The following is a 57671-nucleotide window of genomic DNA, read 5'->3' on the forward strand; positions in this document are numbered from 1 at the left end:
CCTTAAGCATCCTCGTTTTTTTCTCTACTACACCTACTTCCTCAGAGTAATATTTTTTCTGGCAAAACTCCAGTTCTCAAGATGGATGAGGTTTAGTTGTTATAGTTACCACTAATTCCTGAACCGGGTTTGATGGAACTACCCAAACCCAAGCCAAAAGCCAAAATATATATCAGTGGCGAGATTAAACCTGATGCAGCAACTGGTATGATTCTCACCCGTAAATCTAACCAATCTCCCCAAAAAATAGTCAGACTATCAGCTAGGAAGATTTGAAGTTGCGAAGTTTTGAACCTCTTGCTTGAAGGTAGCGCTCTTTGAGATGTCACGTGCTTTCAATTACTTATTAAAATTTCATTAAGTTTTAATTTACATTGTTTTACACATCAATTGCTAGGGGTAACAAAAATATCTCATCCTAAAAATTGGAGATTAATAACAAAAGTTAGATAGTTTAAGCATTATGACTAAATTAATTGTGAAAACTCAATTAGTTATATCTGATAACAATTAAAAGTATTAAAATTTTGTCCCAATATCTAGATAAACTAGTATTTTTCTCATTTAACAAGAATATCCCAGAGAAAATCACAGACAATTACAGTCAAGAATAGGCATACTGAAAGAGGGAGAAAAAACTTTAAACTACTCCCTCCCAAATCGGCGTGAAGGTGATTAAGCAACAATGAGACGTAAATCTACTGGTAGATCGGCTACTACTTCTAAACCCTCTATTTTCCAATCCCCTCTATTTAACTTCACCACCATCGCAATTATGGGAGGGGTGTTAATTTTGGGAATTGGCATTGGCATTGCTTTTAGTTCTACAACCACATTGGCTCCATCAAATGTAGCTTCCCGTGAATTTATAGACACCAAAGCACCGAATCCGGAAATTTGTGTGCAGTACGGAGCCAGCGCGATGGTAATGGACGCTAGACTGTTTGTCACTCTCAACCCCTTTAATGTCTATGTTTCCCAGCCTAGTATGCGTCCTGGATGCGTGATTCGACAAAATAACTGGGCGCTTTTAGAGAACCGCAAGTTGGTGACATCCGAGCAGGTAAGAGATTGCAAAAATCGCCTGAACACCTTTGGTTTCACAGGTAACTTGGACAGTGACAAACCTGATATTAGATGTATATATCAGAATGAAGCTGCTCAAAACCTCTTCACCGCTCAACCAGGAGCAGTTGGAACACCTCAGGAAACGGATAGATTTTAGATTTGGGCATGGGGCATGGGAAATGGGGCATTGGGCATTGGGCATTGGGCATTGGGCATGGAGAATAGAAAAGGGAGAAATTGATTCAATAATTCCCCCTTGTCTCCCTTGTCCTCCTTGTCTCCCTATTCCCCAATCCCCCGCGATCGCATCTGCCTTCATGAAATCACTCGTGCTCATCACGTATAATGGTCAAACCTAAAGCTTTGTAGGCACTCAGCATATTATTAGGTACTGTCGGTGCGGTTACTAAGTAAGTCAGGGCATGAATGGACTCCACTAGATAAGGAGCAGCTGTATCCAGTTTTTCTGCTGTCACTAATCCTACTACCTCAGCCGATCCAGCAATCATGGCTCGTTTAACGTGCGCTTCGTCTAGGTTAGGTACACTAATCCCAACTTCTGGATGCAAACTGCAAACCCCCAACATGCACAAATCTGCACGAATCATCCGTAATGTTTCAATTGTGACAGTACCGACGTTCACCAAGGCTTTTTTGTAGAGTTGTCCACCTAACATCACAACCTCTATATGGGGATGTTCTGCTAAAGCAACGGCGATTGGCGGACTATTTGTGATCACTGTTGCGTGCAAATCTAGAGGTAAATGACGAGTTACTTGGAGAGTTGTCGTACCTCCATCTAAAATCACCACCTGTCCTGTACTAACTAATTTTGCTGCTGTGCGAGCGATCGCTTCCTTTTCTTTTGGCGCTTGTTTTTGGCGATCGGCATAACTAGCGGTGGCTGGAGATTTCAGGAGCGCTCCCCCATGAACGCGTTGCAATAGTCCGGTTTCTGCCAGTTCTCGCAAGTCCCGGCGAATCGTATCCTCAGAAACTTTCAGAACAGCACTAAGTTCTGTCGAAAGTACCTTTTTATCACGACGCAGAATTTCTAAGATGAATTGTCGTCGTTCAGCAGTTAGCATAATTAATTTTCCTGAAAATGCGTTTTTGCACTTGAAATTGCACGTTTGTGAGTTTATACTTATTGATATGCAAGTTCATGTACGGTAATCCGTAACTTCAATTGAATTCAAGCACATTCATGCACAATTGCATGTATTGATTTTGGCATTTGATGATATCACACGGTTCCACAGTGGTTCTGAGTGGTTAGCTTGAGCTTGGATAATTGTTGCCCATTGGGGTTTTAACAATTTTTTGGTAGTGCGATCGCGCATTCCGTTTGTTCAAATTGTTTTTTATTCAATCAAGAAACCATGACTATTACGAATTCCCAATTTCCAATTGATCTTGGTGCTTACAAACCTTTAGCGCTCAATCCCGCAAATTCCAGCCTCACAGATGAACAGCGAGAGACTCTCAAAGCAAATATTCAACTTTGCCGAGATGCGATCGTCTTTTTTACAGCGACTGGCGCTGCTAGCGGAGTCGGCGGTCATACTGGCGGGCCATACGATACAGTGCCAGAGGTGATGATCCTTGATGCCTTTTTCCGGGGAGCATCGGAGCAATTTGTGCCGATTTTCTTTGATGAAGCAGGACATCGAGTCGCCACCCAATATCTAATGGCAACATTGCATGGTGATTTACCTGCCGAGCAACTTTTACATTATCGGCAAGCACATTCCAATTTACCGGGACACCCGGAACTAAAACTAACTCCTGGTGTGAAATTTAGTTCTGGCCGCTTGGGCCATATTTGGCCTTACGTCAATGGTGTGGCAATGGCGAATCCAGGCAAAGTTGTTTTCTGTCTCGGTTCTGATGGATCGCAGCAAGAAGGCAATGATGCTGAAGCGGCTCGCTTGGCTGTTGCTCAACATCTCAACGTCAAGCTGCTCATTGATGACAATGATGTAACGATCGCTGGACATCCTTCTAAATATTTACCCGGTTTTAGTGTCGCCAAAACCTTAGAAGGCCACGGCTTGAAAGTACTTCAGGGAGACGGGGAAGACTTAGACGATTTATACCATCGTATTTGCGAAGCTGTGAATACTCCCGGAGCGATCGCTCTAATCAATAAACGCCCGATGTGTCCTGGTATTGAAGGTTTAGAAGGTTCCATTCATGGTCATGATGTAATTCCTCTAGATTTAGCACTTAAGTATCTAGAATCTCGCGGACAAACTGCGGCTGTCGAATACCTTAAAAGTATTGAGAAACCCAAACAACCATATACGTTTCTGGGTTCGGGTGACAAATGGGGCGCTAACCGTGGTGTGTTTGGTGATGCCGTGGTGGGTGTTCTTAGTCGCATCAGTGAAGCGGAGCGTAAAGAAAAAGTCATGGTCATTGATAGCGATCTAGAAGGCTCCTGCGGCTTGAAGAAAATTCATGAAACATACCCAGAAATATTTATTTCCTCCGGCATCATGGAACGGAGCAACTTCTCTGCTGCGGCTGGATTCGGGATGGACGAGGGCAAGCAAGGTATTTTTGCGACCTTCAGCGCCTTCTTAGAAATGTGTATCTCAGAAATTACGATGGCACGGCTGAACTATTCCAATGTTCTATGTCATTTTTCCCATGCGGGTATAGATGACATGGCAGATAACAGCTGCCACTTTGGTATAAATAATATGTTTGCCGACAATGGCTTGGATGATGGCTACCCAACACAGTTGTACTTTCCGGCAGATAATAATCAAATGACAGCTTGTGTAGAAGCTGTGTTCTTTGAGCCGGGACTGCGGTTTATTTTCTCCACCCGTTCCAAAGTGCCCAACATTCAAGACAGCAACGGCAATGACTTCTTTGGAAGTGGCTACAAATTTGTTCCTGGTAAAGATGAAGTTATACGAGAAGGGACGCAAGGCTACATTATCAGTTTTGGCGATGCTCTCTACCGTGCCGTTGATGCTGTAGAGCGTCTGAAGCAAGAAGGGTTAGACGTTGGTTTAATTAACAAACCAACTTTAAATACCATTGATGAAGAAATAATTACCAAAGTTGGTAATGCTCCTTTTGTGCTTATAGTAGAACCCTTCAACCGTCGCACTGGCTTAGGCAGCCGTTTTGGTTCCTGGTTACTAGAGCGGGGGTTGACTCCCAAATATGCCCATCTTGGAACTTATAAAGAAGGTTGCGGCGGATTGTGGGAACAGTACCCATATCAAGGTATCGATCCAGTCGGCATCATCAACAAGGTGAAGGAGTTAGTTGGAAAAAAATAATTCATTTATTAGGGCATAGCGCATAGCAAATGGGGCATTGGTTCGATTTCCCATGCCCCATGCCCTTCAGGAGTGCTGAGTACGAGCGATCTGATGAAGGAAGATCGTTCGCTGGGGACTGGGGAATAGCGAGACAAGGAGGACAAGGGAGACAAGGGGGAATTATTGAATCAATCTTTCCCTTGTCTTCCCCCTCTTCCTTGTCTCCCTTGTCTCTTCTCCATGCCCCAATTCCCAATTCCCTATTTTTATTTAGTTTTGGGTAAAGGTTGACCAAACTCAATCACTGGAGGATTGGGAGCATTGGGGATTGCTGGAACTGGAAATTCCGATACTCCCGAAGGAGGAATATTATTTAAATTATTGAGTTGATTTGGGAAAGAAGGAGGGGGAAGAATCGAAGTAGGTTGTTGAGAGGATGTATTTGGATTTAAAGGAGGTACGGTGACAAAAGGCTGCCCTGAGTTAGTAGTTGTTGAGGGCAGTTGATTGGATGGAGTCGGAACTGTGAGTGAGGGCGATTGTGGATTAGTAGTTACGGGTGGGTTGCTAGGCGGCTTTTGGAGTATTTGAGGTTGTTTCTTGGCTGAAGATGCGGACTTTCCTGGTTTTACGGCAGTAGTTTTACTAGAAATAACCGGACGTAACACCCAGCGAGTGGAGTTTTTTCGGGAAACGGGTTGCAGTTGTACCTGTTTGGGATTAAAAACAGTTCCTGCTGCTAAATCTAGGACAATGCGTGTATCGTTTGCGTTCAGTTGAGAAATGCGAATGCTTTTGATGGCTCCAGAATAATTTTGTTGCGTGGTAATTTTGCCCAACTTAGTATTCGGTAAATCTACAACTAGACGAGAAGGTTTTGCCAAATAGAAATAACGAGGAGTTGTGCCTGCTGAGAGGGTGATTTCGAGTTGCTGTGTCTTGGGAGAAAAATGCCAATTATTTAGCTTTGCCCCTGGTGTAGCAGCAGTAGTGCTTTCGAGGGCGATCGCTGCATAAAAGCCTAATATACTGATGCTAAATAGCTGCTTACCCCATTGGTAAAATTGCTTAGTCTTTAATCCCCGATCCATTCTGTTTATTTGCTCCATAAAACTCATACAATGCGCTCACATTGCTGTTTACTTCGCGCTTCCAATCCCGTAGACGCGATTAATCGCATCTCTACCCACTCCCCATTCAATTAGTTTTTTGGGGCACAGCCGTAAATTTCAGAGGTTGTGGAATACCATTTACGTTTAATTGACCTGTCATTTTAGCTTTATCCACAAGTTGCATTTGAATTGTGACTGAGTTCAGAGGATCGTTTTGGGGGCGAGGAATATTACAAAGGATTGATCTGCCTACTTTCCCAGATAAATTTAATTGTTGATTTCTGAAAATGCCTGCCAGAGAGTGCTTTTCGTCAGTGTCGGCTTTAGCGTTTGTCGGTAATACAGAGGCATTTAAGTAAATACCTGACTGCTCAATGTTTAACGTCAGAGTATCGGATTTTTCACAATTAGGCAAATTCTCCGCTAGGGTTAGACGATAGCGACCGCTAATTGGAGGAAGAGCCTTGAGATTGTTTTCTCCGTAAGCACTGACAGTTTTAAACAACAGTAGTACTGAAATTATTGCTACTCCGTAAAAAATTAAAGATTTGAAGTTGAAATGATTCATGTTCTCAACTCCTCAATGTTGGTTCTTGACTACTAACTTCAGTAAGTACGGAAGCCAGATGAGCGGTGACTTGACTGTAGCGACGGGTAATCAGCAAGGAGGAGGAACATTGGATGGCTAGTTGATCTGTATATCTTCCCAAGGTTTGACGCTCGATACCCCAAGCACGGCTGGTGCCAGCAATTGTCAAGTCTACATTTTTTGAGGCTTCGACTACAGTTTGGATTGCCTCTGAAGTTTGGACAATTTTGATTTCGATGCGATCGCGTACACTACTCGGTAATTTCTCCATCATCGTATTTAATTCGTAACTCAATTCATCCTTAGGCTGATTTTCGGGCACAACCTGCAAAACCTGTAACAGACAAGTCTCACAGTTAATTAGCAGTCTCAGAGCTATTATTAGCGCTAAATCATCATGAATATTTGCCGAATAAGCCACTAACAAGCTTTCTAATTGCTCGCTTCCCTTGTCCACAAACACTGCAACATCAACTGGTGCAGTAGTGAGTATTTGACCAACTCTTCCACCTAAACGGTTGCTACTAAAAGCTGGGCGATGCCATCCCACAAGAATTAAATCAACTTGTTTAAGTGCAGCAATTTGTGCGGTTTCTCGTGCAACATTACTAGATATGCGAACGATCGGACGCACGTGAGAGCGTATTTCTACTGGTTCGAGAGTATTAATCAATTCTTCTAGCTGCTGGCGGCGCTGGGCAATTAATCGGTCTGCTTCAACTGGCGTACTTTTAAAGGCATAATCTTCTTCAAATTCAATCAAGCTCAGAGGGTTAACAATGGCGGGATGTCGGGAGTTGATAGCGATGCTTGCTGCCAACTGTAGCAAGCCTTTTTGGGTACTCGGATTAGCCACTGGCACCAAAATTCGGTAAGGACGATAAGTTTCACCATCAGTAGCACTGGTAGCTGTTTGTGCTTCTAACTCCGGTTCCACCACATCTAACCTGATCAGCTTCTTCGGATATGTCCATTCCAGAAGTGGCGAGGTCATGAATGTAGTTACCAATGCCATAATTACCAGCATGGTAAATATTAAGGGAGAAATTACCTTTAACTCTAGACCAATGTTTAGTACTATCAGTTCGGTTAAACCACGAGTATTCATTAACCAACCGAGTGCCGAGGCTTCCCGTTTACTAATACCACTAACACGCGCCGCTACATAAGTACCAACATATTTACCTGCGATCGCCACCCCTAAAACCAACGCACACAAAAGCCACAATTCAGGACGGTTGAGCAAGCCAATCTGTGTCTTTAAACCACTGTAGGCGAAAAATATGGGCAGCAAGAATATCAGGACAAAATCTTCGGTTTTTACTGCCAATTCCCGCACTAAATCTTCATTTTTGGGCATGGCTGCTCCCAGCAAAAATGCCCCAAAAATTAAATGAATCCCAATTAGTTCGGTGATTAATGCCGACGCAACCACTGCCATATAAATCCCAGCTAGCAGCACTTGGCTGAGTCGTCCCGCACGGACGTAGTGTTTGGCAAGACCTTGCAGGAACCAACGTCCCACCGTCAACATCAAGCCGATGTAAATTAGACTGGCGATAATTGTAGGTACAGCACCAGTAAAGTTACCAGTTCGCGCAACTGCGATCGCAACTGCTAATACACACCAAGCTGTAACATCATCCACTGCTGCACAAGTTAACGCCAAAGTTCCTAAACGCGTTCCTTGTAAATTGTTTTCAGTAATAATTCGTGCTAACACCGGAAAGGCAGTAATCGACATCGCCGCCCCCAAAAATAAGGCGAAGGCAGTAAAAGATACACTTGCATCGGAAACTAGGGGATAAAGTAGCACCGCTAGCAATGTTCCTAAAGAAAACGGCACCAAAATGCTGACATGAGAAGTTAAAACTGCTACTTCTAATTGGCCGCCGAGGTATTTGGGATTTAGTTCTAGCCCAATCAGAAACATGAAAAATATTAGTCCCACCTGAGACAAAACATTCAGAAAAGGAATAGTTTCTGGTGGAAACAAGGTAACTGCTAGATGGGGAGCAACTAAACCTAATAAAGATGGGCCAAGCATAATTCCGGCGACAATCTCACCAATGACCAGTGGTTGCTTAATGGAACGGAATGCTAGCCCTACGAGCCGTGAAAGTCCAATAACAATCAACACCTCAACCAGAACGAGAATAACTGTGTGCATGGTTTCCTTAAAATTAACTATCTGGTTTCCCTAAGATAATTCTTTAAAATAGTGGGAAATGTCAAGCTTATTAAATATAACCAAGAGTAATTTCTGCTTCGTTATTATATGAATTATTGTTAAGATACAGTTGCAACCCTGAAATATCAATTCTGATGATTTTAAGAGCTACATCTCGAATAACTTCAAAATTAACAATAGCAATAAAACTAGTTAATCGGTAGTCAGTTTGTAGTAGTGTTTAAACACCACTACAAACAAATTAGCGTTTATATAGTAATCCTATTTGATTTGCTCTTTGCTGATATGATTCAGATCCCCGACTTTTTTAAGAAGTCAGGGATCTTTTTATTCATAACTTATTTAGGACTGCTATAACTGGAGTTAAAACAGAAAATTTTACCCAATTACTAAGTAATTAATTTTATATTTAAATTTACTTAATTAGAATATTTATCATAGCTTTTACCGTGCAGTAAAAAAGCAATTAGTGGTGATGCCATCAGGGTAGTAATGACTGCCATAATAACCATGATAGTGAATAAAGTTGGGGTAATTATACCTTGTTCTAGACCAATATTGAGGATAATTAACTCCATCAAACCACGAGCATTCATCAAAGCGCCGATAGTTGCAGATTCACGCCAATTTTCCCCAGTTAATTTTGCAGCTAACATACAAGCAACACCTTTCCCGAGAATTGCGATCGCAATAATTAATAAAGTCACTCCCCACAAAGTAGGTGTGTTTACCAAGCCAATTTGAGTGTTTAATCCAGAAAAGACAAAAAATATTGGTAACAAAAAAGAAGTAGTTAAAAACTCCGTATATTGGCGAATTTGTTGGGCGAATTCTCCGCGTGGTGTCACTGCTCCCAGCACAAAAGCACCGAATATTGCATAAATACCTGTAACATCGGTAAACCATGCACAAAACATCAAAATTATCAGCATCAAAGTTAAGGTTTGTCTGTTCACACCTGTATCGCGTTTTGTCATGCGTGTGAATGCTTTCAGTAGAGGTTGTCCGAGAAAAATTGCAAATAGCACATAGCAAATGCCACCACCAATTGCTAATATGGCAATACTCAAAGAATTTTTTACGCTAGCAAGTACAATCGCCAGCAAACACCAAGCTACTCCATCATCTACTGATGCTGCACCTAAAGCCAAAGTACCAAAGCGAGTTTGTGCAAGACCACGTTCATAAAGAATACGAGCTAACATTGGGAAAGCCGTAATTGTCATCGACGCACCGAGATACAAAGCGGCTGACCAAGGCATAACTTTTGGTTGAAAGAAATCACCATTGTGATAAAGCAAAAAAGATGCGATCGCTCCTAAAATAAAGGGAGTGATAATCCCAGCAGCAGATAACAAACTTGCACTTTTGATATGATGTTTTAAGAGTTTGGTATTAAACTCTAAACCAATCAAAAACATATAAATTACCAACCCAATTTGGCTGATAGCATATAAAATCGACATTGATGGATTGGGTATTTTGAGTCCGACAGCAGTGATGATGGGAAGCTTAGGAAATAGCCATTGCTGAAAATCTGGTGCAATCAATCCTAAAAGTGATGGCCCTAGCATGACACCTGTTATCATTTCGCAAACAACATCCGTTTGACCAAGATAGCGGCGTCCTAAAATCGTGACAATGCGACAAGTGGTTAAAATAACTGTGAGTTGTAGAAATAGCCGAATAACTAGATCAAAATTTGACATTGCACTTCCTTAATTTACGTCCCTGCATTGAAGAATCTCCCTAGACTCTAAAGCTTGTCCTGTTTTTACTCATATATGACTACTACATCAGCACAAGTGCCAATTTTGTAAACATAAAATAGCTGTTTTTAATTTGATGAGGTACAACAGGCAATGTGTTGCATTGATTTCCAAAGTTGTAGCAGTTACCATGTTATTCTTAGGAACGCAGACAACTGTACGTCAATATAAGATATTGCATCTAAACTAAAACCGCCATATATGATTTTTTATAATTTGTTAATTTCCAATTATTAACTTTTTTCATCTATTTAAACCACAATCGAATATAGATACGCACATTTACACGTACCTACAGTTTAATTACCTGATAATATCGCTATAAATTTAATTAAATTAGTTTCGTCGATAATTTGAGATTTTATAACCACTCTCCGCCCCGAAAACGCCAACGGAGGAAGATAATTCGCATTAGGCTTTGTGAACTAATAAAAACTGCTATCCACACGATACTATAGTGCAACAAAAATGTTTCTGGAGACAGTTCTTCTTTAGGTAAAGGTATTGGTAAAAAGCCAAATAGTTTGACTCCACAAAATATAAATATTAATTCCCATATACCAGCCAATAGTTGATAAATTGCAGGCCAATCCCTATCCCAACGAGATTTTTGCAAATAGTCATAAAGTACATCCCAACCCAAGCCAAAGATGGCGACATAAGCAAGTATCCAAAAATAAACTGAGTTAGCACCAGGGCCAATCCAACCTATTGCAAAAGGTAAAGATACAAATACGCCGACAGTTGCCAGTAATAATAATCGAGTTTGCCAGCGACCAAATAAAATTGGTGTCATAGGAGTGCTGAGTTAAGAGTTAGGAGTAGAGACGCGACGCCAGTCGCTACAACAGAGGGAACCCCCACAACGCGCTGGCTCATTAATCGCGTCTGTACAAAAGTTAGGAGTAATGAATAATATAAAGAAATTAGAGTTTTTATAAATAGATTTTGACTCGTTTTTATTAAAAATGCAGAAAGATTGTGGTGCTTTTTGTGAGGATAGTAAATATGAGAATATCAGCTAGCCCAAAAGCACCAACACATCTATATTATTAGGATGGTTTAAGGTGATAATCAAATTTAGAATGGTAAGCTGCATTGGCAAAGTCCATTGAAGGTATGGCATCCCAATTGATTACATCTTCTAACAAAGCTTGATAACCTAGCGTATTGGGATGGAGTCCATCTTCACTCAAGCGTTTGAGTCGCCAACTTTCACCGCGTTCCATCCATTGCTCAAAAATATCCAAATAGGGAATCTGCCGTTTGGTGCAAGCAATTCGAGTTGCTTCTTTGTAGCAGTGTTGGTTGGCATGATTGTAATAAAAACAATCTAAAAATGGCATTTTGGCTTCATCTACTGGCACCATACCCACAAATAACACAGGACAAAGTTGCTGTGCTAAATCTAACAGAGACGCAATTTCTTTTTCAAACAATGTAAAATCTGTGTAACTTCGACCATCAGGACGCGCTAACCGTGCTGAGTCATTCACCCCTACTGATAAAATAATCAAATCAGGAACACGATTTCGCAGTTCACCCCGGTGGCGAAATTCAACTTCTAGCCTTTGGGCTACTTGTTGCGTGCGATCGCCTCTTACCCCTAAATTATAAAGAACATGACCGGCACTATCCGGCAACATCCACCATCGCCGTAGTTGCTCAATCCAGCCTCCTTTTTCCGGGTCGCCGAATCCATAAATTAAGCTATCCCCCAGCGCGACAATCTTCATTGGTTGAAAGTGATTTGGTGGTAAAGACCGCTGCATTGAGGAAGAAGCTAGAAATGTGTGCATTTAAAAACTATATTTTATATCTTTACAAGATTCTATACATTTCTATACCATAGATGGCTATCTTTAGTGTCCAAGCATCTATGGAGTTTCTACTTGTTGATATGGTTGCAAAGTTAATATTGCCACAGTTGAGCCTCAGAGGGTGAATGTTGAGCCTTTGAAGGTGAATGTTGAGCCTCAGAGGGTGAACGTTGAGTCTCTGAGGGTGAATGTTGAGCCTCTGAAGGTGAACGTTGAGTCTCTGAGGGTGAATGTTGAGCCTCTGAAGGTGAACGTTGAGCTTCTGAGAGTGAACGTTGAGCCTCTGAGGGTAAATGTTGCACCTTTGAGCTTGAAAGTTGCACCTTTTATGCTGAAACTTGCACCTTTGAGCCTGAAACTTGCAGTTTAAAAGCTCAAGTTTGGGGTTTGGTACTGAAAACGTTTATGCAATGTCTACGATGGGCTACGCCTACGCACTATGTTTCATTTTATTTTAGGTATAAGTGAGCGCTCATACTGCGCTAAATGAGTCTGAGAATCGAACCGCCGAGGCACAGAGGACGCCGAGGAAGAGAGAAGAGAGAGTGTTGGCGCAGCTTATTGTACTCCTACTTTTAAGCAAGCTACGCGTAACGTTCCATTGGCGCAGCCTCTCGTAGAGAAGGAAAGGTATCACTATTATATAACTGTGTATTTGCTTAATTTTGGCATCTGTCGTTAGGATAAGTTACAGATGTAAAAGTTATATCTACTGCTAGCGAAGATGAATATTGACCCTGTAGTTAATGCACTTAAAAGTATTGCTAGACCTGCGGCTTCTCTAGTTATTAATCAAGCTCAACGCAATGAAACTGTAGTTAGAACCTTAAGACAATTCAATTTTGACCCGGTACAACCACCTAAAAATGTTGATGGTGTTTATGTTTACTCTTTAATTGAGTATGGTGTGGGTAAGCCAGAAGCAATTCTGAATCTTTTTAGAGAAAACAAGATTAAAAATGCTTTTTGGAGTGCTTATACTGCAAATAATCCCTTGGGTTTCTGCAAGGAAGTAGAAAAGTTTTTGCAGGGTAAGGATTTAGAATATGATATCCGATTATTGAGAATTGAACTGCGATCGCAGTTAGAGGAATTTGGGGAAATATTTATTAAGGTTGCCAAAACAAGTAAATCGAAAGAGTTTGAGCCTTTCCCTGAATGGAATTTAGACGAGTATCCAGCAGAATTTAAGTCGTTAATTAGAGAGAAAATTCGATCGTTTTGCGGTCGTAAGTTCGTTTTTGATACTTTTAAGCAATTTTGCGACAAAAATCGGAGTGGTTACTTTACAGTCGTGGGTGATGCGGGGATGGGGAAGAGTGCCATTGCTGCTAAATACGTCTGGGACAATAAATCACCATGCTATTTTAATATTCGCTCAGACGGTCGCAATCGAGCAGAGCTATTCCTTGACAGTATTCGCAAACAATTAATTAAGCGTTACCAGTTGCAGAATACCGAAAAAGCTAATTTAGCAGATTTACTAGAACAAGTTAGCAAAAAACTGCCTACTGGCGATCGTCTTGTAATTGTAGTTGATGCCCTTGATGAAGTGGAACAAGAAGCAGGGGGGAATCTTTTAGATTTACCGCCGTCGCTTCCTGAACGTGTTTATTTTCTGCTGACTAGACGACCCTATACTATAGATAAAAAACGCTTGTCTGCATCAGATGTCCCGGTAGAGGAACTAGATTTAAGGGAAAGTCAGTATATTAATTTGAGTCGTGAAGATATCAAGGAGTATATTCGGTTCTTTTTAAATGTCGATAAAGACTATAAAAATGCACTTAGACAATGGATTCAAGGCCGCAATATTTCTGATAACGATTTTGTTGAGCAGGTAGCAACTAAGAGTGAAAATAATTTCATGTACCTGCGCTATATTTTGCCAGGAATTGCTAAAGGTTACTATAAAGACCTGAGTTTAAGGCAATTACCCGATGGTCTTGAAGATTATTATCAAGTCCATTGGCAGCGCATGGGGATGGATGAAGAACCCCAGGAAGTAAAGGTATTTATCCTGTTTATTTTAGTGGAGATTGGCACACCAATTCCCTGTGAGATGATTGCAGCTATTGCCGAACAGGATGAATATAACGTGGAATCCGTTTTAAAGGATTGGGTTGAGTATTTAAAGCTGCAAAATATAAAGGGAGAAGACTGCTACAGCATCTATCACGCTAGTTTTTTAGAATTTTTGAAAGCCAAACGGGTTTTAGATTCCAAACGCAAGCTATTTCAAGAGGTTAATCAACGCATTGCCGATTACCTTGTAAAGAAGATGGCGTGAAATGGGAGAATTTGCAGACAAGTTAGCCGCAGAAAGTCCCGCTTTTCAACGTGCTTTCTTGGGTAGTTTAGCACCAAGCTTGATAAAGTCGGGAAATTTGGAGAAGTATTACCAAACTTTGACTGATTTTGATTTTATTGTGGCGAAGATTAATCATTCTGAGTTTGGAGTGCAGCCTCTAATTGAAGATTATGATTTGATTGAAGATGCAGATACATTAAATTACCCAGAATACAACTCTGAGAAAGTCAAAAGTCTGAAATTGATTCAAGGTGCATTGAGACTGTCAGCGCATATCTTAGTAGTGGATAAAGAGCAATTAACGAGTCAATTGCACGGACGGTTAATAAATCAGAAAACCTCAAAGGAGATTCAAATATTATTAGCACAAATAAAGCGAAGCACAACTACCCCTTGGCTGTGTCCCTTGACTATTAGTTTAACGCCACCAGGAGGACACTTACTCCGCACCTTCACTGGTCATAATAACTCGGTAAATGCCGTTGCTGTCACCCCCAATGGGCAACAGGTAATTTCTGCATCCTCTGACAACACCCTCAAAGTTTGGAATCTGGCAACTGGGAAGCAACAATTTACCCTTAAGGGTCATAGTCACTGGGTAAATGCCGTCGTCGTTATTCCCAATGGGCAACAGGTAGTTTCTGTATCCTGTGACAACACCCTTAAAGTCTGGAATCTGGTAACAGGAGAGCAACAATTCACTCTCAAGAGTCATAGTGACTCGGTAAATGCTGTTGCTGTCACCCCTAACGGGCAACAGCTGGTTTCTGCATCTAATGACAATACCCTCAAAGTCTGGAATCTGGCAACAGGAGATGAACTATTCACCCTTCCTTTAGAACGCTACGTGAACAATGGTCATAGTAACTCAGTAAATGCCGTCACTGTCACCCCCAATGGGCAACAGCTAATTTCTGCATCTTCTGACAACACCCTCAAAGTCTGGAATCTGGCAATAGGGGAAGAACTATTCACTCTCAGGGGTCATAGTGACTCAGTAAATACTGTCGCTGTCACCCCCAATGGGCAACAGCTAATTTCTGCATCCTCTGACAACACCCTCAAAGTCTGGAATTTGGTAACAGGGGAGGAACTGTTTACTCTCAGGGGTCATAGTAACTCAGTAAATGCAGTCACCATCACCCCCGATGGGCAACAGGTAATTTCTGCATCCTCTGACAACACCCTCAATGTCTGGAATCTGACAACAAGAAACCAACAATTTCTCCTTAACGGTCATAGTGACTCGGTAAATGCCGTCGCCATCACCCCCAATGGGCAACAGGTGATTTCTGCATCCTCTGACAACACCCTCAAAGTCTGGAATCATTCTTGGATAGAAGATATTTTTTCTGCCATAACTTTATTTTTTCAAGGGCAACTCAATCGCCATAGTTCAGGGGTAAATGCCGTCGCCGTCACTCCTAATGGACAACAGGTGATTTCTGCTTCCTATGACAACACGCTTAAAGTCTGGAATCTGGCAACAGGAGAGGAGTTGTTCACTCTTAATGGTCATAGTGACTGGGTAAAAGCCATCGCCGTCACCCCTAATGGACAACAGCTAATTTCTGTATCCGATGATAAGACTCTTAAAGTCTGGAATCTAGCAACAGGAAAGCAACAATTCACCCTCAAGGATCGTAGCGACTGGGTAAATACCGTCGCCGTCACTCCTAATGGACAACAGATAATTTCTGCATACAAAACCCTCAAAGTCTGGAATCTAGCAACAGGGAAGCAGCAATTCACCCTCAAGGGTCATAGTGATTGGGTAAATGCTGTCGCCGTTACCCCCAATGGGCAAAAGGTGATTTCTGCTTCCTATGACAATACCCTCAAAGTTTGGAATCTGGCAACAGGGGAGGAACTATTCACCCTCAACGGTCATACAAACTCTGTCAATGCTGTAGCCGTCACCCCGAATGGTCAACAGGTAATTTCTGCTTCCTATGACAACACTATCAAAGTCTGGAATCTGGTGACAGGGGAGGAAATATTCACCCTCAACGGTCATACAAACTCCGTAAATACCGTTGCTGTCACTCCCAACGGGCAACAGGCGATTTCTGCCTCCGATGACAACACTCTCAAAGTCTGGAATCTGGTGACAGGGGAGGAAATATTCACCCTCAACGGTCATACAAACTCCGTAAATACCGTTGCTGTCATCCCCAACGGGCAACAGGCGATTTCTGCCTCCGATGACAACACTCTCAAAGTCTGGAATCTGGTAACTGGGAAAGTCATCGCCACTTTCACAGGAGAAAGTCCCATCCTTTGCTGTGCAGTTGCACCCTATCACATGACAATTGTAGTAGGAGAACAATTAGGTAAGGTACATTTTTTGCGTCTTGAAAATATAAGAAAGGGATGAAGAGAAAAGTAATTTTATCTAACCAAGATTTCATTGATGCTAATATTCACATCGGGGAAGGTTTGAATTGATAAAGTTTGACCGCTAGTGAACTTTTGCATAAGCTGATAACCTGCGGCTATTGGTTGTTGATAAACTTCCACAATTTCCTCGTTAATATCTACTAACCAAACTTCAATTATGTTTGCTTCTGCATATAAAGGAATTTTCTCTTCCCGGTCATACATCACAGTCGAATCAGCTACTTCAATTAGTAAAAAAATATCCTGGGGTTGGGGGTGTGCAGTGGCGTAGAAATCATCACGGGGTTTAAGTAATGCCACATCTGGCTGAGGTTCTGAGTTATTGTTCAATGCGCTCGGATTTTGAGCAGCAAGTATAACGCGTTTACCCAACAGTTGCACCAACAAATTAACAAGTCGATTTACACAAGCAGCGTGTTTTGTTCCAATCGGCGACATCTCAATAATCTCTCCCCGAATCAATTCCACTCGGTCATCTTCTGTGAGAATCCCCGACTCAACCATCTTATGATATTGCTCAACTGTGAATTTCCGTCTTAGCAATTGTACAGACATCGCCACCTCCACTGTTGCCTTATCTTTTAATTATTCTCCAAAATTATGAACTCACCACCCAAACCACCCACTACAATCAATTCCAGAGGACATCCAACGGAGTTTGAGAAAATCATTCAAGAAAAAAGCCACAACTTTGTCGGTCGTGAATTTGTTTTCACAGCTATTAACAACTTTCTCCACCGTCATAACCAGGGTTACTTCACCATCATTGGCGCACCCGGTAGCGGTAAAAGTGCCATCCTCGCCAAATTTGTGACAAACAATCCTCAAGTTATTTATTACAATGCCGAACTTGAGGGTCAAAATCGTGCTGACGAATTTCTCATAAATATCTGCACGCAACTCATTAATCAATACTCGCTTAATTACACCTCTCTTCCTGATAACGCCACAGAGGGAAGTTGGTTTTTCTCTAGTCTTCTCCAGCAAATCAGTGATGAGTTAGAACCTGATCAAAAACTGATAATTGCCATTGATGGGTTGAATTGCATTGACCGTAACAGCCAACCACCTGGTACAAATCTGTTTTATCTCCCCCGCTATCTCCCAGATAAGGTCTATTTTCTCCTCACTCGTAGACCTTTCTTGCGGGAGAAGTCGGGTTTATTAATTGAAACGCCGTCCCAAAGTCTTGATTTAGCAGATTATCCAGAACAAAATCGCCAAGATATCCAAGCGTATATTCAAAATTACCTAACCCTTCAACAGATCCCCCCAACCCCCCTTGAAAAGCAGGACAATATTTCCCCGTTGTTAAAGGGGGTTAAAGAGGATCTTAAATCTTGGCTGAGTAATCACCAGATTAGTGAGCAAGAATTCTGCGATCGCCTCACCACTTTGAGCGAAAATAATTTTATGTATCTCAGTCAGGTAATAAATGCGATACCTTCTCCTGTCGGAGACGCTCCGCGAACGGTAAGCTTCTCTACGAGACGCTCCGCGAATGCTAACGCAGAAAATTTCTACTCGATACCTTTCCAGTACAATCAACTCCCGCCTGGTTTAGAAGCATATTATCAGCAGCATTTACATAAAATGTTTCCATCCGAACAAAAGACGGAACATAGCACAGATGTGTTAAATGTTTTAATTCAGCAGCAAAAAGCAATATTAGTAGAAGCCTTGATGCAGTCCGCCGCAGGCATCGCACAAATCATTGATACTGATGAGTATGAAGTTGAAGAAGTTTTAGAAAATTGGCTAGAGTTCTTACAGCAAAAACCAATCGCCTCAGAAACCCATTACAGTCTCTATCATTCCAGCTTTCGAGACTGGCTAGGTAAACAGCAAATAAAACCTTCTGAAAAATATCCACGGACATGATATACAGCAGAATTCAGGAGCGGAGCCGGAGACGCTCCGCCTCCGGTCAGAATGGGCTATGCCCCGCTCTGCTAACAAAAGTAAAACAAGCTTTGTACGTTCAAACTAGTGCAATACGGCGTAAATAAACCACCCATTCAAAACCAATGAAATGCTTACGCTGTATTAATTTTGAATTTTGAATTTTGAATTCCGCCTTGCGGTACTAGCTTGTGTACTTCATCAACTTGAAATCTGCTGTAAGTCCTCATCTACAGACGGATAAGTAGTGCAGGTGCATCAATCGCTAAAAGTAAACAGTCACTTACCAATTGGTATGTCAAAAAAGTTGACATAAGTAGTTGATTTGTAATACAATATATTACAAAGGTAATGAGTTAGATTAAAAAGACTTCCTCGCCAGTACAGTGGAAACAAAATTGCCATTTGTACACAATTAGTTGATATTACAAGAAAATTTTTCAAAACTTCCTACTTAACACAAAATAACTGAATTAACGCTGCATAACCGATAAATATGGATTTTGATTATTTTAGAAGCAATGAAGGCACTCCTACAAATAATACTCGGCAAAGCTTACTTGCTTGTGGCTGGCGACCGTTTAACCGAGAGTTAGACTGGGGATTTTTATGGCAACTGTTGTACAGTGACTCCCGCGAATTAACTCAAAAAAGTTTTAATTTAGCGAGTAACATTGCTGATGTTTTAGGACGAAATAATTATGCTTGGTGGGCGAATTTATTAAGTGTTGTATCTGATAATACCCGCTACGAAGTTGAAAAGTTTTGGAATTACATCACGCCAGATCCTCAATCACCAGATCATCGCTACAAAGATGTTTTGAGTACGGAAACGCCTATTGTCCAATTTGTTAGTCGTAGTAGTATTCCTATTGATTATGTTCTTAATCGACTGCAAGAAATTACTGTACTGCGAGTTTTAGGTGTGTTAGGTAATCCTGATATTATTACCCAGTATTACTCAGAAAGAGATTTTTATTTTCCGATAGATAGATTTGTTAGCTGGGAACGCTTAGACGTTATTAATACTGTTTACGCTTACTGGTCTAAGCATGACATTTGGTTGCAAATTGATCCCTACGATCGCGGGCGACGACAATATAGTTTAATGGCAAAAAATCTCGCGCCACTAATTAACAAAGCGACTTACGACTTAGCAGTAATGCTGAGTGGATATCAAAGTCGTGTAGGCAAAGTTCATAGTCAATTTCCCATTCGGACATTCCCCGCAGATATTCAAAACTTTACTGATTCTGTACAGCAAGCAATTCTGAATCAAAACCAGTTAGCGGTTGTTGTACATGGGCAACCAGGTACTGGTAAAACAGTGTGGACACAGGCAGTAGCAAAAGAAATTCTTGTACCTTTAGGGTATGTAATTTTTATTTTAGATCATGATGCGATCGCTAATTTTGTTCCACCGACTTATATAGAGCGTATTTGTATCGTTATTAACGAAGCTGATAATCTAGCGCAAAATCGTGCTTCCGAGGTAGCGCAATACAATAACAAAACCGAACACATTCTGAGTTTGCTAGATGGCACTTTGTATCAGAGTGTAATTGATGACTCTGGTATTCAGATGCAGCAACGGTTAGTTGTCTTGATGACTTGCAACACTACTGAAAGATTAGATCCAGCGATGTTACGTAAAGGTAGGGTGGATTTAATATATGAGTTTACACAACTATTTATTTGAATTAGGTAACTCGGTAGTCTTCTGAGGATAAAGGACAATGGGGATGGATATACTGCCTGAAGCCCTTTTTCCTCTTTTTCCATATTTGCTAGATGCGTAGGCTAGCAAAAACCGCAGGCATCGTAAATCCTATTTCGACGATTCCTTTTTTGCTAACACAACAGTCAAATCTGCTTTCAGCACTCTTAGCATTGTACCTGTTTTTACGATACAAGCTGATGTTCTTTGCGCCAAGCTTGGGGAGGTAAACCGTGATGTTGGCGAAACTGGCGGGAGAAATGAGATACATCCTGATAGCCCAATGCTTTTGCTATCTTCTCGACTGTCTGATCGTTATTTTGCAGTAAAAAACGCGCTCCCGCCATCCGACGTTTGACAATCCAGCAGTTTACAGTCTCTCCTGTTTGCTTTGCTACTCGGTTAGTTAAGTAAGCAGGTGAGTAACCAACAGCAACAGCCACATCACACAAAGTAATTCCTTGATGATAATGAGCTTCGATAAAATCAAAAACTTCTTTTAATTGAGGAATGCAGGGAAAAATTGACTTAGAAGGATCTTGATCGGAGACTTCTTCATCAAAGGCTGTGACAACATCTCTAGCGATCGCTGTAGTATTATCTGCAAATACTGATTTTGTAGTTTTCTTGCATTGAATATTGCACCAGTATTTGAGAATAGCTTGCTTTTCTAAGCGAGTAACGATCACACTCACCAATTCGTCTAGTGTAGAGGGTTTGGTAAGATAGTCGTCTGCTCCCAATTCCATAGCTTTGCGAACATCTGCTCTAGTACTACTGCCAGTCAGAAAAATGAAAGGAATAATTGCTGTTGCTGTAAACGGATCTTGGCGTAGCGTAGTTAAAACGCTATAACCATCCATATCAGGCATCGTGATATCGCAAATCACTAAATCGGGTATATGCTTTTGTGCTTGCTGGATACCAGCAAAACCGTTGTCAGCACCTATCGTATCAAAACCTTTAGCCTCAAGACCCTTTAAATAAAGATTGCGGGTAACGTTATCATCTTCAATGACAAGAATTTTATTTGACGATTCAGACATGATTTTTTACTACCATCACTTTTTGTAGAAGCTGCTTACAAGACTATTTGCTGAGTATGTAAATAAGCATGAGATTAATTACTTCGTTCCAACAGTTATGATTGTTAAATTTTCAATTAACAACTATCTTCATTTCAACACTCATAACTCGGTACTAGTAAACTCTGATTGAATTAGTGGCAATATCACAGTAAATGTAGTGCCCACGCAAATTTGACTTTCTACAGAAACTTGACCATGATGTAAATCTACAAGGGTTTTAAGAATCGATAGTCCTATTCCGGTACCAGGTATATGATCGATATTACTACCACGGTAAAATGGCTCAAATATTCGTTGTTGATCTACTGCTGAAATACCAATCCCCTTATCTTTGACCTGGAAAATTAATTTTTCATTTTTGCAATATAATTTCAATTCAATTGCTATCTGGGAGGGGGAATACTTTATTGCATTGTCGAGCAAATTATTCAAAATAGGCTCTAACAATTTTTTATCTATGCAGGCTGTTAATGACTTATCTTCAGTTATAAAATGAATCGAGTTTTGGCTAATTCTCATCTGCATTTGTGCAACTAAATCATTACAAAACTGAACTAACTCAAGCGGTTTGGGATCACAGTTTATTTTTGCTGATTCTGCCTTAGAGAAGAACAAAATATCATCCAACATCTGGCTGAGTTGTTCGGTAGCTTTTTGAATGTGATCGATTAATGGTTGTATTTTCTTCTGTGTGCGTTTGTCTACTTCTTCTTTGAGTAAGCTATTAGAAAATGAAACAATATTCAGCGGAGTCCGAAATTGATGGCACACCATAGAAAGAAAACGTGCTCTCAGTTCGCTAAGTTGTTTTGCTTGTTCTAAAGCCTGGTTTAGACCTAATTCTGCATATTTGTAATCGGTAATATCGATGCCTGCAATCAGTTCGACTGGCTTTCCTCCAAAATCCAGCACTCCATTTAGCATGGCAACCGCGCAAGCTAGCCAGCGCTCCGTGCCGTTTTTTGTCAAGATATTTATCTCTTGGTATTCAAAATTACCTGTACCACCATGATTGCGTACCTGCCTACGTTTTTTGCTTTTAATCAGTCGGCGCAGTTCAAAGCCTGTTGTCAGTTCTTCGTTTGTGTAGCCAGTGAGTTTCTCCACTGCTGGATTTACATAGCAAAGCCGCGTACCTTGAATCAAAAAAGTGCAGGTATGTGTCGTTTCTGCTAAAGTCCGAAATCTAGTTGCGTTCAGTCGTAATGCTTCTTCAGTCTGTTTCGATTCAGTAATGTCCCAAATACTCCATACTCTCCCAATAATTTTACCCTCAAGCAACTGAGGTTTAGAATAGTGTGCAAAAACTCTTCCATCTTTTAACTCTAGAATGTCGTAGCTCTCGAAATCAGCTTGGCTAGATATTTCCCAAATCATCCGATTAAAGGTTTGTGGATCTTTAAGTTGGCTCTCAAAAAATGCTTTGCATTGAGGACATTTTTTAGATAGTATTAGGGATTCTGGAATCTGCCACATATCCATAAATTTCTGATTCAAGCTCAGAATATCTCCCTCAAAGTTAACTGCAACAATACCAATCGCAGTAGACTCGAGAGTAGAACGAAGTAAAGAAAGAGATGTTTCTAGTTCTACTTCTTTTGCCTTGACTTGAGAAAATTCTTGTTGCAAATTGTCTTTGGCATCCCTTAATTCATCAGTCCATTTTTGAACGCTTAACTCTACTATTTCATCAGTTTTCTCACGAACAAAGGCACTGCCAAATTCCATATCTTGGTGTTTTACATAGTTCATGGATATTTCTACCAGAAATATCCGACCGCCTTTTGTCCGATAGCGAGATTTAAAGGTCAGGGAACCTTGTGAGCTAATATCTGACCAATTGTGCAGAGAAAAATCTACATCTATATCATGCAGCCTCATTGAAAGTAATTCCTCACGGGAATACTCAGTCATCAGACAAGTGGCATCGTTGACGTAAAGAAACTGCGCGTTTGCTCCTAAACAGAAGGCAGCATCTACAGCATGATTTATTAGGAAGTGAGCAAACTTCATCTCTATTTCTGGTTGTAGCGCCCACTGATTGTTTGATCTAGCTAATGTATAATCGCCAGAATTTATATTCATACTTCCTCCTGCTAATCAATCAGCACCATAGCTATTAATGAGCTAATAATCATAACTTGCTGAAATATTTGATGCACTATTAGGCTACTTACAAATAGAATTCGTTCAGAGATTAACAAATATTATTAATGACTTTTACAAAAATTATCATACCAATTAAAAGTGAATTTTATAACTAAAAGTTTATAAAAAAAATCTAAATATTTAAAATATATTGTTGATTTCAATAGCTTTTTATAGCAACACAAAATTTAGACAAATCAGATCCAGATTAGTCAATAAACCTTATTAGATAAGAGTTCAAAACTCTTAATCTATAAGTAGAAAAGATATTTTAAATTTCAACTAGCCCTGCACCAGAGCTAACTAATGGTTTATCAACCTAAAATTGCTGGGTTTCGACTGGGAAAAAGTTAAAAGATAAAAATTTTTAACCTTTAACTTTTTCCCTCACCACAGACTTTAGCGAACTACTAGTACACTATGGCGGAAGTTTGCCTAACTATAACCTGTTGCTCAGAGCCACTTGTCTGGTTAATTGAGATGGTAGCTGGATTTACGCCGTGCTGTACTAGTCTAGAGTCGTTTGATTTTTAACATAAATGAATTTGCAGGGCTGGGCTTGGCTTAAATGAACAAATTTCACTCATCAATTTATTTTCTTAATTTATCTTAACTTACTCTCTCAGAGAATTTAACTATAGAACAATATGCTTAGTCATCTGTCGTAAGAAATACATTAATATTAAAAAATACGTATATTTTTACGTATATTATTGTGTGTTTTTTTTCATAAAGAAACATTGTATTAATCTACTCAATGTATTTTTTAAATTTTTAAGTTTTAAAAAATACATTTTAATAAATTATTACGTAGTTAAGGCTTAGTCATCTCTCAAAGGAAACATAAAAAGTTAATAAACGATGTCTTTATCGTTACAAATAATTGACTTAAAGAATTTTTGGTGGCGATAATATAAAGACCGCCAAATTGTTGTAGTTGCAGAGTGTCTTGTGAAAAGAGAAGATAGCCAGTTGCTCATAGAAAGCCAGTTCAGACAAGATCAGATTATCTGATTAGGGCGCTGGCTTCCCTAAACAACCTTTACGAAAAAATATAATAGTTGTCTAAGTCCTAAAGCAAAAGAATTGACAACTAGATCAAAAGATTTTCTATTGTAAATTTGGTGATCTATCTTGGCAGCGATCGCAAAATATCAATTTTTTACAGCGACTAAGTTGAAAATGTCATAATCACGATAAAAGCGAAAGAATTGACACCCCGATCAAAAGATTTTACATTGCAAATTAGGATTTAATCATAGTACTGATCGCAAGTTAAGAACCTCCCCAGGCGCTTTAGTCAGTAGATCAGTACTATTAAAGCTAACTATATTAAGCTTTGTAAAGATTATGAGACGTGCTTGAATTAAGCTTAGTTGCTAGTTTACATCCTTTTAGATGATTTAGTTTTTCCCCGCCAACCTACTAAGCACTGCAATCATCCCAGTAGAAGCGAAAAATTTGACACTCTTTATCAAAAGATTTTTGATTGCACAATAGTCTTTACCTCCTTTATTCTGGTAACAAGAAGTACAGCCTAGATTGATTGCTGTATACTTTTCAAAAATTTTTGGTAGTGTGCTCACAACCATCAATCAGCAGCGATTAACCGTTTCTAGAATCGACCAAGCTAGGTCATGGGTGTAAAGACAACAGAGTTGTTTGTATTAAAAATTACCAATGCTGTGATTGTAAACTAAAAAGCCTTTGTGTAACTTTCTGTAATTACCTGAAACCAATGAGTCAAAACTATACTGGTTCAAATCCTCTCATCACCACTGAGCCATACAAGGAACTTCCAACAAACAGCGATGTAAAATCTACCTCTGACTCTCGTAAGCTTGATGAATCAGAGAATAGTAAGGGAATTCAGCCTTTTTTAAACGATGAAATAGCCCCAACCCTCTCAGTTGCCGGTGCGATCGCTCAAATGTTGGAAAATTTGGGAGTAGGCTACGCTTTTGGTGTCGCCGGTGGTGCAATGGCCAGCCTTTGGGGTGCGCTATCCAATAGCAGCATAGAAGTGTTGAACTTCCGCCATGAATCCGGAGCCGCATTTGCCGCCACTGAAGCTTACTTTGCAAATAATCGCCCCACTGTAGTTTTTACCACAGCAGGTCCGGGGATCACCAATGCGATCACCGGATTATTTGCAGCTCGTGGGGAAGGTGCCAAGGTAATTTTGCTGTCAGCTTGCACCTCAGCACCACAGCGTGGACGCTGGGCAATTCAAGAAACCAGCACTTATACCTTGCCCAGTGGGGGAATTTTTACCTCAGGAGCGCTATTCAACTATGCAATCACGATTGAATCTGCGGCTCAACTACCGCAGATTTTTCGTAAATTGGCTTTAGCGATGGCGCAACCAGGTGGATTTGTTGCCCATTTGAGTATTCCTACCGCAGTGCAAACAAGTTTAGTTGAGAATATAGCCTTACCCCAACTAGATGTTTCTCCGTTTGGGATCACTGCTTCAAAAGAAGCGATCGCTAAATCTGTAGAGTTATTATCATCTGGCCCCTTTGCTATCTGGGTTGGTTTCGGTGCGCGTGACGCAGCAGCCGAAATCCTCCAACTTGCTGAGAAAACTGGAGCCGCGGTTATCTGCTCACCTCGTGGTAAAGGTATCTTCCCCGAAGATCATCCCCAGTTTGTGGGTGTCACTGGTTTAGGCGGTCATGCTTCCGTCTTAACTTATATGGAACAGCAACCTCCACTACGCACACTCGTATTAGGAACCCGCCTTGGCGAACCGACTTCCTTCTGGAGTTCGGCGCTAGTTCCAAAAGGAGGCTTTGTCCATGTCGATATTGACCCAGAAGTGCCAGGTGTAGCCTATCCACACGTTGAAACTTTTGGGGTTTGCTCTGATATCAAAGCTTTTGTGCAAGAGTTGTTGCAGCAATTACCAGATGCTCCTGATTCCACAATCTCCCTACCTCGTCCAGAACACAAAGCAATTGAACCTGCTCCAGACGTAGACTATCCAGTGCGACCAGAAGTATTGATGGCAGCAATTCAAAAGCTCGTTGTTGAGGGTAGCGATGCCGTAGTCATGGCAGAATGCGGTAACTCTTTTACTTGGTCAACACATCTACTGCAATTTGCCCAAGCCAATCGCTACCGAGTCAGTACCGGAGTCGGCGCAATGGGTCACGCCGTCACAGGAGTGTTGGGTGCAGCATTGGCAAACAATGGCAAAGCTGTAGGGATTGTTGGTGATGGAGCAATGCTGATGAATAACGAAATCAGCACAGCCGTGAAGTACAAAATTCCTGCTATCTGGATTGTACTCAACGATGCGCGTTACAACATGTGCCATCAAGGGATGAAAATCTTGGGATTAACGGGTGCAGATGCAACAATTCCACCGACAAACTTTGCGATGATTGCTCGTGGGATGGGAGCAGAAGCGATCGTCGTCGTCAGAGAGTCGGATATTGAAGCCGCATTAGAACAAGCGATCGCATCAACTGTTCCCTTTTTAATTGATGTAGTGATTGATGCCGATCGCCCAGCACCTTCTGGTGGACGTAATAAAAGTTTGGCAGCCCAAGGAATTAAATCAACTCCCGCGAAAAATGCAGCCAAGCAAGTTTCATTTCCAATGATTTGATTTTAAAAGCTTGCAATCTCATTCAATTCTTATAGACACTAAAACACTCCAAAAAGGCGGAATTTACAACGCAGTTTGGATTAGTCCATTCAGTAAAACATGAAGGATGAATTTAGAAGCGGCAAAAACTTTATTCTAGGCAACAACTACACCTACAAAGCTGGAATGTCTTATTTTTGAAGATTACTCTTTTCTAACTTCATCTTATCTTAATATTCAAGAGTGTTTTTGTGTCTATTTCTTTATATTTTGTAATGGTCATTACTTTCTCTAAACAATTCCAACCAATATCGAGAGGTGAAAATGCTGCTATTTGAAACTGTTAGAGAAATGGGTCACGAACAAGTTCTCTTTTGTCATGGTAAAAATCCCGAAATTAAAGCAATAATCGCCATTCATGATACGAGCTTGGGCCCAGCAATGGGAGCTACAAGACTTATGCCTTATGTCAACGAAGAAGCTGCTTTAAAAGATGCACTGCGTCTGAGTCGGGGAATGACATATAAAGCAGCCTGTGCAAACATTCCGGCCGGTGGGGGAAAAGCAGTCATTATTGCTAATCCTGAAAATAAAACAGACGATTTGTTGAGAGCTTACGGACGTTTTGTTAATAGTCTAAATGGACGTTTTATTACCGGACAAGATGTTAATATCACTCCTGACAATGTACGGACAATTAGTCAAGAAACCAAATATGTTGTTGGGGTATCAGAAAAGTCCGGTGGCCCTGCTCCGATAACATCACTAGGAGTTTTTCTCGGAATTAAAGCTGCTGTAGAATCTCGTTGGCAGAGTAAAAGACTTGATGGCATGAAAGTTGCAGTTCAAGGCTTAGGAAATGTCGGGAAAAATCTCTGTCGGCATCTACATGAGCATGATGTCCAGCTTTTTGTTAGTGATGTAGATCCAGTAAAAGCACAAGAGGTAAAACGACTTTTTGGCGCAACTGTTGTAGAACCAACCGAAATTTACTCACTTGATGTAGATATCTTTGCTCCTTGCGCGTTAGGAGGAATTCTTAATAGTCATACAATTCCTTTCCTGCAAGCAAAAATTATTGCTGGTGCAGCTAATAATCAATTGGACAATGAACAATTACATAGTCAAATGCTTGCTAAAAAAGGAATTCTTTACAGTCCTGATTATGTAATTAATGCCGGAGGGCTAATCAATGTTTATAACGAAATGATTGGTTATGACGAAGAAAAAGCTTTTAAGCAAGTACATAACATTTATGACACGCTATTAGCAATTTTTGAGATTGCTAAAGAGCAAGGAGTTACTACTAACGATGCTGCCAGACGATTAGCAGAAGACCGGATCAATAATAAGCGAACCAAGACTAAAGCGATCGCAGCTTAATTATTATTATCTTCAGGAGTGAACAATGGAAAAAAATACCTTTGCGACATCAGCTTATATTGCGACTTCACCAGAGAGCGCCTTTAACTACCTTTGTAGTTTAAAGAATTTAGATGAATGGACGCTTTACAGCCGGATGAAAGAGCAAATTGATGAAGATACCTGGCTCGGAAGTGCATCCGGTTATCACAAAAATCTTTACTATCACGTTAAAAAACTAGAAAATCCACTTTTCTACGGTATTGAGTGGCATTGTGGATTAGAGTATCAGAAATATTTTCAGGTTTATCCTGTTTTGCTGTTTCCCACCGACTACATTGAGCCAGGAACAGATGAAAAAGGTGTGTATTTTCACTGGTTGAGCTTTGTCGATCCCAAACGGCAGACTCAGATGATTATGCAGGGAATTCACACAGTACACACTTCTGAGTGTCGTTCTCTTAAAGGTAATTTAGAACGTAAAGCTGGTTTGACCGCAGCAGCCAAAGGACGCTATTTTATTGATACTGACACTATTTATGTTGATGCCCCAATTGAAATCGGCATTGAATACTTGAAAGACCTAAAAAATATAGATGAATGGGCACATTTACTACGACCAAATGGTGAGATTGGTCTTGATTCAGGAGAATTCAAAGATGAATATGACCAGAAGGTAAAAGTTTCTGTGCGAGTTCATAGTCTGAGTAAATACTACTTGGTTGAACAAGAACACTTTTACCCAGACTACGAATATTATCAGCGTTCTGTAGCGTTACTTATCCCAACTGCATACTCTTTCGCCGATCCTGAAGCTTCAGGTTTCATTCTGCATCGAATCACATTCTGGAAAACAGATGCAACTGTTAGTCACGGCAAACTTCAAATTGAAGACTTTGGTGCTGAGAGCATGAACATCAAACGTTTACTCGAAGCCAAAGCAGGCAACCTAAAATCATTTGATCGGGGAATGAGCTATCTACCAAAAACTCCAGAATCACTAGTTACCAATTACTAAAACCTCAGCGTCCCTCTGCGCTTCCCTCAGCGTTCTTTGCGTTTAAAATTCACCCCTCAATTCCCCACGATTAGCTGTATTGCAACACATGAAACTCAAGCCACTTACTATTACTATCCTTACTTTTTGTGTTGCCGCTTTTTCGGGAATGAAAGCTGCGTCAGCCGCATCCTTTTCAGTAATCGCCGACGGTCTATATAATGCTGGTGGTCTGAGCTTTGGCCCTGATGGTAATCTCTATGTTACAGAGGCGGGAATCGGGGGAAGTGGAGCTTGTGTTCCACCAGCAAGTGGTCAAGGCAATTCTTTATGCTATGGCACAAGTGGGGCAGTTAGCAAAATTGAGAATGGTAAAACCGAGCGCATACTGACAGGACTTCCTTCTATAGCATTACCAGATGGTACTGGAGCAGGTGGCCCTCGTGATATCCAATTCGATCAGAAGGGTAAACCTTATGTTCTGATTGGGTATGGGGCGAATCCAACCTTTCGCGATCGCAATTTGGGTAACACTGACCTCGGTAAAATCATTGCTCCCGACTTTAATACCAATTCCTGGACGAGTGTTGCAGATTTAGCTAACTATGAACTCGCCAATAATCCCGATGGTGGTGATGTCGATAGCAATCCCTTGGGTTTTGTCATAGATGGTAATAAGTTAGTTGCAGCTGATGCAGGTGCAAATGACTTACTGGGTGTCAACATTGGTGGCAGTAATTTGCAAGCTATTACCACCTTCCCTAAAGACATCTTGACGAATCCAGTCTTTCCACCTTCTGATACCCCATCCAATGAGCCGGCACAGGTTCCATCTCAAGGTGAACCAGTGCAATCGCAGTTTGCAACTCAAGCAGTACCCTCAAGTGTGGCAAAAGGCCCAGATGGCGCTTATTATGTCAGCCAATTTACTGGTTTTCCCTTCCCAGAAGGTGGCGCAAAAATCTATCGAGTCGGTGCTGATGGCAAGCCAACAGTCTTCGCTGATGGTTTTACCCAACTCACAGACCTGCAATTTGATTCTGCGGGCAATTTATATGCTTTGCAGTACGCCAATCAGTCAGCTTGGAAGGGTGATTTTGATGGTTCTGTAATCAAAATAGCTCCTGATGGCACACGCACAACTCTTCTGAGTGGCAATGGATTAGAGTCACCTAGCGCTCTGACCATTGGTGCTGATGGTGCAGTATACGTCACCAACCGAGGCGATCGCCCAGGAGAAGGACAAATTCTCAGAATTGAGAATAGCAAATCTGTCCCTGAACCTGATTCTGTTTTAGGTGTATTAGCGATCGCTGCCTTAGGCGTTGGTTTGTTGCACAAGAAGAGACTTACACAACCACCCATAGATAGAGTTGTGGCGCTCAAGTAAAGAGTTTCAAACCAATATCAGTGCCTCTAAAAAGGGCATTGTCTACTCTGCGTTTCTCAAAAACTGGGATTCGTTGTCTTTAAAACCATAAAAGTTTCCCCAAACAAATTACTTAACTCTCAATTTCCAAAGGTATGAAACTCAAGTCATTTGCTCTTACATCTGTTACATTTTGTTTTACTGCTATTTGTGGAACACTATCTGCACAAGCTGCAACCCTAACGACAGTTGTCGATGGAGTCAGTAATGCACGGGGTGTTAGCTTTGGCCCTGACGGCAGTCTCTACGTAGCAGAGCCAGGTATCGGCGGTAACGGAAATTGCCAACCATCTCCGAGTACCCTGTTTCAGCCTATCTGTGCTGGTAATACTAGTTCACTTGTCAAAGTTTCACCAGACGGGACCAAACAGCGTCTACTTAATAACTTTCAGTCTTTAGCAGAGCAACCCACTGGCAACCAAGGTGCTGGTATTGAAGATATACAATTTGATTCTAAAGGAAAAGCTTATCTGCTGACTGGCTTTGCTGGTTATCCAGGAAACCGCGATCTAGCAACACTTAACCTTGGTTCGCAATCGGTACTCCCACCACAGCAACTTGCGACTTTCCCACCATCAACACCCGATAAAGTTTTGAATACACCGCTTTTAGCACAACTGTACCAAGTTGACTTAAAGACGGGATCTCTCAACAGTATTTTTGACTTTGCCAAGAATGAAATCACCAAAAATCCAGATAAAGGGGATGTAGTTACCAATCCCTATGACCTGGCTATTAATGGGGATAGTGCTTATGTCGTTGATGGGGGTGGGAACACTGCTTACAAAATTAAACTTGATGGAAGTAAATCCGAGGCGATCGCAATTCCGAAAAACATCATTAGTAAGTCAGATTTACCACCAGGATTACAATTACCTCCTGGGCTATTAGAGGAGCTTCCAGGAGGAAAAGTAGCAATTCAATCAGTACCCACAGGTGGCGCAATTGGCCCCGATGGAGCTTTATACGTTGGCGAATATACGGGTTTTCCTTATCCACAAGGTAAATCACGGATTTTCCGCATCGGTGATGATCTTAAACCAGAAGTTTTTCTGGATGGGTTTACGCACATCACAGACTTAACCTTTGATGAGAAAGGCGATTTGCTCGTCTTACAGTTCAGCGATAAGTCCCAGTTAGGGGGTGACATTACAAATCTACCTGGTTCTCTGATCGAAGTTGCTCCCGATGGCACTCGCACAACACTTGTTGCCGCAGGTCAAGGGCTAGATTCGGCTGATGGAATTGATATTGGCCCTGATGGCAAGATTTATATTACCAATCGCGGTGTCGGCCCAGGACGAGGGGAAGTTGTTCGGGTGGATGGTATAGTTACAACAATCCCCGAATCTAGTTCAGTACTTGGCTTATTAGCACTTGCTGGTGTAGGTGCAACTGGTGCGATCGCCAAGCGCAAACGCCAAGAAAAGTCGGGTGAATTGCTAGCCAAAGCAGAGATAGTCTAATTCCTCTTTACCTGGTGTCAGGTAAAGCTTACAGAAGAGGCTGCTGCCTTACAGAGAAAGTTGCATTTCAAACAAGAGGCAGCAGCCCGAATTTCAAGGTTCCCGAACTGGGACTGGGAACAAAATTAGTCTAGGAAAGAGTATACACTCATACAACTAGGACTTCAAACTCATGGGGTTAGTCAAAAATTTCTCAATCGGCATTCTCGGTACTGGATTCATGGTGCTGGCAACAGTAGCCCAAGCCAAAGCTGTAACATTAAAATACAATAGTAGTATCAGCAGTCCTGGCTTCGGCCCTGGGCAACTGTTTGTTCCCCAAGGCATAGCGGTGGATAGCCAAGGTAATATCCTTGTATCTAACGGACGCGGTGTTAACCCGGATGGTACTCCTAACTACAACCTTGGTGACAAAATTGAAAAATTTAGTCCAAGCGGTGAGTATATTGGAGCAATTGGCTCCGGCGGCACAGGCCCCGGACAGTTTGACGAGCCAACAACTGTAGACTTTAATCCCGTAACAGGGGATTTGTATGCTGGTGATGTTTACAACAACCGCATCAATCAATTCGATTCTCAGGGTAACTTTATTAGATCCTTTGCAAATGGAGATTTTACCCCTCGTATAAATGATCGGCTTTTCTTTGGACCATCTGGTGTAACATTTGACAAAACTGGCAACGTGTACGTTGGTGATTTCAACGGCGAAAGAATCCTTAAATTCACACCTGACGGAAAGCAAATTGGTGTCATTGGTGGCACTGTGGGCACTGGACTTGGAGAAACTCAAGGTGTAGCAGGTATAAGAATTTCCCCAGTCAGTGGAAATATCTTTGTAGCTGACCAGTATAACAACCGCGTTAAAGTACTCGATCCAAATGGTAAACCTCTCTACACATTTGGTTCAGCAGGTAGCGGACCTGGACAGCTTCTTCAGCCAATTGGCATCGAAGTGGACGATCAAGAGAATGTTTATGTAGCTGATTCTATCAACAGCCGCGTTCAGGTATTTGATAAAAACGGTAACTTCTTGACTTCCTACGGTCAACCAGCCTTAGATGCATCAGGCAACCCAGTCCCACCTCCAGCATTAACTGGCCCTCCTTTTGGCAATCCCCTTGACCTCACACCAGGCAGATTTAACTGGACGGGTGGTACAGCCCTCAAAGATGGCAAGCTTTATGTGGGCGATTTCTTCCAAGGTCGCGTCCAAGTGTTAAACGTAGAAGGCACAAAGAAAGTACCAGAACCTAGTTCAGCATTGGGTTTAGCATTGCTGGGACTTGGGGCTGCTACCGTCACATTGCGCAAACGCGGACAACAAAAGCCTGTCTTCAGTTTAGAGAAAGAATTGCAAAAACAGTGTTAAGTTCTGATGCTTAAGTAACAATTTAGTAGGGTGCGTTAGTCAAGGGCATAATGCACCATCTCAAAAATTTTGGTGCATTACGCTTCGCGGTAACGCAATGCCAGTTGCTACTACAGATAGCACAGCGTTAGCGAGTACTCGAGCGTTGGCAGCCTCCGTTCAGACTTCTCTTCGCAATGCACTGGCTCCCTTACGAAAATTTCAGGTTATTAAATCCAAAACAAGGGAAATAAAAACTGGATAACACAACAAAGCCAACATTATCAAGGTGCTTCCAGGACATTAACAGCTCATGCAGATTCTGATTTATTCATACAATTATCATCCAGAGCCAATTGGTATTGCACCTTTGATGACTGAACTAGCAGAAGGGCTGGTAAAGCGAGGGCATCAAGTGCGGGTAATCACAGGTATGCCAAACTATCCTCAGCGTCAGATTTACGATGGGTATCGAGGGAAGTTATACGTTACTGAACAGAAAAAAGGTGTCACTATTCAGCGTAGTTATCTACGGATTAAGTCCAAACCTAACCTTGTAGACAGGCTACTGCTAGAGTTGAGCTTTGTCTTTACGAGTTTGCCACAAGCTCTTAAGGGTGAGCGACCTGATGTAATTCTCTTAACAGTACCGCCGCTACTAGTTTGCTTACCTGCAACCTTTATAGCTTGGCTATACAATTGCCCAATAGTGCTGAATGTGCAAGATATTCTCCCGGAAGCTGCCGTCCGTGTTGGGCTAATTAACAATAAGTGGATGATTCAAGCTCTGGAGGCTTTAGAGAAATTTGCCTACCGAACTGCACATACGATTAGCGTGATTGCCGATGGCTTTGTAGATAATTTAATAAATAAAGATGTACCGCCTAATAAAATTGCCTGCATTCCAAATTGGGTAAATCTAAATTTTATCCGCCCTTTACCGAAGGAGAACAGCTCTTGGAGAGCTACCCATCAACTCGATAATAAATTTGTAGTGCTTTATTCAGGTAATATTGCTCTGACGCAAGGTTTGGAGACAGTAATAGAAGCAGCAGCTCGGTTGCGTCATCTAGAAGAAATTGTCTTTGTCATAGCAGGTGAATCTCAAGCTCTGGAAAGATTGCAAAAACATTGTCTTGTTTGTGGTGCAGATAACGTTTTGCTGCTACCATTGCAACCGCGAGAAAAACTACCACAAATGTTGGCAGGCGCAGATGTGGGGTTGATTGTGCAAAAGAGCAATGTGATTTCTTTCAATATGCCTTCTAAAATACCACTGCTGTTAGCTAGTGGTCGCCCAATTGTTGGTTCAGTTCCCGCCGCTGGTACTGCTGCCAAAGCTATCAAAGAAAGCGGTGGCGGCATTATTGTTGAGCCAGAGTCAGCAGATGCTTTGGCAAGTGCGGTATTGGATTTATATAATCAGCCGGAATTAGCAGCACAATTAGGGCGCAAAGGGAGAAAGTTTGCGGTAAAAAACTATTCCTTTGAGCAAGCGCTAGATCGGTATGAAGAGTTATTTTCTGATGTGATTGCCAAAGAAGCAACAACTTTGGATATCTTGCCCAAAATCAGTTCTAAAGAATCACTTGTTGATATTTGAAAATTGGGGACAAGAAAAATGTCTTTGAAATCCTCTGATTCAGATCGGCTGAAAAAAACTGACCAAAGATTGATCGCTTTATTGAGCGATCGCATATCATTATTAGCAGCATCAGAACAACCTTCTTTAGATGAACAATTGGCTGATGTCGCTCCCTTACTTGCCCAAGCAGGTATTCCTGAGTCTGTTTGGGCAGGTGTAATAAATAGTTGTTATACTACTCTAATTCCTAAATCTGCAACAAATCATCTCATTCCCCGAAAAATTACAATCATCGGTGGATGCGGCAGGATGGGAAAATTATTTAAAGAGCAACTTTCGCTAGTAGGTAACAATGTTAGCGTTCTAGAACATGATGATTGGGAACATGCAGATCAACTGTTAAGTCAGGCAGAATTAGTAATAGTAAGTGTTCCTATTGAGCATACAGTTGATATTATTAAGCGTGTAGCTAAATACCTCGCCCCAACTACCGCTTTGTGTGACATCACGAGTATTAAAGTACAGCCAACTCAGGCGATGCTCAAACATCATCCTGGGCCAGTCATAGGTTTACATCCAATGTTTGGGCCAAATATCAAATCGTTTTTTGGTCAAAAAGTAGTGGTATGTCCAGGTCGAAACGATAGTTCATTTCAATGGTTTTTGGACTTTTTTAAAAGTCAAGGAGCTGAGTTAGTTGCTTGCACGCCTGAAGAACACGATCGGATGATGGTGATTATTCAAGCAACCCAACATTTCTGTAGATTTAGTCTTGGCGTTTTCTTAGCAGAAGCAAAAATTGACATAGAGCAGAGTTTAACAATGTCAACTCCTAACTACCGTCAAGAAATTGATATTGTTAAACGTTTGTTTTACCAAAACCCTCACTTATGTGTGGATATTATGCTAGCTACAGAAGAAAGGTGTGATGCAATTGGCTTTTTAGCTGATACTTACAGCAGTTTGGCAAAACTGGTAGCGATGAAAGATAGAGACGCATTAATTCAAGAATTTGAAAAGGCTCAAAGCTTTTTTGAAGAGAAGATTAACACTTTTCTACAGCCTTTAAATACAACTGCTAAAGCGGCTATTTGACGAGATTTACAACAAAAGACGCAGATAAATAAAAAATATGATAGTTAACATCAACCAAAAAAGTAGATTAATTCATCAACGTGTTTCGGTTACTTTCGACTACGAGGTTCATTTCACTCAAAATTTATTTGAGTTGAAAAATCCCACACTAGCGCAAGTGATTGCAGCAGATGGGGAGACTAAGCCGAAGAAAGTAGTTGCAGTGGTAGACGCAGGAATATTAAAGTATCAACCTGAATTGGTGAAGCAATTAGTCGCGTATACCAAGTTTTATGGAGAGGTATTAGCGATCGCATCTGAACCGATGATCATTTCGGGAGGAGAAGCTGCTAAAAACGATTCCACTTTAGTAGAGCAAATCCAGCAACAGATTGAAGCTGCCGGATTATGTCGTCACTCTTACATATTAGCGATCGGTGGCGGGGCGGTATTGGATTTGGTAGGATATGCAGCCGCAACTGCTCACCGGGGAATTCGCCTCATTCGGGTGCCAACAACGGTGTTGGCACAAAATGATTCTGGGGTTGGCGTCAAAAACGGCATCAACGCCTTTGGTAAAAAGAACTTTCTCGGCACATTTGCGCCACCTTATGCAGTGATAAATGACTCTACGTTCTTGACAACTCTAGACGATCGCGATTGGCGTTCTGGAATCGCAGAAGCAGTCAAAGTGGCGCTGATTAAGGATGCTAGCTTTTTTGATTTTATCCACTCTCACACCGCAGCCCTAAAGCGGCGAGATATGGACACTATGCAACAGGCTATCTATCGTTGCGCCCAGCTGCATTTAGAACATATTGCCAATAGCGGCGATCCTTTTGAAATGGGTTCGTCTCGTCCCCTGGATTTTGGACATTGGGCGGCTCATAAACTGGAGCATTTGACAAATTATCGCTTGCGTCATGGCGAAGCTGTGGCGATCGGTATTGCTTTGGATAGCACCTATTCTTATTTGGTAGGGTTGCTGGATTTTTCAGAGTGGCAACGCATATTAAATACTTTATTGGCGTTGGGTTTCACGTTGTATGTGCCAGAACTGGCTAAGAATTTATCAGAATTGGAAGATCCTCATTGTTTGTTTTGGGGATTGATTGAATTTCGCGAACATTTAGGGGGAGAGTTGACTTTAACACTCTTACAAAGGATTGGAAAAAGTATTGAGGTTCATGAGGTGAATTTGTCTTTATATAAGCAAGCAATATCGCTGTTGCGGGAGATGAAAGAGAATTTTTAAATCCATAGGCGCTTCTCTACGAGACGCTACGCGAACGCCTTCCCGTAAAGTAGGTACGTAGAGGTTTTTTGAGATTATTTACTACTTTTGGGGGAGGCGGAGATTTGGAAATCGGGTTGTTGGTAAATGTACTAGAAAAGCAGTATAAAAAGCGAATAAATTGACATCCAATCGAAAAATTATTCAATGTATTGTTTGCTTGACATCTAGTACTCTTAAATAAGAAGCAAAAAGGTTTTTATAACTTTTTTTAGAAATCATGCATGAATTCAAATAAGTTGACTTAGATTGACAGTACATTATCTAAGTTTGCTATTGCTTTAAAAATAACTATTAATAACCAATGATTGCTTATTGATAATTGACTAGTAACTATTTCAGAGAAATTCATCATGATTTTTGATTCCCGTTCTTACAAAACCAATAGCGGTGTAAGTGTTTCTCGCTCCATCACTGAAGTTAAGATGGACACTGCCCTCGAAGATATTCTGTTCCATTTAAATTCTCAGCGTGGAGGCTTGCTAAAGAGTAGCTACGAATATCCAGGCAGATACAAAAGATGGGCGATCGGATTTGTCAATCCCCCGTTAGAATTGACTACACAAGAAAACGCTTTTACTTTCATAGCTTTGAATGAACGTGGTCAAGTACTTTTACCATTTCTGTTAGAGCGCCTATCCCAGTCAGAGCAACTTGAGAAAGTCACCCAAGATAATAACAATATTGTCGGCTTTATTAAACGTTCAAAAAAATTATTTGCTGAGGAAGAACGCAGTAAACAACCTTCATCATTTACAGTTGTCCGTGAAATTCTATATACTTTCTCTAGTCAAGAAGATGAGCATTTAGGCTTGTATGGTGCTTTTGGTTATGACTTAGTTTTTCAGTTTGAACCAATTACCCAACGTCTGGAACGTCCTAGAGATCAACGTGACTTGGTGCTTTATCTACCTGATGAATTGATTGTTGTTGACTATTATCAGCAACGTGCATTTCGTCTAGAATATGATTTTGAGACAGCGCATGGTAGCACGAAGAATCTTGCTAGAACAGGTGAGTCTGTAGATTATCGCGGCAAACATCTTCTACCGCATCAAACTGCTGACCATAAAATAGGCGAATATGCGAAAAAAGTTGAGGTTGCACTCGATTATTTCCGCCGAGGCGATTTATTTGAAGTTGTTCCTAGTCAAAACTTTTTTGAAGGCTATGAAGACCAACCCAGCAAACTATTTAACACCTTAATGGAAATAAATCCTAGTCCTTATGGATTTATTTTTAATTTAGGTGGCGAATATCTGATTGGTGCATCTCCAGAAATGTTTGTGCGGGTTGAAGGTAGGCGGGTTGAAACTTGTCCAATTAGTGGCACTATTAGCCGGGGACAAGATGCTCTTGATGATGCGGTGCAAATTCGTCAGTTACTCAACTCTCACAAAGATGAAGCCGAGTTGACCATGTGTACTGATGTCGATCGCAATGACAAATCCCGAATCTGCGAACCTGGTTCGGTACAAGTGATTGGTCGTCGCCAAATTGAATTATATAGCCACCTGATACATACAGTAGATCATGTTGAGGGTACTCTGCGATCGCAATTTGATGCTTTAGATGCTTTTCTTTCGCATACATGGGCAGTTACAGTCACAGGCGCACCTAAAAGGGCAGCAATAGATTTTATTGAACAGCACGAAAAGAGCGCCCGACGTTGGTATGGTGGAGCAGTTGGCTATTTAAATTTCAACGGGAATTTAAATACTGGCTTAATTCTGCGGACAATCCGATTAAAAGATTGCATTGCAGAAGTGCGAGTTGGCGCTACAGTCCTTTATGACTCTATACCACAAGCAGAAGAACAAGAAACAATTACCAAAGCTGCTGCTTTATTTGAGACGATTCGGCGTGTAAAGCAAACGAGTCAGAAAATTGATGAGTCCAGTTCTCTAAAATTAAGTAAACACGTTCCAGGTGTAAAATCTAGCAAACGCATCTTATTAATAGACTACGAAGACTCATTTGTTCATACCCTAGCTAATTACATTCGCCAAACTGGTGCAAGCGTTACTACACTCCGTCATGGTTTTTCAGAATCGCTATTCGATACAGAACGCCCTGACTTAGTTGTTTTATCTCCTGGGCCTGGTAGACCAAGTGATTTTGGAGTTCCACAAACTGTTGGCGCCCTTCTGCATCGCCAAATTCCTATTTTCGGAGTTTGTTTAGGATTGCAAAGCATCGTTGAAGCTTTTGATGGCGAGTTGGGAGTTCTCAACTATCCTCAACATGGTAAATCTTCACGGATTTTCGTCACCGATTCCAATTCTGTCACCTTCAAAAACTTACCCGAATCTTTTACAGTAGGTAGATATCACTCATTGTTTGCTCTACCACAACGTTTGCCAAAAGAACTCAAAGTAACAGCGATTTCTGATGACGACGTAATTATGGCCATTGAACACCAGACACTTCCCATCGCCGCCGTTCAATTTCATCCAGAATCAATCATGACTCTAGCGGGAGAAGTCGGTATGGAAATCATAAAAAATGTCGTGCATACATATACGCAAACTGTAGAATCATTAGTTATTGGGCGTGGGGCATAGGGCATTGGGCATGGAGAAGAGACAAGGTAGACAAGGTAGATGGGAAAGACTTGTTTAATAATTCCCCCTTGTCCCCTTGTCCCCTTGTCCCCTTGTCTCCCCTACTCCCTACTCCCTGCTCCCTATAACAGATTATGACTAAGCAAGTTGCTCCTTCCCGCCATATTCTCGAAGATATTGTCTTGCATAAAAAGCAAGAAGTTGCAAAAATGCAGCAAGAACTGCCTTTAGCCTCCTTGCGACAACAGTTAAATACAGCCCCGACTGTGCGAAATTTCTTGACTGCTTTGCAAGAAAATATCAACCAACCGAGCTTAATTGCCGAGGTAAAAAAAGCGTCACCTAGCCGGGGAATTATCCGCGCAGATTTTGACCCAGTAGCTGTTGCTCAAGCTTATGAACGAGGCGGTGCAGCTTGTTTATCAGTCCTGACTGACCAAAAGTTCTTTCAGGGCAGTTTTGATAATCTGCGGAGCGTGCGATTACAAGTAGCATTACCGCTACTGTGTAAGGAATTCATCATCGATCGCTATCAAATTTATTTAGCACGAACAGCAGGTGCAGATGCAGTCTTGTTGATTGCCGCCATTTTATCAGATCGAGAACTCCAGACTTTTTTGCAAGTAATTCACGATTTGGGGATGAATGCACTGGTAGAAGTCCATACCTTAGCTGAACTGGATCGAGTGCTAAAGCTTGACAACTTACATTTAGTAGGAATCAACAATCGCAATTTAGAAGATTTTACTCTTGATTTAGGAACAACCCAGCAACTTTTAGCAGAGCGTCAACAACAATTACAAAGCTTAGATATCACCGTCGTTAGCGAATCTGGACTGTATACACCTGCTGATTTATCTCTTGTCGCTGAGGCTGGTGCGCGTGCAGTTTTAATTGGAGAATCTTTAGTTAAACAAAGCGATGTCGAACAAGCTGTACGTACTTTGCTAAAACTCGCTCCTGCCTAACCCAATACGCTTGAGTTAAGCTTTATTCTCTCCCCCTGCTCCCTGCCCCCTGCCCCCCTGCCTCCCCTATCCCCTGTTCCCTATTTTGCTTTGAGGCAATTGTATGAAAGCAATGGCGATCGCAAACTTCGGAAGTCCAGAAGTCTTTGTCGCAACTGAAGTGGATAAACCAACACCAAAAAACAACGAAGTTTTAGTCAAAGTTTATGCCACCTCAGTGAACCCAGCCGACTGCGGGGTGCGCCAAGGAAGTTTCGGCCCAAGGGTGAAACTACCTGCAATTCTTGGCTTTGACGTTTCCGGTGTCGTTGAGGTCGTTGGCGATAATGTTCAGGATTTTCAGGTAGGTAACGAAGTTTATTATGCAATTGCCCATGAAGAAGGTGGCGGTGCTAATGCGGAGTATCATGTTGCAAATGAATCAACTATTGCCAGAAAGCCCAGAAATATATCGCATTTAGAAGCTGCTAGCGTACCTGTGGCAGGAGGTACAGCATGGGCTGCACTGATCGCAAGAGCAAATATCAAAGTCGGTGAAACTGTATTAATTCATGGTGGTGCAGGTGGTGTCGGCACATTCGCCATTCAAATAGCTAAAGCAGCAGGTGCTTACGTTTACACAACCTGTGGCGGTTATGATACTGATTTTGTCAAGTCCATCGGTGCAGACAGAGCGATCGATTACCGCAACGAAGACTTTATCAAGATTATTATGCAGGAAACGGGCGGTAAAGGAGTTGATGTGACTTTTACTACTGTTAGCGGTGACATTTTAGCCAAAAGTTTGGTAGTGACAAAAGCTGAGGGTCGCGCTGTTACTATCACGGGGGTTGAAGGTGACTTGAATATCGCTATTTTCAAAAATATTACTATCCACTTTACACACTTAGATCAGACCCGCCCCAAGCTTGATGCCTTAAGAATCTTAATTGAACGGGGTGATATCAAACCTGTTGTAAGTAAGACTTTTTCACTTCATCAGGTAGCCCAAGCGCATAAAACCTTTGAGGAAGGCGGTGAGGCTATACGCGGCAAGATTGTTGTACAGGTTGTATAAATTATTATCAGTTTTTGTCTTACCGTAAAGCATTAGCTATAACTCAAATCCCAAACTGAAAAAAATGAGGTTCAAAAACATCATTCACGAGTATCAAAAACTCGTTAACGGAGCTAAAAGACTCATTCACGAGTATCAAACACTCATTAACGGAGATAAAAGACTCATTCACGAGTATTAAAGACTCGTTAATGGAGATAAAAGACTCATTCACGAGTATTAAAGACTCGTTAACGGAGATAAAAGACTCATTCACGAGTATCAAAGACTCGTTAACGGAGCTAAAAGCCTCATTCACGAGTATCAAAGACTCGTTTACAAAAAATTTAGCATGGGCATCGCTAATTGCTAAGTGTTAATTATTTCAAAACTATTAACCAATCATTAACTGTTTTTCAGCATGACCTCTATCTCTGATTCCTTTCAATTTTTACGCGATCGCCAACAGTGTGCTTTAATCCCCTTTATCACAGCAGGCGATCCTGACTTAGAAACCACTGCCGAAGCCTTACGCATCTTAGATCGTAACGGTGCTGACTTCATCGAGTTGGGCGTTCCCTACTCCGATCCTCTCGCAGATGGGCCTGTGATTCAAGCAGCAGCAACCCGCGCTTTGCAAAAAGGCACAAAATTAGAGCAAGTGCTAGAGATGTTGCACATAGTGATCCCTAGTTTGAAAGCGCCGATAATTCTATTTACTTACTACAATCCCATTTTGTACCGGGGTATTAAGTCGTTTTTGGCGCAAATTGCTACTGCTGGGGTGCAAGGGTTGGTAGTACCAGACTTACCCTTAGAAGAAGCAGGAGAATTAATCAAAACTGCTGCATCTTTCGGAATTGAAGTAATTTTACTCGTAGCTCCTACCAGTTCTCAAGATAGAATTGAAGCGATCGCTCGTCAATCTCAAGGTTTTATCTACCTAGTGAGCGTCACAGGAGTTACAGGTATCCGCGCTCAACTCCAAAACCGCGTAGAGCATTTAATTACCGAGTTGCGAAGCGTCACCAATAAACCCATTGGCGTTGGTTTTGGCATCTCAGCAGCAGAACAAGCACATCAAGTAAGGGAATGGGGAGCAGACGCAGTGATTGTTGGTAGCGCCTTTGTGAAACGTTTAGCTGAAGGTAGCCCAACTGAAGGATTGCAAGCTGTAGAAGAATTTTGTCGAGAACTTAAAACAGCCGTTACAGAAAGTCGGCGCGAAAGTCCATCTCTTCAACAAGTGGGATAAATTCACCCGCAGACCTGGGGAGTAGGGAATTATAACGGTTTGCAGTTGAGTCCAATACAGACCCAACTCCCAATCCCTTCCTTAGTAGGGAAGGGGAGTAAGATTCAAAGCCATTCTCCTCTTAGGCTACCGTGTACATACAAGTTGAATTACCCCCCTTAATCCCCCCGTTTATTGGGGAAAAAAGAAATCTAGTTCCCTCCCCTTGTAAAGGGGAGGGTTAGGGTGGGGTAAAACCCTGGTTAATCAGCTATTTCAGACTTGTGTGTACACTGTAGCCTCTTAGGAGAGAGGTTTAGAGAAAGGTCAATTATTTCTCTCTTTCTGCCCCTCGGTCACTGAGCGTAGTCGTTCGCGGAGCGTCTCGAAGAGAAGTGCTGCTCCCCTGCTTTTCTGTTTCGATTAAGACAACAATGAAATTACTGCTAAAATCTTTCAAAATATTAATCTATAGCGTACTTCTAGTTAGTGCCTGTGCGCTTACAGTCTTTGCCCACGATCGCGTTGACCACGGACAATACGAATACCATTGGCATTATAATCTTCCAGGACAAGACGCTCACCTAGCAGTAAGAAAGAACGTAACTCACCTAACACCAGCAGATAAAACAGCCTTTGTCAAGGCTATCAAAACCTTAAAAACTATCATACCCGCAGGTAGCAAGCTCAGTATTTACGACCAATTCGTTGCCATACATCTAGGGGCAACACGCTTGATTCATAACCATACAGGACATTCCAATGGTTCCGTCCAAGAACTTGCTCATGAAAATGCCGCATTTTTCCCTTGGCATCGAGAATATATCCGCAGATTTGAACAAGCTTTGCAAGCAGTAAACCCAACTGTTACTCTCCCATACTGGGATTGGACAGACCCCAAAGCGCTTGATGTAGTTTTTAATGATGACTTTCTTGGTTCCAACGGTCAAGGAGTAACCATCAAAATTCCCAATCAAGGAAACTTTACAGGCGGCGCTGTGCCAGGGGCTTTCTCGGCTGCAAATGGCTGGGTGATGAATCCAGCATTAAATATTGACCCAGACACCGGAAAATCTTTAGGTACATCACTTGTCCGTTTTCTAAGACTACCTCCTGCCAGTGATTATCCTGTGCCCAAAAAAGATGTTGAGCGTGCCCTGAGTCTTAATAACTATTCTCTATTTCGCGCTGCTTTGGAAGGATTTATTTCTGTAGATGAGCAGGGTAAAGTCACCCCCGGGGGATTCATCCACAATTACATTCATGGCTTAGTCGGTGGGGTACAAATAGATGCAAGCACGACACCCATAAAGTTTAAGGGTTTGGGGACTATGGGCAATATACCAAGTTCACCTTATGACCCAGTATTTTGGTTGCATCATGCCAACGTAGACCGTCTCTGGGCTGAATGGCAAGAAAACGGTCATCAAGGTAGCGATTTTTATCCTCCCGATGGTCAGAGTCAGCCTTATGGTCACAATCTTAAAGACTTAATGTGGCCTTGGGACGGCGGGATGTCTACCCCCAAAGCTACGGCGTTAGGAGATTTACTATCCCTATTACCAAATTTTAAATCTGACGATTTGGTGCGTCCTATAGACGTTTTGAATCACCGGAAACTGGGCTATAGCTACGAAACCTGGGAATGGAAAACGCAAAGATGATTCCAAGTTAGAACGAAAGTAAAAAATACTTGAACATAAAAGGATTTTAACCAATGGTAAACATACTAAACATCAATACTGCAACTGCACAACCAGATTCTTTGGGCAGGTTTGGAAAATTCGGCGGTAAATATGTCCCGGAAACCTTAATGCCTGCATTAAGTGAATTGGAAACGGCGTATCACCAATATTGCAATGAGCCGGGTTTTCAAGCAGAATTGCAAAACTTAATGCGTGATTATGTCGGACGACCCAGCCCATTATATTTTGCTGAACGCCTGACAGCAAATTATGCTAGACCAGATGGCACGGGAGTGCAAATTTATTTAAAGCGCGAAGATTTAAATCATACAGGCGCTCACAAAATTAATAATGCTTTGGCTCAGGTTTTGTTAGCCAAGCGCATGGGTAAGCAACGGATTATTGCGGAGACAGGTGCAGGTCAACATGGCGTAGCAACTGCAACTGTGTGTGCGCGATTTGGTTTGAAATGTGTGATTTACATGGGCGTCCAGGATATGGAACGCCAAGCCCTGAATGTGTTTCGCATGAAATTAATGGGTGCAGAAGTTCGACCAGTGGAAGCAGGTACAGGAACTCTCAAGGATGCGACTTCGGAAGCAATTCGGGATTGGGTGACGAATGTAGAAACAACTCATTATATCCTGGGTTCGGTTGCTGGGCCTCATCCCTACCCGATGATTGTGCGTGACTTCCACGCAGTAATTGGTGTAGAAACTCGCGCTCAATGCCAAGAAAAATGGGGAGGACTACCAGATATTTTACTGGCTTGCGTGGGTGGAGGTTCCAACGCGATCGGCTTATTCAATGAGTTTGTGCATGAACCTTCGGTGCGTCTAATCGGAGTCGAAGCGGCGGGTGAAGGTGTAAATACAGAAAAACACGCAGCTACCTTGACAAAAGGTAAAGTAGGTGTATTGCACGGTGCAATGAGCTATTTACTGCAAGATGATGACGGTCAAGTAATCGAAGCTCATTCAATTAGTGCCGGATTGGATTATCCCGGTGTTGGCCCTGAGCATAGTTATTTAAAGGATTATGGTCGCGCCGAGTATTACAGTGTTACCGATAAACAGGCTTTAGATGCATTTCAAAGGCTTTCGCAATTAGAAGGGATTATTCCAGCCTTAGAAACGGCTCATGCGATCGCTTATTTAGAAACCCTTTGTCCTCAATTAACAGGCAATCTCCGCATCGTCATCAATTGTTCCGGCAGAGGTGACAAAGATGTGCAAACCGTTGCCAAAGTCCTAATTCCTTAATTTTCTCTTTTTATCGTCATTTGTCATTTGTCATTTGTGCTTCTTCAAATGACCAATGACCAATAACCAATGCCCAATGCCCCATACCCCATGCCCCATGCCCAATAAATATGACAGCTGTAACTCAACCTGAAAACATCTCCATCCTTCCTGATCTCTACAACTGGCCAGCTTTATTAGAACAGTTGCTAAATCGGCAATCGTTGACAGTTTCCCAAGCTGCGGATTTGATGCAAGGTTGGCTTACAGATGCGATTCCCCATGTTTTATCAGGAGCGATTTTAGCCGCAATTCAAGCAAAAGGCGTCTCTGCCGAAGAATTAGTTGGCATGGCCACCGTCTTACAATCTCAATCTTCTCAGACGCAATTAATTGCGTCTCTACATACTCCCTTAATAGACACCTGTGGAACTGGTGGAGATGGTGCTTCAACCTTTAATATTTCCACTGCTGTTGCCTTTGTCGCTGCTGCTGCTGGGGTAAAGGTTGCCAAACATGGCAATCGTTCGGCATCCAGCAAGACTGGTTCTGCTGATGTGCTGGAAGCTTTGGGTATAAATCTCAACGCTACTCCTGAAAAAGTACAAGCCGCAGTTGGCGAAGTTGGAATCACCTTTTTGTTTGCTCCCGGCTGGCATCCTGCACTCAAAGCGATCGCTACTTTGCGAAAAACTTTGAAAGTGCGGACTGTTTTTAACTTGCTCGGCCCGCTAGTAAATCCGATGCGACCGACGGGGCAAATTATTGGTGTGAATGACCCGCTTTTACTGGAAAAGATTGCTCAAGCCTTATCCCAATTGGGATGTCAGCAAGCGATCGCACTCCACGGACGGGAACGTTTAGATGAAGCTGGTTTGGCAGATGTCACCGACTTGGCTGTACTCCAAGATAAAAAAGTGCGTTCTCTAACGCTCAATCCTCAAGAATTGGGTTTGAGTTTTGCACCGACTGCGGCGTTGTCTGGTGGAGATGTCCCAGAAAATGCTGAAATCTTGAAGGCAGTTTTGCAAGGTAAAGGTACGCAAGCGCAGCAGGATGTAGTAGCTTTGAATACAGCCTTGGCCCTGCAAGTTGGTGAAGCCATTCATGGGGAAACGGATGTTTTAGCAAGTTGTGTTAAAGGTATTGCCCTTGCCAAAGAAATTCTGCAAAGCGGCGCAGCTTGGACAAAACTAGAACAACTTGCGGAATTTTTGCGCTAGATAAATTTCTCTTACAAGGAGCTACGGTGTACACGCAAGTCTTCTAAAGCTGCCCTACACTGTTAACCCGCAATGCCAATGCATCGACCTGCAATGTTAATGCATCGACTTGCAATGCCAATACATCGACTTGCAATGCCAATACATCGACTTGCAATGCCAATACATTGACCTGCAATGCCAATGCATCGACCTGCAACGTTAATGCATCGACCTGTAAAGATTAGCCCACCCAAACTATACACAAGGAAAAACAGATGATTATCATACTTAAGACTGGTACGCCTGTTGAGGAAATTACTCGCATCAGTCATGAACTGAGTCAAACTTGGAAAGTGACAGTAGAAAAAAGCGTTGGCACTCATAAAATTGTGCTGGGGCTAATTGGTGATACCACTAGCATCGATAAATTGCAGGTTCAGGAATTTAGCCCTTGGATTGAGCAAGTAGTACGAGTGCAGCAACCTTTCAAGCGGGTAAGCCGAGAATTCCGAGATGGAGAAGCCAGCGAGGTCGTTGTACCAACACCTAACGGTGATATTTATTTCGGCGAACATCATCCGATTGTAGTGGTAGCTGGGCCTTGTTCCGTTGAAAATGAAGCGATGATTGTCGAAACGGCAAAGCGGGTGAAAGCAGCAGGAGCACAGTTTCTGCGTGGCGGAGCTTACAAACCTCGTACTTCACCTTATGCCTTTCAAGGTTATGGTGAAAGCGCTTTAGATTTGTTAGCAGCAGCGCGGGAAGCTACTGGTTTGGGTATCGTCACAGAACTGATGGATGCTGCCGATTTATCAGCAGTAGCGAGAACAGCTGACATCATCCAAATTGGAGCTAGGAATATGCACAATTTTTCGCTGCTGAAAAAGGTAGGCGCTCAAGATAAACCCGTGCTGCTGAAGCGGGGAATGTCTGCCACAATTGACGAGTGGTTGATGGCGGCAGAATATATTTTGGCATCTGGAAATCCGAATGTAATTCTTTGTGAGCGGGGAATTAGAACCTTTGATGGTAAATATGCCCGCAATACTTTAGATTTATCAGTGCTTCCAGTATTGCGATCGCTGACCCATTTACCGATTATGATTGATCCCAGTCATGGTACTGGTAGGTCTGAATATGTTCCATCGATGGCAATGGCTGCGATCGCCGCGGGTACAGATGCCTTGATGATTGAAGTTCACCCCAATCCGGCTAAGGCTTTATCTGACGGGCCCCAATCTCTCACCCCTGATAAATTTGACCGCTTAGTTCAAGAAATGTCAGTTCTGGGCAAAGTAGTTAATCGCTGGTCTACACCTACATTTGATCGTATTCCTGAAACCCAAATTCTCCTTACACCAGAACTATCAAAGTAGATAGACTATAAACCGATTTTTTGCAAATGGCTAAACCCGATCAACAGATTCTCCCATTTGAAGAATCCGTTGATCGGGTTTTCTTGAAAAGAATATAGTATATCGAAACTGACTTTTCACGTCATGTAGAAAAACCGACACGAAACCTAACCGTCTAAACCCCTTCCCTAGAAAGGTAGAGGAGCCAACCCCCCTATTTGTGCTAACAGCACGGATATACAGATAATCTTAGGGGCAGAACATGTTCTGCCCCTACCCATGTATTTTCATTTACCTGAAATGTGCTGTATTATATACTCGTTCGTTTGTAATTATGGGTTTTGTTGCCATAATACCGAACATATATCTACTTGCTCTTTTTTGGAAATATGTCTAAAGGTATGCTTTCCTAACTACGGGAAGAATCGGCGAACCGGAGTTATAATTATTACAGTAATCAATAATAAAAAGGATATTTTCTAAAGAAAATATAACTTCTGTTTATGTCTTCCCAGAAAACTAATAAAACTAAAAATTTTGAACAGGGGTGCTTATTCGATGCTTTTTATGATTTTAGTGTTAAAGGTGATGAAGTTAGGAAACTCACTAATAATAATGGCAAGACTTTCCATTATCTAATTTACATCTTAGATTGTGAAGAAAAAAATGTCCTCCTTAAAGCATTAGAAAATCCATTTTTTGATAAAGAATTTTCAGACAGTATAGATTTTTTAGTTAAAACTGCATCGCAATTATCTCCAAAAATAAAACCTCAAATACCTAACTTAATTAAGTGCATTCAAGGATTAACTAAAACAGGTAATATCCAAAATAATAATTGTAATCTGTTAATTATTAAAAATTTACCGAAGGTGTTTCATTTATGGAGAATAGAGACATTATTAGGTTCTCTGGCAGGTAATATTCAACACTATCCAGAGGAAGGAAGTCACATTATGGCTATTAGAGAAAATCCACAAGACCTTTGTATTTACCCCTCTTATCAAAATCTAATTGATTTTTCTGCTCATACAGATTTGTCATACGTTGATAATCCTCCAAATATTATGGCTGTTCATTATATCAATGATGATCCGAGAACAAGTGGTTGCCCTACTTTTTGTGAGGCTAAAACCATAGCTGCTATTCTTAGTAATTCAGCGAAACGGGAACTTAAAAAAAATAATTTTCGATTTACTCCTCCACAACATTACCAAGGAGCTGCTAGCAAAGCTATTCCAATACTTTCTTACGAAGATTCCTATGGATGGAGTATCCGCTTTCGACGCGACAGGCTGGAGTACGTAAACAAAACACAACTAGCAGTTAATGCCGTTAATGAATTATTAGATTCAATTCATCAAAGTCTTTTTAAATTAAAAATACCAGAAGGATCTTTTATTTTTATTAATAACCAAACTCTTTTGCATGGTAGAGAGGGTTATAAAAAAGAGTCAGTTCAAAGAGCAAGACATTTGAATCGTATGTACATCACTTCAGAGAAAACTATCGATTTATAAAGGAGATAAACAATGAGTGTTCAAAAATTCTTATATGATAGCTATCTAAGAGAGCATACATCATACGTGGAAAGCTTTCATATAATTAACAATCTTCCTGCAATTGCTTTAGCTGAAAATATTTTTCATCCTTCTGGAGGAGGGCAGCCTAGAGATCACGGTACTGTTATAATTAACAAAATTAATTATAAAGTTGAAGATATCATTAAAATAAAAGGGGTTACAAATCTAGTCTTAGATTCTTCAGCATTAGTTTCTCTAGATGAATTTTATGGAGAAGAGGTCAACTCTATTTTAGACTGGGAGCGACGTTATTGCTTAATGCGTTACCATACGGGCGGTCATATACTAATGTCAGCAGCAAGACAAACTGTACTTGGATATGAACCTCAAGGTATGGAAATTGAGAACGATCTTAGTAGCTGTAAAATTTTATTTACTTCAGAAGAAGAATTTACTGAGGAAAATTGCTCTTTAGTACTTGACATTGCGCTAAACGCTATCGATGGTAATGCAAGTATTGAAGCAAAAAACTATCCAAGCTTAGATATTGCTAAAGAAGAACATACGGACAAATTTCGCATAAATTCAAATCTTAATCTCAAGGGAAAAGTACGAATAATTATTATTGAGAATTATGATGCAAATCCTTGTAGCGGAACTCATGTTAAGTCTCTGGGAGAAGTTGGCTTACTAACCATCGAATCTTTTTCTTATCAAAGTACTGAACGCATAGCTTCGATTAAATTTAAGATGGGAGCATCTCAGTTTTTGAAGTAGCTCAAACCGACAATAATCCATTGAGGTAAGCACAACGACGGCTGCACCTCCTAAACGTTCTGGACAATTAGCTTCCGTGACGATAATTGCTAGGACTAGTCCTAAAGTATCAACAATATATTGCGTTTACGTCCCAATACTTGTTTTCCACCGTCATAACCATATACCTCCCACGCCAGTTGCAACAAGAGTGGCTTGCCGCCCAACGCACTGGCTCCTTTTTCTCTGCAGTCTTCACTGATTGACTATCAATGATTCCAGTAGTTGGATCTTCTTTTTTATTTATGCTTTCACGAACCTGGTGTCGTAATTGTATATGAATTTTTTGCCACACCCCTAAACGTTGCCAATGGCGAAAATAGTTATAAACGGTTGTGTGTTGGTGGTAAGTCATCTGGCAATGCACGCCACGTACATCTCTGGTGCAGAACGTAGAAAATTACATTGATCATACGAGCGTAAATTTACTTCACGGCGACCAATGGGTTGTAAACCGGGAAGCAAAGGCTCTATAATTACCCATTCTGCATCATTACATCACTTGGATACCCTTTGCACGTTATTGTTTAGACCACTACCTATTACTTCAAAATCAATTTTTATTTGTAGTGATCGCCTTACTTTACTTTCTTTACATTTCTTTAGAGACAGCCTCTAAGACAGTACCCATACCCAAACACATTTTGAAAGTGTCGCGGCTGCGGTTGCGTTTAATTCGTTTGGTATCGCCAGCTAAACGTCGGACTGTATGTAGTTTCTCCATTTTTGTGTAGCTTGCTGCCGTAGGCATCGCGCTCCGTTTTCTTCACCTACCGCACTTCATATTAGACATCTCCATAAATTAGGTTTTCATCCAGACAGACAAGGGTTTCAGATTTTTTTTCGGAGATGTCTATTTAATAATTGGCTTACCGTTGACACCCAAGAACGACTCAAAGGGGTAAATTCTCGTGAGCAGCCACGATCGCACTCGTAACCCAAAGCCGAATTTGTCAAAGACGCTCATGTAAGGCTTGAATGCTGAACAGGAAAGCATTTCATTGATTCTTGCTTCAGTGAGTAATACCAATTCTCTAAAATAAGGCAACATATGTAAGCAGGGATTGCCTTGCTGTATTTAAATTTCTCAATTGCGAATGGGTGAAAAAGCGAATTGCGAATTGGTATAACTCTCTGGGGATTCTATTCAACATCTTTTATGCGGGTTTTGCGTTCTAGAATCTCCTTCAGTATTAAGGTTATTACTGCTAGCAACGCTAACAGTACAGCCGCAGAGAAAGCCGCTTCAGTTTCGTATTGTTTGTAAGCGTCTTCTACAAACAGTGGTAGGCTCTGGGTTTGGTCAGCAATGTTGCCAGACACGACTGAAACTGCTCCGAATTCACCCATTGCTCTGGCATTGGTCAAAATTAAACCGTAGAGTAAGCCCCAACGGATACTGGGTAGGGTGACACGCCAAAATATCTGCCAATCTTTCGCACCTAGAGTTCTAGCAGCTTCTTCTTGATCCTTACCAAATTCTTCTAAAACCGGAATCACTTCCCGCGCCACAAAGGGCATACTCACGAAGGCTGTAGCTAGCACCATACCTGGAAAGGCAAAGATAACCTTGATATCATGGGCCTGGAGCCAAGGGCCAAACCACCCATTCCGTCCGTAAAGTAGGACAATCATTAATCCTGCAACTACGGGCGAAATTGAAAAGGGCAGGTCTATAATGCTCAAAACTACGGCGCGTCCAGGAAATTTATGACGAGCGATCGCCCAAGCTGCACATAGTCCAAACACTGTATTCACAGGCAAAGCAATCAAAGCTAACAACAGTGTCAGCCAAGCTGCATGGATAAAAGCTGGTCGCGTCAGGTTAGACAGAAACGGCCCAACACCCTTACTAAAAGCTTGCACAAAAACGTTAATTGCCGGGATGTATTGAACTAGGGCTAAATAGGCGATCGCTATACTAATTAAAACTATTGGCACCCAACTCTTCTGTTGTTTCGGCTTGGCTGTATCTGTATCAGACCCAGATGATGAGTGAAAACTTGGCTTATCTACTGTCATATCGCCTTGCCCATGCTTGTAAGAAATTAATCGCCAATAGCAGCACCAGCGAAATTGATAGTAAAACTATGCCAATTACTGTTGCACCAGAATAGTCATACTGCTCTAATCGCTGGAAAATCAGCACAGGTGCAATCAAATCTTTGAATGGTGTATTGGAAGAGATAATCACAGTTGACCCATATTCGCCAACTGCACGGGAGAAACCCAAGGCAACACCAGTTAAAATCGTGGGAAATAAAGGTGGCAAAATCACTTTCCAAAAAGTCTGCCATTGAGAAGCACCCAAACACCAGGCGGCTTCTTCAATTTCATGTTCCATTTCCTGAAGTACGGGTTGCACACTTCTCACAATAAAAGGTAGTGAGATAAATATCATTGCTACTGCTACTCCCGTGCGGGTAAAAGACACCTTAATTCCCAGTGGTGCTAGTAGCGAACCTAGCCAGCCATTATCGCTGTAAACTGTTGCCAGGGTTAGCCCTGCTACAGCAGTTGGTAGTGCAAAGGGTAAATCCACTGTGGCGTCAATCAAGCGCTTTAAGGGAAAGTCGTAACGAACCAGAACCCAAGCAATCAAAGTTCCAAATACGCCATTGAGTAAGGCAGCAAATATTGCCGTCACAAAAGTTACCTTGTAGGTGTCTAATGCGATATCACTGGTTGCGATCGCCCAAAATCTCGCCGGAGGTTCCGTACTTGCTTTCAGGAACATGGCAGCAATTGGGATAAACAACATCACCGTCAGGTATGCAATGGTGATTCGCCAAGTCCACGGAACCCGCCCCAATCTTTTCCAGAATGGCGTTTCGCGTTCAACTTCCACAGAAGGAGATACAGTCGTCATAGTCAAAAATTCAAAATTTTAATTTCAAAAAAAGTTTTTTGTCAGTGGTCGGTTGTTTTTTCTACTGACCACCGACCATTGACCAATGACTAATTACCGTTTAGCTTGGGCTTGAATCTTATCAAACACGCCCCCATCTGCGAAGAACTTCTGATCGATTGCTCCCCAACCGCCTAAGTCTGCAACTGTACCGAGAGTTTTCAGCTTGGGAAATTTGTCTGTGACTTCCTTGTTTTGAGCTAAAGTCTCATCTACAGGACGGAATCCCAATTTAACAAACTCTTGCTGTGCTTCTGGGCTATAGAGGTATTTCACAAAACCTTCAGCAACTTCGCGGGTTCCGTGCTTATCAACGTTTTTATCTACCACAGCGATCGGATTGTCAATGGATATATTCACATCGGGAACGACATACTCAACCTTCTCGCCCTTTTGCTGTGCCAAAATCACTTCGTTTTCGTAGTTGATTAAGACATCTCCCTGCCCTTGCTTGGCAAATGTATCAGTAGCTTCCCGCGCATCTTTAGGCAAGATTGGCACATTTTTGTAAACTTTAGTCACAAATTCAGTTGCTTTAGCCTCATCGCCACCTGTTTTAATTACAGAATCCCATAGTGCTAAGAAATTCCACTTAGCACCGCCAGAAGTTTTGGGGTTAGCAGTAATCAATTTCACACCGTCTTTGGCTAAATCTTGCCAGTTCTTGATGCCTTTAGGATTACCGGAACGAGTGACTATTGCTGCAACAGATTTGGAAACAATACCATTGTTGGGAACTTCCTTCTCCCATCCTGGTTGAATCAATCCAGCCTTCTCAATCTTTGTGGTGTCTCCAGCTAGCGCCAAGTGAACAACATCTGCTTCCAAACCATCGATAACAGCACGAGTTTGGGAACCAGATCCGCCATAGCTTTGCTTGAAGGTGACAGTTTGGTTATGATCTTTCTTCCACTGTTCTACAAACTTAGGAATAATTGCTTCGTGAGCTGCTTTGGTGACAGCAAAGGAAACTAGAGTTAGTTGAACATTATCTTTACTTGCAGCCACAGGAGTAGCACTAGCAGCAGGAGTTTCAGAGGCAGAATTATTCCCAGTTCCTCCACCGGAGCAGGCGGCAAGGGCTACACTTAATACAGTACCTACCAAAAAGAGTGATACAAAGCTTTTGAGCGAATTTAGTCTGAACCGATACGTTCTATTGAACGCGATCGCTTGTAATCTTTTCAATAGGCGTTGCCACAAACTCATTCTATTTCCTCCACGAATTCTACAAATAATTGATGGGAATACAGTTATATACTGTTTATAATACTGGATGATTGCATGTATCTAGTTATAAACACCAAAAAACCTCATATTCTTTACCAAGAATATGGTGATTCTACCAGTTCTGTGAAGAATTACAAATACTTTTACTTTCAACTATCAAATTGCATAGCGCAGCCCGCCGTAGGCATCGCAATCAGCTACCTAAGGCATCAAGCAACTTGCTAGAGAATAGCTAATTTTTGAGAAAACTCCTCTTGGAAAGGGGGTCGCCGTAGGCGGGGGGATCTGAATCTAGGATGACTCAACTCTTATCCGAGAAGTATTGCTTTTTATTCTTAAAACGATTCCAATATTGTAATTGGTAATTGAAAAGGCGATAAAATCTTCATTTAGTAGGAATGATAATCTTTGTATCTTAATTAAAAATTTAGATTATGAATGCGATCTTAGGTATTTTTGGCTGTGTCATTCTTCCAGCCCTGCTTTCAGCCTTTTACCTTCATTTTACTCTACCTAGAGTCATGAAAGAGAGATAGGAGTTCTATATAGTAATAAGGAGTTAGTCTTTTCTAAGTTATCGGTAAGAGCAATGCTTCAATACTTATTAGCTGGTGTTCAATCAACTTGGATAAAAGTTTATGGTCAAACGTAATGATAAAGAGGAATTACCTCTCCAAGGATTTTGGTTTATTGTTGGTGCGTTTGCTGTAGTTTTATCAAATGTATTAAATTCAACACTATCTCCACTAGGAGCTATTTTAGGTAAAGCTGGTATAGGGTTAGTGGGATATTCATCGATAAACCTCATTGGTATAATAAACAGAGTCATTCAAGATGGAATAACATCTTCAGAATTTGACAAAATATGTCGGCGTTCTATTCGTACTTATGAAGTATCAGGGGAATTTCCTATTCTGATTGGAACTAATGTTGAAGGTTGTATATCTACTGCATATAGGGGATCTATCGATATAGTAAAAATTGCTAAAGTGAGAGCGTATTGCGATTTCCTTAAAACAGATAAAGGAAATAAATTTCCGCCTATTGTTATATGTACTGGACGCTCTCAAGGATATGTTGAATTACTTGCTCAAATATTAGGACTGGCTAATGATGATCTAGATGTGCCTTTCATTATTGAAATGGGAGCAGCTGTGTATTATCCATTTTCTAAAATAACAAAATCTCGGTTGAATCAAGAAGATGAATTGCTCATGCACAACATTAAGTCAGTACTAAAAAAAGAATTAAGTGATATAGAATTTGAACCTAAATCGTTTATAGTAACCGTAAACCCTTTTAAAACAGAAACAGTTGATAAGCTTTATGAAAAGATATTTAAATTACTTTCAAAACAAGGATTAGCTGACATGGTAGAAATCATACGTGGTAACACGGCTGTTGATATTACACCAAAAAGAATCAATAAAATTTCAGCTTTGGAGAAGGTGGTTGAAGATTATACACGTAGTAAGTGTAATGAAGCAAAAAATCTGAAATCTATTGTTTACATAGCAGAAAGCAGCGGGGACATAGAAATCATAAACAAGGTGAAAAGAGCATACTGCTCTGAGAGCGAAGCAACTCCTGAGGTAAAACAAAGGGTTAAAGATGAGTTTGGAGAAAACCACATTTTAAAAAAGAAGGATATAGATGTTTTCTTAACTGTTTTGGAAGAAACGTGCGGGGTAAAAGTGGTTAAATCATATAAAGTATAGTGCATCTTAAATGTTGTTATAGATTGACTGAAAATAACAAACTCACTATTTATTAATGTCCAGTATTTATATTACTTTAGTATTGCTGAATCAAAATATGAATCAGGCGATCACTACAATCTCATGAATGCGAGAAATATTGAGCGGCACTGACTCCTCCTAAAAGGACTTCCAAAAATAAATTCACTAACGTATTTGTATTACTATTAAAGTGAAACGGTATAAGGCAGAGCCTTACAGAGGGCGTTCCTAGTCTCTGACTAAGAACGAGGCAATATATTAAAGCTTTTTTGCCTACTATAGCAATCCTAAATCAGTTGTGAGAAATAAAATGGCCAGGGCGAACGCACGGTATTTCTGAAACCCTTGCTGAACAAGGATATTGACGAAAAAATAGGCTAAATTTAAAACCGCCAAAACCCTTGCTATTAAAGGATTCTTATACTTTAGATGCGTTTGCCCTGATAAAATGGCTGAAAAGCTTATAAATACTTAGTTTTTATCTCAGTATTTTCTCATGTTTCAATTCAGATTGCTATAGCTTTTAACTTAAGTTGATACACATGAGTATTGCTTGCTATTCCCCTAAATAGATAGCTAGTTTATTTACCTAAAAATAGCTGTAAATTATTCAATAAA

General features: G+C 41.3%; 41 protein-coding genes and 3 pseudogenes. 26 read left to right on the top strand and 18 right to left on the bottom strand.

Translation table 11 applies throughout. The features are described from left to right. Window positions 1-95: 95 nt before the first annotated feature. A pseudogene (locus tag V7K89_RS01755) lies at window positions 96-329 on the bottom strand (ABC transporter permease); the annotation flags it as partial. Window positions 330-685: 356 nt separating this feature from the next. Between V7K89_RS01755 and V7K89_RS01760 the strand changes: the two are divergent. Beyond that, window positions 686-1225 (top strand): DUF3172 domain-containing protein, encoded by a 540-nt coding sequence (locus V7K89_RS01760; protein ID WP_335184030.1) that lies wholly within the window; start codon window positions 686-688, stop codon window positions 1223-1225. Window positions 1226-1391: 166 nt separating this feature from the next. On the opposite strand, the gene V7K89_RS01765 is transcribed toward V7K89_RS01760, so the two are convergent. Beyond that, on the bottom strand, window positions 1392-2156 hold the full coding sequence (locus tag V7K89_RS01765) for a DeoR/GlpR family DNA-binding transcription regulator (RefSeq protein WP_335184031.1): 765 nt from the start codon (window positions 2154-2156) through the stop codon (window positions 1392-1394). A gap of 294 nt (window positions 2157-2450) precedes the next feature. Between V7K89_RS01765 and V7K89_RS01770 the strand changes: the two genes are divergently transcribed. Next, a complete protein-coding gene (locus V7K89_RS01770; RefSeq protein WP_335184032.1) occupies window positions 2451-4370 on the top strand; it encodes a transketolase C-terminal domain-containing protein in 1920 nt (639 codons plus the stop codon). Window positions 4371-4618: 248 nt separating this feature from the next. Here the strand turns inward: V7K89_RS01770 and V7K89_RS01775 are convergent, their stop codons facing one another. From V7K89_RS01775 to V7K89_RS01805, 7 genes are all read right to left on the bottom strand, one after another. After that, the gene (locus V7K89_RS01775; protein WP_335184033.1) at window positions 4619-5443 is read right to left on the bottom strand and encodes an AMIN domain-containing protein; all 825 of its coding nucleotides are present in this window, start codon (window positions 5441-5443) and stop codon (window positions 4619-4621) included. Between the two features lie 106 nt (window positions 5444-5549). Further along, window positions 5550-6032 (bottom strand): hypothetical protein, encoded by a 483-nt coding sequence (locus tag V7K89_RS01780; RefSeq protein ID WP_335184034.1) that lies wholly within the window; start codon window positions 6030-6032, stop codon window positions 5550-5552. A 4-nt stretch (window positions 6033-6036) separates the two neighbouring features. Beyond that, window positions 6037-8223: a cation:proton antiporter gene (locus V7K89_RS01785; RefSeq protein ID WP_335184035.1), complete on the bottom strand. Its 2187-nt coding sequence runs from the start codon at window positions 8221-8223 to the stop codon at window positions 6037-6039. Window positions 8224-8663: 440 nt separating this feature from the next. Continuing rightward, on the bottom strand, window positions 8664-9953 hold the full coding sequence (locus tag V7K89_RS01790) for a cation:proton antiporter (RefSeq protein WP_335184036.1): 1290 nt from the start codon (window positions 9951-9953) through the stop codon (window positions 8664-8666). 421 nt (window positions 9954-10374) lie between these two features. Further along, a complete protein-coding gene (locus V7K89_RS01795; RefSeq protein ID WP_335184037.1) occupies window positions 10375-10809 on the bottom strand; it encodes a hypothetical protein in 435 nt (144 codons plus the stop codon). Window positions 10810-11065: 256 nt separating this feature from the next. Beyond that, window positions 11066-11812 carry a GDSL-type esterase/lipase family protein gene (locus V7K89_RS01800; RefSeq protein ID WP_335184038.1) on the bottom strand — a complete coding sequence of 249 codons (747 nt, stop codon included), beginning with the start codon at window positions 11810-11812 and terminating at the stop codon, window positions 11066-11068. A gap of 113 nt (window positions 11813-11925) precedes the next feature. Then, the gene (locus tag V7K89_RS01805; protein ID WP_335184039.1) at window positions 11926-12156 is read right to left on the bottom strand and encodes a hypothetical protein; all 231 of its coding nucleotides are present in this window, start codon (window positions 12154-12156) and stop codon (window positions 11926-11928) included. Window positions 12157-12557: 401 nt separating this feature from the next. Here V7K89_RS01805 and V7K89_RS01810 point away from each other — a divergent pair, with 401 nt between their 5' ends. Together V7K89_RS01810 and V7K89_RS01815 are read left to right on the top strand one after the other, a co-directional pair. After that, the gene (locus V7K89_RS01810; protein WP_335184040.1) at window positions 12558-14123 is read left to right on the top strand and encodes an NACHT domain protein; all 1566 of its coding nucleotides are present in this window, start codon (window positions 12558-12560) and stop codon (window positions 14121-14123) included. Window position 14124: 1 nt separating this feature from the next. Continuing rightward, window positions 14125-16521, top strand: coding sequence for a WD40 repeat domain-containing protein (locus V7K89_RS01815; protein ID WP_335184041.1), 2397 nt, complete (start codon window positions 14125-14127; stop codon window positions 16519-16521). A gap of 14 nt (window positions 16522-16535) precedes the next feature. Here the strand turns inward: V7K89_RS01815 and V7K89_RS01820 are convergent, their stop codons facing one another. After that, window positions 16536-17099 carry a Uma2 family endonuclease gene (locus tag V7K89_RS01820; RefSeq protein ID WP_335184042.1) on the bottom strand — a complete coding sequence of 188 codons (564 nt, stop codon included), beginning with the start codon at window positions 17097-17099 and terminating at the stop codon, window positions 16536-16538. A gap of 45 nt (window positions 17100-17144) precedes the next feature. On the opposite strand from V7K89_RS01820, the gene V7K89_RS01825 reads away from it, so the two are divergent. Together V7K89_RS01825 and V7K89_RS01830 are read left to right on the top strand one after the other, a co-directional pair. Further along, complete coding sequence (locus V7K89_RS01825) at window positions 17145-18425, top strand: ATP-binding protein (protein WP_335184043.1); 1281 nt, start codon at window positions 17145-17147, stop codon at window positions 18423-18425. Between the two features lie 517 nt (window positions 18426-18942). Further along, window positions 18943-20145 carry an AAA family ATPase gene (locus V7K89_RS01830; protein ID WP_335184044.1) on the top strand — a complete coding sequence of 401 codons (1203 nt, stop codon included), beginning with the start codon at window positions 18943-18945 and terminating at the stop codon, window positions 20143-20145. A gap of 203 nt (window positions 20146-20348) precedes the next feature. Here the strand turns inward: V7K89_RS01830 and V7K89_RS01835 are convergent, their stop codons facing one another. Further along, the gene (locus tag V7K89_RS01835; protein ID WP_335184045.1) at window positions 20349-21209 is read right to left on the bottom strand and encodes a response regulator transcription factor; all 861 of its coding nucleotides are present in this window, start codon (window positions 21207-21209) and stop codon (window positions 20349-20351) included. A gap of 141 nt (window positions 21210-21350) precedes the next feature. Continuing rightward, entirely contained in the window at window positions 21351-23336 is a 1986-nt protein-coding gene (locus V7K89_RS01840; protein WP_335184046.1) for a scytonemin biosynthesis sensor histidine kinase, read from the bottom strand. A gap of 1801 nt (window positions 23337-25137) precedes the next feature. On the opposite strand from V7K89_RS01840, the gene scyA reads away from it, so the two are divergent. From scyA to trpD, 16 genes are all read left to right on the top strand, one after another. Then, window positions 25138-27015 carry a scytonemin biosynthesis protein ScyA gene (gene scyA, locus V7K89_RS01845; RefSeq protein ID WP_335184047.1) on the top strand — a complete coding sequence of 626 codons (1878 nt, stop codon included), beginning with the start codon at window positions 25138-25140 and terminating at the stop codon, window positions 27013-27015. 303 nt (window positions 27016-27318) lie between these two features. Next, on the top strand, window positions 27319-28377 hold the full coding sequence (gene scyB, locus V7K89_RS01850; RefSeq protein WP_335184048.1) for a tryptophan dehydrogenase ScyB: 1059 nt from the start codon (window positions 27319-27321) through the stop codon (window positions 28375-28377). A gap of 25 nt (window positions 28378-28402) precedes the next feature. Beyond that, entirely contained in the window at window positions 28403-29374 is a 972-nt protein-coding gene (gene scyC / locus V7K89_RS01855; protein ID WP_335184049.1) for a scytonemin biosynthesis cyclase/decarboxylase ScyC, read from the top strand. An 88-nt stretch (window positions 29375-29462) separates the two neighbouring features. Continuing rightward, entirely contained in the window at window positions 29463-30743 is a 1281-nt protein-coding gene (locus tag V7K89_RS01860) for a ScyD/ScyE family protein (protein ID WP_335184050.1), read from the top strand. A gap of 134 nt (window positions 30744-30877) precedes the next feature. Then, on the top strand, window positions 30878-32248 hold the full coding sequence (locus tag V7K89_RS01865; protein WP_335184051.1) for a ScyD/ScyE family protein: 1371 nt from the start codon (window positions 30878-30880) through the stop codon (window positions 32246-32248). A gap of 172 nt (window positions 32249-32420) precedes the next feature. Then, window positions 32421-33617 carry a scytonemin biosynthesis PEP-CTERM protein ScyF gene (gene scyF, locus V7K89_RS01870; RefSeq protein ID WP_335184052.1) on the top strand — a complete coding sequence of 399 codons (1197 nt, stop codon included), beginning with the start codon at window positions 32421-32423 and terminating at the stop codon, window positions 33615-33617. Window positions 33618-33909: 292 nt separating this feature from the next. Further along, entirely contained in the window at window positions 33910-35199 is a 1290-nt protein-coding gene (locus V7K89_RS01875; protein ID WP_335184053.1) for a glycosyltransferase family 4 protein, read from the top strand. Between the two features lie 18 nt (window positions 35200-35217). Further along, window positions 35218-36276 (top strand): bifunctional chorismate mutase/prephenate dehydrogenase, encoded by a 1059-nt coding sequence (gene tyrA, locus V7K89_RS01880; RefSeq protein WP_335184054.1) that lies wholly within the window; start codon window positions 35218-35220, stop codon window positions 36274-36276. A 37-nt stretch (window positions 36277-36313) separates the two neighbouring features. Next, entirely contained in the window at window positions 36314-37510 is a 1197-nt protein-coding gene (locus tag V7K89_RS01885; RefSeq protein WP_335184055.1) for a 3-dehydroquinate synthase, read from the top strand. Between the two features lie 392 nt (window positions 37511-37902). After that, window positions 37903-40113: an anthranilate synthase gene (locus V7K89_RS01890; protein WP_335184056.1), complete on the top strand. Its 2211-nt coding sequence runs from the start codon at window positions 37903-37905 to the stop codon at window positions 40111-40113. Between the two features lie 134 nt (window positions 40114-40247). Further along, a complete protein-coding gene (gene trpC, locus V7K89_RS01895) occupies window positions 40248-41081 on the top strand; it encodes an indole-3-glycerol phosphate synthase TrpC (RefSeq protein ID WP_335184057.1) in 834 nt (277 codons plus the stop codon). Between the two features lie 112 nt (window positions 41082-41193). After that, the gene (locus V7K89_RS01900) at window positions 41194-42138 is read left to right on the top strand and encodes a zinc-binding dehydrogenase (protein ID WP_335184059.1); all 945 of its coding nucleotides are present in this window, start codon (window positions 41194-41196) and stop codon (window positions 42136-42138) included. Window positions 42139-42538: 400 nt separating this feature from the next. Next, complete coding sequence (trpA, locus tag V7K89_RS01905) at window positions 42539-43372, top strand: tryptophan synthase subunit alpha (protein WP_335184060.1); 834 nt, start codon at window positions 42539-42541, stop codon at window positions 43370-43372. A gap of 413 nt (window positions 43373-43785) precedes the next feature. Continuing rightward, window positions 43786-45015, top strand: coding sequence for a tyrosinase family protein (locus V7K89_RS01910; protein WP_335184061.1), 1230 nt, complete (start codon window positions 43786-43788; stop codon window positions 45013-45015). 53 nt (window positions 45016-45068) lie between these two features. Beyond that, window positions 45069-46298, top strand: a complete 1230-nt coding sequence (trpB, locus tag V7K89_RS01915; protein WP_335184062.1) for a tryptophan synthase subunit beta — start codon at window positions 45069-45071, stop codon at window positions 46296-46298. Between the two features lie 110 nt (window positions 46299-46408). Beyond that, a complete protein-coding gene (gene trpD / locus V7K89_RS01920) occupies window positions 46409-47500 on the top strand; it encodes an anthranilate phosphoribosyltransferase (RefSeq protein ID WP_335184063.1) in 1092 nt (363 codons plus the stop codon). Between the two features lie 43 nt (window positions 47501-47543). Here the strand turns inward: trpD and V7K89_RS01925 are convergent, their stop codons facing one another. Beyond that, the gene (locus V7K89_RS01925; protein ID WP_335184064.1) at window positions 47544-47699 is read right to left on the bottom strand and encodes a hypothetical protein; all 156 of its coding nucleotides are present in this window, start codon (window positions 47697-47699) and stop codon (window positions 47544-47546) included. A gap of 58 nt (window positions 47700-47757) precedes the next feature. Here V7K89_RS01925 and aroF point away from each other — a divergent pair, with 58 nt between their 5' ends. The 3 genes from aroF (at window position 47758) to V7K89_RS01940 (ending at window position 51137) form a co-directional block, all read left to right on the top strand. Beyond that, on the top strand, window positions 47758-48858 hold the full coding sequence (gene aroF, locus V7K89_RS01930) for a 3-deoxy-7-phosphoheptulonate synthase (RefSeq protein WP_335184065.1): 1101 nt from the start codon (window positions 47758-47760) through the stop codon (window positions 48856-48858). A gap of 482 nt (window positions 48859-49340) precedes the next feature. Then, window positions 49341-50357: a TauD/TfdA family dioxygenase gene (locus tag V7K89_RS01935; protein ID WP_335184066.1), complete on the top strand. Its 1017-nt coding sequence runs from the start codon at window positions 49341-49343 to the stop codon at window positions 50355-50357. A 12-nt stretch (window positions 50358-50369) separates the two neighbouring features. After that, window positions 50370-51137, top strand: a complete 768-nt coding sequence (locus V7K89_RS01940) for an alanyl-tRNA editing protein (protein WP_335184067.1) — start codon at window positions 50370-50372, stop codon at window positions 51135-51137. 51 nt (window positions 51138-51188) lie between these two features. Here the strand turns inward: V7K89_RS01940 and V7K89_RS35730 are convergent. The 5 genes and pseudogenes from V7K89_RS35730 to V7K89_RS01965 all read right to left on the bottom strand — a co-directional run. Next, window positions 51189-51405: pseudogene (locus V7K89_RS35730) on the bottom strand (transposase); the annotation flags it as partial. A gap of 384 nt (window positions 51406-51789) precedes the next feature. Continuing rightward, window positions 51790-52191, bottom strand: a pseudogene (locus tag V7K89_RS35735) (hypothetical protein); the annotation flags it as partial. A gap of 128 nt (window positions 52192-52319) precedes the next feature. After that, window positions 52320-53198 (bottom strand): sulfate ABC transporter permease subunit CysW, encoded by an 879-nt coding sequence (gene cysW / locus V7K89_RS01955; protein WP_335184070.1) that lies wholly within the window; start codon window positions 53196-53198, stop codon window positions 52320-52322. Then, window positions 53185-54045 (bottom strand): sulfate ABC transporter permease subunit CysT, encoded by an 861-nt coding sequence (cysT, locus tag V7K89_RS01960; protein ID WP_335184071.1) that lies wholly within the window; start codon window positions 54043-54045, stop codon window positions 53185-53187. Before cysT ends, cysW begins: the two co-directional genes overlap by 14 nt. Window positions 54046-54138: 93 nt before the next feature. Continuing rightward, window positions 54139-55293, bottom strand: a complete 1155-nt coding sequence (locus V7K89_RS01965; RefSeq protein WP_335184072.1) for a sulfate ABC transporter substrate-binding protein — start codon at window positions 55291-55293, stop codon at window positions 54139-54141. 659 nt (window positions 55294-55952) lie between these two features. Here V7K89_RS01965 and V7K89_RS01970 point away from each other — a divergent pair. Next, window positions 55953-57032 carry a hypothetical protein gene (locus V7K89_RS01970; RefSeq protein ID WP_335184073.1) on the top strand — a complete coding sequence of 360 codons (1080 nt, stop codon included), beginning with the start codon at window positions 55953-55955 and terminating at the stop codon, window positions 57030-57032. Window positions 57033-57671 lie beyond the last annotated feature (639 nt).

The sequence above is a fragment of the Nostoc sp. genome (assembly GCF_036917515.1).
GTDB lineage: Bacteria > Cyanobacteriota > Cyanobacteriia > Cyanobacteriales > Nostocaceae > Nostoc.

Excerpts from the sequence above, each read along its gene's own strand:
- tyrA (WP_335184054.1), top strand. The coding sequence starts at position 35,218 with ATGTCTTTGAAATCCTCTGATTCAGATCGGCTGAAAAAAACTGACCAA.
- V7K89_RS01910 (WP_335184061.1), top strand. The coding sequence starts at position 43,786 with ATGAAATTACTGCTAAAATCTTTCAAAATATTAATCTATAGCGTACTT.
- V7K89_RS01780 (WP_335184034.1), bottom strand. The coding sequence starts at position 6,032 with ATGAATCATTTCAACTTCAAATCTTTAATTTTTTACGGAGTAGCAATA.
- scyB (WP_335184048.1), top strand. The coding sequence starts at position 27,319 with ATGCTGCTATTTGAAACTGTTAGAGAAATGGGTCACGAACAAGTTCTC.
- aroF (WP_335184065.1), top strand. The coding sequence starts at position 47,758 with ATGATTATCATACTTAAGACTGGTACGCCTGTTGAGGAAATTACTCGC.
- V7K89_RS01760 (WP_335184030.1), top strand. The coding sequence starts at position 686 with ATGAGACGTAAATCTACTGGTAGATCGGCTACTACTTCTAAACCCTCT.
- V7K89_RS01965 (WP_335184072.1), bottom strand. The coding sequence starts at position 55,293 with ATGAGTTTGTGGCAACGCCTATTGAAAAGATTACAAGCGATCGCGTTC.
- V7K89_RS01785 (WP_335184035.1), bottom strand. The coding sequence starts at position 8,223 with ATGCACACAGTTATTCTCGTTCTGGTTGAGGTGTTGATTGTTATTGGA.
- V7K89_RS01935 (WP_335184066.1), top strand. The coding sequence starts at position 49,341 with ATGTCTTCCCAGAAAACTAATAAAACTAAAAATTTTGAACAGGGGTGC.
- V7K89_RS01810 (WP_335184040.1), top strand. The coding sequence starts at position 12,558 with ATGAATATTGACCCTGTAGTTAATGCACTTAAAAGTATTGCTAGACCT.
- scyF (WP_335184052.1), top strand. The coding sequence starts at position 32,421 with ATGGGGTTAGTCAAAAATTTCTCAATCGGCATTCTCGGTACTGGATTC.
- trpA (WP_335184060.1), top strand. The coding sequence starts at position 42,539 with ATGACCTCTATCTCTGATTCCTTTCAATTTTTACGCGATCGCCAACAG.
- V7K89_RS01825 (WP_335184043.1), top strand. The coding sequence starts at position 17,145 with ATGAACTCACCACCCAAACCACCCACTACAATCAATTCCAGAGGACAT.
- V7K89_RS01890 (WP_335184056.1), top strand. The coding sequence starts at position 37,903 with ATGATTTTTGATTCCCGTTCTTACAAAACCAATAGCGGTGTAAGTGTT.
- V7K89_RS01835 (WP_335184045.1), bottom strand. The coding sequence starts at position 21,209 with ATGTCTGAATCGTCAAATAAAATTCTTGTCATTGAAGATGATAACGTT.
- cysW (WP_335184070.1), bottom strand. The coding sequence starts at position 53,198 with ATGACAGTAGATAAGCCAAGTTTTCACTCATCATCTGGGTCTGATACA.
- scyC (WP_335184049.1), top strand. The coding sequence starts at position 28,403 with ATGGAAAAAAATACCTTTGCGACATCAGCTTATATTGCGACTTCACCA.
- V7K89_RS01940 (WP_335184067.1), top strand. The coding sequence starts at position 50,370 with ATGAGTGTTCAAAAATTCTTATATGATAGCTATCTAAGAGAGCATACA.
- V7K89_RS01790 (WP_335184036.1), bottom strand. The coding sequence starts at position 9,953 with ATGTCAAATTTTGATCTAGTTATTCGGCTATTTCTACAACTCACAGTT.
- V7K89_RS01865 (WP_335184051.1), top strand. The coding sequence starts at position 30,878 with ATGAAACTCAAGTCATTTGCTCTTACATCTGTTACATTTTGTTTTACT.
- V7K89_RS01775 (WP_335184033.1), bottom strand. The coding sequence starts at position 5,443 with ATGGATCGGGGATTAAAGACTAAGCAATTTTACCAATGGGGTAAGCAG.
- V7K89_RS01795 (WP_335184037.1), bottom strand. The coding sequence starts at position 10,809 with ATGACACCAATTTTATTTGGTCGCTGGCAAACTCGATTATTATTACTG.
- V7K89_RS01885 (WP_335184055.1), top strand. The coding sequence starts at position 36,314 with ATGATAGTTAACATCAACCAAAAAAGTAGATTAATTCATCAACGTGTT.
- trpB (WP_335184062.1), top strand. The coding sequence starts at position 45,069 with ATGGTAAACATACTAAACATCAATACTGCAACTGCACAACCAGATTCT.
- V7K89_RS01830 (WP_335184044.1), top strand. The coding sequence starts at position 18,943 with ATGGATTTTGATTATTTTAGAAGCAATGAAGGCACTCCTACAAATAAT.
- trpC (WP_335184057.1), top strand. The coding sequence starts at position 40,248 with ATGACTAAGCAAGTTGCTCCTTCCCGCCATATTCTCGAAGATATTGTC.
- V7K89_RS01860 (WP_335184050.1), top strand. The coding sequence starts at position 29,463 with ATGAAACTCAAGCCACTTACTATTACTATCCTTACTTTTTGTGTTGCC.
- trpD (WP_335184063.1), top strand. The coding sequence starts at position 46,409 with ATGACAGCTGTAACTCAACCTGAAAACATCTCCATCCTTCCTGATCTC.
- V7K89_RS01765 (WP_335184031.1), bottom strand. The coding sequence starts at position 2,156 with ATGCTAACTGCTGAACGACGACAATTCATCTTAGAAATTCTGCGTCGT.
- V7K89_RS01970 (WP_335184073.1), top strand. The coding sequence starts at position 55,953 with ATGGTCAAACGTAATGATAAAGAGGAATTACCTCTCCAAGGATTTTGG.
- cysT (WP_335184071.1), bottom strand. The coding sequence starts at position 54,045 with ATGACGACTGTATCTCCTTCTGTGGAAGTTGAACGCGAAACGCCATTC.
- V7K89_RS01840 (WP_335184046.1), bottom strand. The coding sequence starts at position 23,336 with ATGAATATAAATTCTGGCGATTATACATTAGCTAGATCAAACAATCAG.
- V7K89_RS01770 (WP_335184032.1), top strand. The coding sequence starts at position 2,451 with ATGACTATTACGAATTCCCAATTTCCAATTGATCTTGGTGCTTACAAA.
- V7K89_RS01800 (WP_335184038.1), bottom strand. The coding sequence starts at position 11,812 with ATGCACACATTTCTAGCTTCTTCCTCAATGCAGCGGTCTTTACCACCA.
- V7K89_RS01900 (WP_335184059.1), top strand. The coding sequence starts at position 41,194 with ATGGCGATCGCAAACTTCGGAAGTCCAGAAGTCTTTGTCGCAACTGAA.
- V7K89_RS01875 (WP_335184053.1), top strand. The coding sequence starts at position 33,910 with ATGCAGATTCTGATTTATTCATACAATTATCATCCAGAGCCAATTGGT.
- V7K89_RS01820 (WP_335184042.1), bottom strand. The coding sequence starts at position 17,099 with ATGTCTGTACAATTGCTAAGACGGAAATTCACAGTTGAGCAATATCAT.
- scyA (WP_335184047.1), top strand. The coding sequence starts at position 25,138 with ATGAGTCAAAACTATACTGGTTCAAATCCTCTCATCACCACTGAGCCA.
- V7K89_RS01815 (WP_335184041.1), top strand. The coding sequence starts at position 14,125 with ATGGGAGAATTTGCAGACAAGTTAGCCGCAGAAAGTCCCGCTTTTCAA.